This window comes from Paenibacillus pasadenensis, assembly GCF_023715725.1.
GTDB classification, from domain to species: Bacteria; Bacillota; Bacilli; order Paenibacillales; family Paenibacillaceae; genus Paenibacillus_O; species Paenibacillus_O pasadenensis_A.
In genome coordinates this window covers 1-57,671 of the sequence record NZ_JAMBOT010000012.1, presented here as the reverse complement: position 1 = coordinate 57,671, position 57,671 = coordinate 1, and the positions used below count along the sequence as shown (strand labels likewise).

Annotated in this window: 52 protein-coding genes and 1 riboswitch (1 of these 53 running past the window's edge); of the genes, 41 read left to right on the top strand and 11 right to left on the bottom strand. The window is 52.3% G+C overall.

What is annotated here, in order from left to right:
- The 12 genes from M3223_RS20255 to yunB form a co-directional block, all read left to right on the top strand.
- On the top strand, positions 1 to 9 hold the end of the coding sequence (locus M3223_RS20255) for a glycosyltransferase family 39 protein (protein ID WP_251565013.1). Its footprint begins 1,218 nt before the window's first position; only the last 9 of its 1,227 coding nucleotides appear in the window; its start codon lies beyond the left edge, outside the window; it ends in the stop codon at positions 7 to 9.
- Between the two features lie 51 nt (positions 10 to 60).
- Positions 61 to 615, top strand: coding sequence for a hypothetical protein (locus tag M3223_RS20250; protein WP_251565012.1), 555 nt, complete (start codon positions 61 to 63; stop codon positions 613 to 615).
- 131 nt (positions 616 to 746) lie between these two features.
- A riboswitch (cobalamin riboswitch) is annotated at positions 747 to 956 on the top strand.
- Between the two features lie 180 nt (positions 957 to 1,136).
- Entirely contained in the window at positions 1,137 to 5,486 is a 4,350-nt protein-coding gene (locus M3223_RS20245; RefSeq protein WP_251565010.1) for an S-layer homology domain-containing protein, read from the top strand.
- 79 nt (positions 5,487 to 5,565) lie between these two features.
- The gene (locus M3223_RS20240; RefSeq protein WP_251565008.1) at positions 5,566 to 6,471 is read left to right on the top strand and encodes a DUF4430 domain-containing protein; all 906 of its coding nucleotides are present in this window, start codon (positions 5,566 to 5,568) and stop codon (positions 6,469 to 6,471) included.
- The gene (locus tag M3223_RS20235) at positions 6,468 to 7,361 is read left to right on the top strand and encodes an energy-coupling factor transporter transmembrane component T (RefSeq protein ID WP_251565006.1); all 894 of its coding nucleotides are present in this window, start codon (positions 6,468 to 6,470) and stop codon (positions 7,359 to 7,361) included. The genes M3223_RS20240 and M3223_RS20235 overlap by 4 nt, the downstream gene beginning before the upstream one ends.
- A complete protein-coding gene (locus tag M3223_RS20230) occupies positions 7,334 to 9,025 on the top strand; it encodes an ABC transporter ATP-binding protein (protein WP_251565004.1) in 1,692 nt (563 codons plus the stop codon). The genes M3223_RS20235 and M3223_RS20230 overlap by 28 nt, the downstream gene beginning before the upstream one ends.
- Positions 9,001 to 9,735 (top strand): ECF transporter S component, encoded by a 735-nt coding sequence (locus M3223_RS20225; RefSeq protein WP_251565002.1) that lies wholly within the window; start codon positions 9,001 to 9,003, stop codon positions 9,733 to 9,735. The genes M3223_RS20230 and M3223_RS20225 overlap by 25 nt, the downstream gene beginning before the upstream one ends.
- A gap of 158 nt (positions 9,736 to 9,893) precedes the next feature.
- Positions 9,894 to 11,372, top strand: a complete 1,479-nt coding sequence (locus M3223_RS20220; RefSeq protein WP_251565000.1) for an S-layer homology domain-containing protein — start codon at positions 9,894 to 9,896, stop codon at positions 11,370 to 11,372.
- A gap of 206 nt (positions 11,373 to 11,578) precedes the next feature.
- Positions 11,579 to 13,420 (top strand): glycoside hydrolase family 13 protein, encoded by a 1,842-nt coding sequence (locus tag M3223_RS20215; RefSeq protein WP_435368034.1) that lies wholly within the window; start codon positions 11,579 to 11,581, stop codon positions 13,418 to 13,420.
- A 129-nt stretch (positions 13,421 to 13,549) separates the two neighbouring features.
- Positions 13,550 to 13,978 carry an RrF2 family transcriptional regulator gene (locus M3223_RS20210; protein WP_251564999.1) on the top strand — a complete coding sequence of 143 codons (429 nt, stop codon included), beginning with the start codon at positions 13,550 to 13,552 and terminating at the stop codon, positions 13,976 to 13,978.
- 27 nt (positions 13,979 to 14,005) lie between these two features.
- A complete protein-coding gene (locus M3223_RS20205) occupies positions 14,006 to 14,380 on the top strand; it encodes a hypothetical protein (protein WP_251564997.1) in 375 nt (124 codons plus the stop codon).
- Between the two features lie 217 nt (positions 14,381 to 14,597).
- Positions 14,598 to 15,521, top strand: coding sequence for a sporulation protein YunB (gene yunB / locus M3223_RS20200; RefSeq protein ID WP_251564995.1), 924 nt, complete (start codon positions 14,598 to 14,600; stop codon positions 15,519 to 15,521).
- Positions 15,522 to 15,580: 59 nt separating this feature from the next.
- On the opposite strand, the gene M3223_RS20195 is transcribed toward yunB, so the two are convergent.
- Positions 15,581 to 16,606 (bottom strand): M23 family metallopeptidase, encoded by a 1,026-nt coding sequence (locus M3223_RS20195; protein WP_251564993.1) that lies wholly within the window; start codon positions 16,604 to 16,606, stop codon positions 15,581 to 15,583.
- A 129-nt stretch (positions 16,607 to 16,735) separates the two neighbouring features.
- Between M3223_RS20195 and lipA the strand changes: the two genes are divergently transcribed.
- Both lipA and M3223_RS20185 read left to right on the top strand, forming a co-directional pair.
- Positions 16,736 to 17,683: a lipoyl synthase gene (gene lipA / locus M3223_RS20190; protein ID WP_353057721.1), complete on the top strand. Its 948-nt coding sequence runs from the start codon at positions 16,736 to 16,738 to the stop codon at positions 17,681 to 17,683.
- 32 nt (positions 17,684 to 17,715) lie between these two features.
- Positions 17,716 to 18,765, top strand: a complete 1,050-nt coding sequence (locus M3223_RS20185) for a YutD-like domain-containing protein (protein ID WP_251564989.1) — start codon at positions 17,716 to 17,718, stop codon at positions 18,763 to 18,765.
- Between the two features lie 64 nt (positions 18,766 to 18,829).
- On the opposite strand, the gene M3223_RS20180 is transcribed toward M3223_RS20185, so the two are convergent.
- Both M3223_RS20180 and ylbJ read right to left on the bottom strand, forming a co-directional pair.
- The gene (locus M3223_RS20180) at positions 18,830 to 19,624 is read right to left on the bottom strand and encodes an NAD kinase (RefSeq protein ID WP_251565096.1); all 795 of its coding nucleotides are present in this window, start codon (positions 19,622 to 19,624) and stop codon (positions 18,830 to 18,832) included.
- Positions 19,625 to 19,781: 157 nt separating this feature from the next.
- The gene (gene ylbJ / locus M3223_RS20175) at positions 19,782 to 20,858 is read right to left on the bottom strand and encodes a sporulation integral membrane protein YlbJ (RefSeq protein WP_251564987.1); all 1,077 of its coding nucleotides are present in this window, start codon (positions 20,856 to 20,858) and stop codon (positions 19,782 to 19,784) included.
- A gap of 459 nt (positions 20,859 to 21,317) precedes the next feature.
- Between ylbJ and M3223_RS20170 the strand changes: the two genes are divergently transcribed.
- Both M3223_RS20170 and M3223_RS20165 read left to right on the top strand, forming a co-directional pair.
- Positions 21,318 to 21,713: a globin gene (locus M3223_RS20170; RefSeq protein ID WP_251564985.1), complete on the top strand. Its 396-nt coding sequence runs from the start codon at positions 21,318 to 21,320 to the stop codon at positions 21,711 to 21,713.
- A gap of 34 nt (positions 21,714 to 21,747) precedes the next feature.
- Positions 21,748 to 22,464, top strand: coding sequence for a DUF2225 domain-containing protein (locus tag M3223_RS20165; RefSeq protein WP_251564982.1), 717 nt, complete (start codon positions 21,748 to 21,750; stop codon positions 22,462 to 22,464).
- A 46-nt stretch (positions 22,465 to 22,510) separates the two neighbouring features.
- Here the strand turns inward: M3223_RS20165 and M3223_RS20160 are convergent, their stop codons facing one another.
- Positions 22,511 to 22,744, bottom strand: coding sequence for a hypothetical protein (locus tag M3223_RS20160; RefSeq protein WP_251564980.1), 234 nt, complete (start codon positions 22,742 to 22,744; stop codon positions 22,511 to 22,513).
- Complete coding sequence (locus tag M3223_RS20155; RefSeq protein WP_251564978.1) at positions 22,741 to 22,953, bottom strand: YycC family protein; 213 nt, start codon at positions 22,951 to 22,953, stop codon at positions 22,741 to 22,743. Before M3223_RS20155 ends, M3223_RS20160 begins: the two co-directional genes overlap by 4 nt.
- A 158-nt stretch (positions 22,954 to 23,111) precedes the next feature.
- Here M3223_RS20155 and M3223_RS20150 point away from each other — a divergent pair, with 158 nt between their 5' ends.
- The 12 genes from M3223_RS20150 to M3223_RS20095 all read left to right on the top strand — a co-directional run bounded on the left by M3223_RS20150 (position 23,112) and on the right by M3223_RS20095 (position 36,702).
- Positions 23,112 to 24,908, top strand: coding sequence for a M3 family oligoendopeptidase (locus M3223_RS20150; RefSeq protein WP_251564977.1), 1,797 nt, complete (start codon positions 23,112 to 23,114; stop codon positions 24,906 to 24,908).
- A 255-nt stretch (positions 24,909 to 25,163) separates the two neighbouring features.
- Complete coding sequence (gene fsa, locus M3223_RS20145) at positions 25,164 to 25,823, top strand: fructose-6-phosphate aldolase (RefSeq protein ID WP_251564975.1); 660 nt, start codon at positions 25,164 to 25,166, stop codon at positions 25,821 to 25,823.
- A gap of 199 nt (positions 25,824 to 26,022) precedes the next feature.
- Positions 26,023 to 27,177, top strand: coding sequence for a hypothetical protein (locus tag M3223_RS20140; protein ID WP_251564973.1), 1,155 nt, complete (start codon positions 26,023 to 26,025; stop codon positions 27,175 to 27,177).
- The gene (locus tag M3223_RS20135; RefSeq protein WP_251564971.1) at positions 27,174 to 28,430 is read left to right on the top strand and encodes a CpaF family protein; all 1,257 of its coding nucleotides are present in this window, start codon (positions 27,174 to 27,176) and stop codon (positions 28,428 to 28,430) included. The genes M3223_RS20140 and M3223_RS20135 overlap by 4 nt, the downstream gene beginning before the upstream one ends.
- Entirely contained in the window at positions 28,417 to 29,238 is an 822-nt protein-coding gene (locus tag M3223_RS20130; RefSeq protein ID WP_251564969.1) for a type II secretion system F family protein, read from the top strand. Before M3223_RS20135 ends, M3223_RS20130 begins: the two co-directional genes overlap by 14 nt.
- Positions 29,239 to 29,251: 13 nt before the next feature.
- Positions 29,252 to 30,142, top strand: a complete 891-nt coding sequence (locus M3223_RS20125; protein WP_251564967.1) for a type II secretion system F family protein — start codon at positions 29,252 to 29,254, stop codon at positions 30,140 to 30,142.
- A gap of 48 nt (positions 30,143 to 30,190) precedes the next feature.
- A complete protein-coding gene (locus tag M3223_RS20120; RefSeq protein WP_251564965.1) occupies positions 30,191 to 30,397 on the top strand; it encodes a Flp1 family type IVb pilin in 207 nt (68 codons plus the stop codon).
- Between the two features lie 67 nt (positions 30,398 to 30,464).
- Positions 30,465 to 31,067, top strand: coding sequence for a hypothetical protein (locus M3223_RS20115; protein WP_251564963.1), 603 nt, complete (start codon positions 30,465 to 30,467; stop codon positions 31,065 to 31,067).
- Positions 31,068 to 31,083: 16 nt separating this feature from the next.
- The gene (locus M3223_RS20110) at positions 31,084 to 33,387 is read left to right on the top strand and encodes a hypothetical protein (RefSeq protein ID WP_251564961.1); all 2,304 of its coding nucleotides are present in this window, start codon (positions 31,084 to 31,086) and stop codon (positions 33,385 to 33,387) included.
- Complete coding sequence (locus M3223_RS20105; RefSeq protein ID WP_251564959.1) at positions 33,353 to 34,312, top strand: hypothetical protein; 960 nt, start codon at positions 33,353 to 33,355, stop codon at positions 34,310 to 34,312. Before M3223_RS20110 ends, M3223_RS20105 begins: the two co-directional genes overlap by 35 nt.
- Before the next feature lie 38 nt (positions 34,313 to 34,350).
- Positions 34,351 to 34,824 carry an A24 family peptidase gene (locus M3223_RS20100; RefSeq protein ID WP_251564957.1) on the top strand — a complete coding sequence of 158 codons (474 nt, stop codon included), beginning with the start codon at positions 34,351 to 34,353 and terminating at the stop codon, positions 34,822 to 34,824.
- 18 nt (positions 34,825 to 34,842) lie between these two features.
- Positions 34,843 to 36,702: a DUF6382 domain-containing protein gene (locus tag M3223_RS20095; protein ID WP_251564955.1), complete on the top strand. Its 1,860-nt coding sequence runs from the start codon at positions 34,843 to 34,845 to the stop codon at positions 36,700 to 36,702.
- Positions 36,703 to 36,728: 26 nt separating this feature from the next.
- On the opposite strand, the gene M3223_RS20090 is transcribed toward M3223_RS20095, so the two are convergent.
- The 3 genes from M3223_RS20090 to M3223_RS20080 all read right to left on the bottom strand — a co-directional run bounded on the left by M3223_RS20090 (position 36,729) and on the right by M3223_RS20080 (position 38,757).
- Complete coding sequence (locus M3223_RS20090; protein ID WP_251564953.1) at positions 36,729 to 37,652, bottom strand: TIGR01777 family oxidoreductase; 924 nt, start codon at positions 37,650 to 37,652, stop codon at positions 36,729 to 36,731.
- Between the two features lie 28 nt (positions 37,653 to 37,680).
- Complete coding sequence (locus tag M3223_RS20085) at positions 37,681 to 38,187, bottom strand: hypothetical protein (protein ID WP_251564951.1); 507 nt, start codon at positions 38,185 to 38,187, stop codon at positions 37,681 to 37,683.
- 132 nt (positions 38,188 to 38,319) lie between these two features.
- Positions 38,320 to 38,757 (bottom strand): DUF2621 domain-containing protein, encoded by a 438-nt coding sequence (locus M3223_RS20080; RefSeq protein ID WP_251564949.1) that lies wholly within the window; start codon positions 38,755 to 38,757, stop codon positions 38,320 to 38,322.
- A 110-nt stretch (positions 38,758 to 38,867) separates the two neighbouring features.
- On the opposite strand from M3223_RS20080, the gene M3223_RS20075 reads away from it, so the two are divergent.
- The 4 genes from M3223_RS20075 (at position 38,868) to M3223_RS20060 (ending at position 43,691) form a co-directional block, all read left to right on the top strand.
- On the top strand, positions 38,868 to 39,998 hold the full coding sequence (locus M3223_RS20075; RefSeq protein WP_251564947.1) for a deoxyribonuclease IV: 1,131 nt from the start codon (positions 38,868 to 38,870) through the stop codon (positions 39,996 to 39,998).
- A gap of 49 nt (positions 39,999 to 40,047) precedes the next feature.
- Positions 40,048 to 40,947 (top strand): formyltetrahydrofolate deformylase, encoded by a 900-nt coding sequence (purU, locus tag M3223_RS20070; RefSeq protein ID WP_251564945.1) that lies wholly within the window; start codon positions 40,048 to 40,050, stop codon positions 40,945 to 40,947.
- A gap of 242 nt (positions 40,948 to 41,189) precedes the next feature.
- A complete protein-coding gene (gene tkt, locus M3223_RS20065) occupies positions 41,190 to 43,208 on the top strand; it encodes a transketolase (protein WP_251564943.1) in 2,019 nt (672 codons plus the stop codon).
- A 165-nt stretch (positions 43,209 to 43,373) separates the two neighbouring features.
- Complete coding sequence (locus M3223_RS20060) at positions 43,374 to 43,691, top strand: pyrimidine/purine nucleoside phosphorylase (RefSeq protein WP_251564941.1); 318 nt, start codon at positions 43,374 to 43,376, stop codon at positions 43,689 to 43,691.
- A gap of 124 nt (positions 43,692 to 43,815) precedes the next feature.
- Here M3223_RS20060 and tatC read toward each other — a convergent pair whose 3' ends face one another.
- Both tatC and M3223_RS20050 read right to left on the bottom strand, forming a co-directional pair.
- Positions 43,816 to 44,580, bottom strand: a complete 765-nt coding sequence (tatC, locus tag M3223_RS20055; RefSeq protein ID WP_251564939.1) for a twin-arginine translocase subunit TatC — start codon at positions 44,578 to 44,580, stop codon at positions 43,816 to 43,818.
- 61 nt (positions 44,581 to 44,641) lie between these two features.
- A complete protein-coding gene (locus M3223_RS20050; protein ID WP_251564937.1) occupies positions 44,642 to 44,863 on the bottom strand; it encodes a MerR family transcriptional regulator in 222 nt (73 codons plus the stop codon).
- Positions 44,864 to 45,157: 294 nt separating this feature from the next.
- Here M3223_RS20050 and M3223_RS20045 point away from each other — a divergent pair, with 294 nt between their 5' ends.
- From M3223_RS20045 to M3223_RS20035, 3 genes are read left to right on the top strand one after another with little or no spacing between them, the layout of a single operon-like run.
- The gene (locus tag M3223_RS20045; protein WP_251564935.1) at positions 45,158 to 46,762 is read left to right on the top strand and encodes a flavin monoamine oxidase family protein; all 1,605 of its coding nucleotides are present in this window, start codon (positions 45,158 to 45,160) and stop codon (positions 46,760 to 46,762) included.
- Between the two features lie 18 nt (positions 46,763 to 46,780).
- On the top strand, positions 46,781 to 47,338 hold the full coding sequence (locus tag M3223_RS20040; RefSeq protein ID WP_251564933.1) for a RidA family protein: 558 nt from the start codon (positions 46,781 to 46,783) through the stop codon (positions 47,336 to 47,338).
- Positions 47,339 to 47,380: 42 nt separating this feature from the next.
- Positions 47,381 to 47,560: a twin-arginine translocase TatA/TatE family subunit gene (locus M3223_RS20035; RefSeq protein WP_251564932.1), complete on the top strand. Its 180-nt coding sequence runs from the start codon at positions 47,381 to 47,383 to the stop codon at positions 47,558 to 47,560.
- A gap of 130 nt (positions 47,561 to 47,690) precedes the next feature.
- On the opposite strand, the gene M3223_RS20030 is transcribed toward M3223_RS20035, so the two are convergent.
- Positions 47,691 to 48,503, bottom strand: a complete 813-nt coding sequence (locus M3223_RS20030) for a helix-turn-helix domain-containing protein (protein WP_251564929.1) — start codon at positions 48,501 to 48,503, stop codon at positions 47,691 to 47,693.
- Between the two features lie 126 nt (positions 48,504 to 48,629).
- Between M3223_RS20030 and M3223_RS20025 the strand changes: the two genes are divergently transcribed.
- The 6 genes from M3223_RS20025 to M3223_RS20000 all read left to right on the top strand — a co-directional run bounded on the left by M3223_RS20025 (position 48,630) and on the right by M3223_RS20000 (position 57,444).
- Positions 48,630 to 50,879 (top strand): FAD-dependent oxidoreductase, encoded by a 2,250-nt coding sequence (locus M3223_RS20025; RefSeq protein WP_251564927.1) that lies wholly within the window; start codon positions 48,630 to 48,632, stop codon positions 50,877 to 50,879.
- 85 nt (positions 50,880 to 50,964) lie between these two features.
- Complete coding sequence (locus M3223_RS20020) at positions 50,965 to 52,740, top strand: cache domain-containing sensor histidine kinase (protein ID WP_251564925.1); 1,776 nt, start codon at positions 50,965 to 50,967, stop codon at positions 52,738 to 52,740.
- Positions 52,718 to 54,124 (top strand): response regulator, encoded by a 1,407-nt coding sequence (locus M3223_RS20015; protein WP_251564924.1) that lies wholly within the window; start codon positions 52,718 to 52,720, stop codon positions 54,122 to 54,124. Before M3223_RS20020 ends, M3223_RS20015 begins: the two co-directional genes overlap by 23 nt.
- Before the next feature lie 143 nt (positions 54,125 to 54,267).
- Positions 54,268 to 55,599 carry an ABC transporter substrate-binding protein gene (locus tag M3223_RS20010; protein ID WP_251564921.1) on the top strand — a complete coding sequence of 444 codons (1,332 nt, stop codon included), beginning with the start codon at positions 54,268 to 54,270 and terminating at the stop codon, positions 55,597 to 55,599.
- A gap of 62 nt (positions 55,600 to 55,661) precedes the next feature.
- A complete protein-coding gene (locus M3223_RS20005) occupies positions 55,662 to 56,537 on the top strand; it encodes a carbohydrate ABC transporter permease (RefSeq protein ID WP_251564918.1) in 876 nt (291 codons plus the stop codon).
- Positions 56,538 to 56,559: 22 nt separating this feature from the next.
- Positions 56,560 to 57,444, top strand: a complete 885-nt coding sequence (locus M3223_RS20000) for a carbohydrate ABC transporter permease (protein WP_435368033.1) — start codon at positions 56,560 to 56,562, stop codon at positions 57,442 to 57,444.
- Positions 57,445 to 57,671: the final 227 nt, after the last annotated feature.

Below are 57,671 nucleotides of genomic sequence, written 5' to 3'. Positions count from 1 at the left end.
CATGCATAATCAGCAACTTATTCTATAATAAATCCGTCCCTTACAAAAAAGGGGGATTTTATGAAAAAACTAGTACTATTGCTGACTATGTTCCTGGTATTTTTTTCGACGTTCCCATCTTCTCAGGTTTATGCCCTGTCCTGCGAAGAGATCCCATCCAAGGAAAGAGCATACCAGAAATATGACGGCATTATTGTTGGTGTGGTGGAAAAAATCGACAGTAATTTTATTTTCAAAAATGAAAGCAGCAGAAAAGTGAAACTGACGGTTAAACAAAGCTATAAGGGCGTTCGGGAGCGTACAATTACGATTGACGAGGATCCCAGTTGGGGAAGGCTGATTGAGTCTGGCTCAATCGGAAAAGAATATTTGGTTTTTTTGAAACGGGAAAATGAAAAATGGATAAATCCGTTATGTTCCCCGACGAGGCCTGTCGCTGAAGCGAAGGAAGAGCTGGCTTATTGGAAAGAAAAGAAATTGATGCTGCCAGATAAAAGTGTCGATAAAAAAGCTATTCCTTCCATAACTGGTACCATTATTGGTATAACTGCTTTTATTGTAACGAGTGTTTTAATCGCTCTTAGCATTAGAAAGAAGAGGAAGCCAGCTAAATGATAACCAAAGACCGGAACCTTTTGAAGCTCAAGGGTTCTGGTTTTTAATTTGCATTGCAGGTCGTACTCTTAACCATTGGCAAATGTCATAGACAACCTATTGGATAGCCGTTATGATGTACTGGACAATTTAATAATTAAATCCGTTAAGGTGCAGGTTTGTTATTTTGCTACTCGGCATGCAAATCTGCTTAAAAGGGAAGTCCGGTTAAAATCCGGCGCGGTCCCGCCACTGTAATTGACGAGCGACTCTAGAACGCCACTGGTTGAAAGTTGAAACTGGGAAGGGTAGAGAAGCGTTGACTCATGAGCCAGGAGACCTGCCTTAACGTGAAATCTTCTTAATTCTTCGGGGGGTGAGAATTGAAAGGGAGAGCATGCGCATGCAGTTGTGCATGGTTCTAATTTTGGTAGTGTGTAATTTCGAATACTTTCAGCGCGCGCCGCTGTTTGTTCAAACCGCCCTTTTTCAGGGCGGTTTTTTTGTTTTATTTCGGACACGAAGACAGAAAGAGGGTACTTATGAAAGTTTCAACAAAGAAGGTAACGGTAAAAGCAATTCTATCTCTGTTTCTCTCGCTTGCTATGCTTTTCTCCTCGTTGGGGCAAGTTTTTGCCAGTAGTGAATCGATAAGAGCGTCCGTTTCAACGTCAGATTTACAGCAAGGAATTAATGATCCGTTGCTTGCGGAGGTTAAGGCGGCGATTGAAGGGGCTGCGGCATGGACGCTTGGTCTTGGAGGAGTCGGCGATTGGCAGGCCGTTGCTCTTTCTACAGCGGAAAAACCGGTTCCTCAGAGTTATTTGTCCGGTCTTCAAGGACAGCTCATTTCAAAAAATGGAACCTATAATGCCGCAACCGATTACGCGCGAATATCGCTTGCTCTCACAGCCGCAGGCCAGGATGCTTCCAAGTTTGCCGGATTTAATTTAATTGAACGTTTGTATAACCATACGGGGATACAAAATGCTACGACAAATAATTTTATATACGCCTTAATTGCGCTCGATAGCGGTAGCTACCTGGTGCCGGAAAACGCAGAGTGGAACCGCCAAAAGCTGGTTCAAAAGCTAATTGAAAGACAGAACAAACCTGTAGCAGACGGAGGGTTAGCGTTAGGAACCGGGACCAGCGATCCAGACATAACGGCGATGGCGCTCATTTCACTTGCGCCGTATTCAGCACAGCCTGAGGTTGAAGCTGCAATTGGGAAAATAGCGAGTTGGCTTTCCGCCAATCAAACCCAGGCAGGCGGTTATACCGCTTGGGGCTCAACCTCAAGCGAAAGTGTGTCACAGGCCATTATCGGTTTAACCTCTGCCGGAATCGATCCGACTGATGTACGGTTTACGAAAAATGGCGTGAACCTTTTGCAAAATTTACTCAAGTATCGGCATGCCAATGGATCGTTTTTGAGCAAGCTGACCGGCGGCCCGAACTCAATGGCAACGGAGCAAGCGATTCAGGCTCTCGTGGCTTACGCTGCTTTTAAAGAAGGAAAACAACAGCGTCTGTACGATTTTGGAGAACGCCAAACGCAAGCCGTTACTGTTCAGATAGAGGGACCGGAAGGTCAGGTCGCTTCAGGAGAATCAATTGGGTTTTATGCGCTCGATACAGTAGAGGGAATGCTCAACACAGCTGGAATTCCGTTCACTGTATCCAATTCGTCGTCCGGTAAATTTGTTTCATCTTTGAATGGAATTAACGCTGGTACATACGGCGGCTCGGATGGCTGGAAATATATCATCTATCGCGATGGCGCTTGGGTATTCCCGACTGCAGCTATTGGCGTAAACCAACTGAGAGCAAACGATAAAATCGTTGTTTATTATGCTGGCGCGGACACGCTGCCTATAGATTCGATTCAAGTAACTCCTGCCGAGCCTAAAGCTGGAGAGCCGTTCAAAGTGACGGTTCGTGCTCTTTCGTCACCGAATGGCGGAAGCGCGCCAGCCTCTGTGCCTGCGGCAGGCGTCCAGGTGAAAATCGGCACCGTTACGATGGACACCTATGCAAACGGTGAAGCTTTGTTTAACAGCGGTATAGTTGCAGCTGGCGATTATACAATGGAAGTAACCGGCTATCAGGCGGATAAAGCGCCTAGCCTAATTCCGGCTCAGCAGCAGCTTCGGGTAGCGGAAAAACTGTCGGTTGATCCTCCGGGAGGTGGGGAAGGCCCAGAGCAGCCGCCGGTTGATCCTCCAGGAGGTGGGGAAGGCCCGGAGCAGCCGCCGGTTGATCCTCCAGGAGGTGGGGAAGGCCCAGAGCAGCCGCCGGTTGACCCTCCAGGAGGAGGAGAAGGCCCGGAGCAACCGCCGGTTAACCCTCCTGGAAATGGCGGCGAACCGGTAACCGAGTATGCAACGTTATCCGTTACGGGTGACATTTTAAAGGGCACAATTCTTCCATCCACCAAAACCGAGCTTCAGGCAGGTGATACGGCATTCTCCCTGTTAAACCGCGCGCTGCCGGGGAAAGTTCAATGGAGTGGTTCTGGCGGCAGTCTGTATGTTCAAGGAATTGATGGGTTGAGCGAATTTGACCGGGGTGAGGAAAGCGGTTGGATGTATTCCGTTAATGGCGTATATCCCGATTACAGCGCCGGGGAATACGCACTGAAACCAGGAGACATTGTTGCCTGGCGCTACACTCTGAACCTTGGAGCCGACTTGGGACAATATCCGAACGGACCGGGTCCGGGCGGCACGCCACCGGGACAACCTGAATCTGGCACTGGACCGTCTGTTACTGACAAAATGATTGATGTGCCAATCCAGCAAGACTATGTTTTGCACCTGTCCAAGCCAGCACAGGGAACGGAACGGTTTACGCTCAACATCCCGGTTGACGCACGAAAAGTAAGCGTTCATGTCGGCGATGTCAGGGACGGACTGCCGCAGCTGACCGCTAACAAAGGGAATCTTGTTTTCAGCGTTGAGCCAGGGACAAAGGTTACGACTGGAAATGACAGCATCGAGCTTTTCACGGCTTTGGATACGAAGAGTGCAGAGCTGAATCAGCTCATTCAAAGAAATATTTCAAAAAATGAAGCTCTGGATAAAATCCAGCACGCTTTTGTAATGGGCGCTGAAATGAGCTCCTTCCTGTTCGATCGTCCCGTGACACTTACGATCAAGGGAGGGAAGGGCCAGCTTGCCGGCTTCATCGAAGGCGGGCAGTTCACGCCAATCCAGATGTACGAATCTGAGGCCAGCGCTCTTCAGGCGAACAACGGAGCCGGAAAAATCACCTACGCTTTTATTTCTGGCAATGACCTTGTTATTCGCACCAATCATTTTACCTCTTTTGTAACCTATAACGTTCGTGCGGCCAGCAATGAAGACTCCAGCCCGGAGCTTGATCTTGGACAATCCTATTCGGATGCAAGCCATATTTCGTCATGGGCGCTGGACGCGATGAAAAAAGCGGTTGGCCAAAACATCGTGCAAGGCAGCGGCGGCAAGCTTAGTCCTAAAACAAGCGTTACAAGAGCTGAATTCGCCAAGCTGATGGCAGTTGGACTTGGTTTAAACACCGATTCGGGGGCTGACGGAAGCGGAATATTCACAGACGTGCCGCGCGACGCATGGTTTGCGCCTTACGTTTATGCCGCGCACCGGGCTGGCATCATTACCGGGTACCAGTCGAATTTTAACCCGAACGATACGATAACCCGGGAGCAGATAGCAGCGATGATCGTTCGCGCGCTTGACGCACAATCGGCTGTGAATCCGCCTGTGATTAAAGATTTGAATCGGGTTGCATCTTGGGCAAAGGCTGCGGTTCAAACCAGCGTAGCGCTTGGTCTAATGACGGGATACGGCGGAGCGTTTGATCCGTCCGGCAGCGTAACGCGCGAGATGGCGGCGGTCGTCGCCATCCGGGCCATCAATTATAAAGCCTCTGCTCCAGAGAAGCCGGCTGAGCCCGAAATAAATAAAACGATCAAAGAACAGCTTTCCTTAAGCGCAAGTTATTTGCAAGAAACGGTTCCAAACCCTTCGGTCTCGACGCTTGGCGGGGAGTGGACAGTATTCGGGCTGGCGCGCTCCGGCGCTGAAGTTCCGCAGGCTTATTTTGACCGTTACTATGCCAACATGGAAAAGGAGTTAAAAGAAAGCTCCGGTGTACTTCACAGCGTGAAGTATACGGAATACAGCCGGGCAATTGTTGCGCTGACGGCAATCGGCCGTGACGTGAAAAACGTTGCGGGCTATAACCTGCTGGAAAAGCTCGCCGATTTTGACGCCTTAACCAAACAGGGCATTAACGGACCGATCTTTGCGCTTATCGCGCTCGACAGCAAGCAGTACGACATTTCGTCTGTTCCTAATGTAAAAAACCAGACGACTAGAGCGCAGCTGGTGGACTTTATTTTGAACCGGAAGCTTGCGGGAGGCGGCTGGGCGCTCGGCGTTAATCCGTCCGAGGCTGACCCGGATGTAACGGCAATGGCGATTCAAAGTCTGGCGCCATATTACCGCATGAATCCGAATGTTCAAGCCGCCGTTGAAAGCGCGGTTTCCTGGCTATCATCCGTTCAGCAGGCGGACGGCGGTTTCGCCAGCCGCAATGCGGCGAATTCGGAGAGTGTCTCGCAGGTCATCGTTGCTTTGGCAAGTATAGGCATTAACCCGCATACGGACTCCCGGTTCGTTAAAAACGGGGATTCTGCGGTTAGCGCGCTTCTCAGCTTTGCGGCGTCTGGCGGAGGCTTTTATCATATCAAGCCAGGCGGCAAGGATAACGGCGGCGCAAAACCCGGCAATGTCGATGGAATGGCTACAGATCAGGCGATGTACGCGATGGTCGCTTTTGATCGTTTAATTAGCGGCAAAACGAGATTGTACGATATGACCGGCAATTAACGGCAGACGTTTCAGTCGATCCGGCTGATAAAGGCGGAGCGGAGCTTCCGCTCTGCTTTTCGTTTATGGAGGTGATCAAATGAAGATGTCGGTAAAAAAATGGATTGCTCTGTTTGGAATCGCAGTTTTGCTGGCGGCGGCTTTTTTCTTTGATGGCAGCGGCGGTCCGAGGAGCGGTCAACCGGCCGGAGGGAAGTCCGAACTAGCTGCCAGTAAGGAGATTACGCCAGGACCTACTGCAACGGTTTCTCCAGAATCTACTTCTGAACAGAAGAGTGCGCCTTCCGTTACTCCAGGCAGAACGGCTTCTGATCCGTCTCCTGCGGCAACGAACAGCTCTGGTCAGAAAGAGCAGAAGCAATCGCCTCCCCCAGGCAAAGGAAATCCGCAGCCGTCCGGGGAGAAAAAGAACGCTCAGCACCCAGGCAAAGCCTCATCAGATTCAACCACGCCAACCGTCACTCCTCCCCCAAAAAAAGCTAACACGGGCGCTGGCAGCGGCAGCAAATCGACTCCTAAGCCGGATAATCCAAAACCTTCGGGAAAAGGCTCAGCGGAAACGCAGTTAACAGCGGCGCTGTCCGTCACCGCTGTGGCTATTTTGGACAATCTGGACCATTTTAACGAGGATAAGCTGGAGCTTGTTCCTAAGGACGGGATCATCTACTCCGCACAAAAGGTTACCTTTAAAAAAGGTGAGAGCGTATTTGACGTACTGCTTCGTGAGATGAAACGCAGCAAGATTCATCTGGAATTTGAGATGTCTCCCATATATAACAGCAACTATATTGAAGGCATTCATAACATCTACGAGTTCGATTGCGGGGAATTGAGCGGCTGGATGTATAAAGTAAACGGAGAATTTCCGAATTACGGATCAAGCCGCTACGAGCTTAAAAACGGGGATCGGATCGAGTGGGTTTATACCTGTGATCTGGGGCGGGATGTTGGAGCTGAACAGGCGTCATCGGAGGGGGAGCGTTGAGACGCGACAGCTTTGCGGGATTTCATCCGTTCGTAAATCTGGCCTATTTTGCTCTCGTCATCGGATGTTCAATGGCGTTCATGCATCCGCTGTCGCTGGCAATTTCGCTTATTGGCGCTTTATCCTACTCCGTCGTGCTGAACGGCCGGAAAGCTATTTTATTCAATCTAATCTACATGCTGCCGCTGCTGCTTGTGTTGGCCGCGTTTAATCCGCTGTTTAACCACGCGGGGGCGACCATTCTGTTCTATCTTCCGAACGGGAATCACGTAACCAAAGAATCGATTGTTTATGGAGTGGCAGCAGCTTGCATGTATGTGACCGTCATCATCTGGTTTTCCTGCTTTAACAAAGTGATGACCTCGGATAAATTAATCTATTTGTTCGGCAAAGTGATGCCGGCGCTGTCGCTCATCCTCTCGATGACGCTTCGTTTTGTGCCGCGATACCGGCATCAGCTGTCGGTTATTTCCCAGGCGCAGCGCTGCATCGGAAGAGATGTGACACAAGGCAATTTCATTCAGAAAGCGCGCGGCGGATTGCGAATGGTATCGATTTTGACCACCTGGGCGTTTGAAAATGCGATTGAGACGGCGGACTCCATGAAAGCAAGGGGATATGGTCTGCCGAAGCGGACAAGCTTTTCGATCTATCGTTTTGACCGGAGAGATATTATTGTCCTGGCGATTTTAACGGCACTGGCGGCGGTTGTTCTGGCTGGAGCTGCATGGGGGAGCAACTCAATCCGCTTTTTTCCGTCCATTGCCGTAAAAGGATACTCGCCGTTCGGAGCCGCAGTGTACGGGGCGTATTTCATCGTATGTTTGCTGCCCGTAATGCTTCAACTAATGGAGGAAGTGAAATGGAGATTTATCGAATCCAAGGCTTAAGCTTCGCTTTTCCGGGGCAGGAGAAAAAGGCGTTGTCATCGATCAATTTGACGATATCGAGCGGAGAATTTGTAACGGTAATCGGCAAGTCAGGCAGCGGCAAAAGCACTCTGCTCCGGCAGCTCAAGCCGGTTCTTGCGCCTCACGGGACCCGCAGCGGCTTCATTGAATACAACGGAAAACCGCTTGGCGAGGTCGGTCACAGAACTCAGGCTGCCGAAATCGGATTTGTGCTGCAGCATCCCGACAACAGCATCGTAACCGACAAAGTATGGCATGAGCTGGCGTTTGGCTTGGAGAGCCTGGGCCTCAATGTGGGGACGATTCGGCTGCGCGTGGCGGAGATGGCCAGTTTTTTCGGCATACAGACATGGTTTCACCGATCCGTTACGGAGCTGTCCGGCGGACAGAAACAGCTGCTCGCGCTGGCTTCGGTTATGGCGATGCACCCGTCTGTGCTCATTTTGGACGAACCGACGTCGCAGCTGGATCCCATTGCCGCAGCGGATTTCCTGGCAACAGTGGGTAAAATTAACCGCGAGCTAGGCACAACCGTCATCATGACGGAGCATCGTCTGGAGGAGGTTTTGCCTTTAAGCGACCGGCTGGTCGTAATGGACGACGGGTGTATTATTGCAGACGACACGCCGCAAATTTCCGGGAGAAAGCTGCATGAGCTCGGACATCCCATGTATGCCTCAATGCCTGCGCCTATGAGAATTTACACATCGGTAGAAACAGGCGCGATCTTCTCCCAGCAGCTTCCGCTGACCGTAAAGGAAGGACGGCAGTGGCTGCTGAATCATTTTAGTAATGGTGCAGTTGAGCCGGCTATGGAAATCGAGGAGGACCTGGTTGCAGCTGATCGCCCTATAGCAATCGAATTTAGAGACGTCTGGTTTAAATATGAGAAAACTGGCCCTGATATCATTAAGGACTTGTCGATTCGAGTGCCCAAAGGTGAGTTCCATTGTATCGTAGGGGGCAACGGCACGGGAAAATCAACTGCGCTGTCGCTTTTGGCTGGAATCGTCCGTCCATATCGGGGGAAAGTGCTGCTGGAGGGCCGTCAGCCGTCATCAATGAAGACGTCCGATTTGTTCCGGAAATTTCTAGGCGTTCTTCCGCAAAATCCGCAAGCCTTGTTTGTCAAAAAGACGGTAGAGCTTGATTTGTATGACATCCTGTCCGATTCAGGATTGTCTCATGAGCAGCAGAAACTAAAGGTACAAGACGTAACCGTGTTTGCGGAGCTGGAGCCGCTGCTGGCCAAACATCCGTATGATCTGAGCGGAGGGGAGCAGCAGCGGGCTGCGCTGGCCAAAGTACTGCTGTTGGAGCCTTCCATCCTCATTCTGGACGAACCGACCAAAGGGCTGGACGGCTTTTTTAAAGAAAAGCTGGGACTCTTTTTGCAGAAGCTGAACGCTCAAGGCGTGACCATCCTGATGGTTTCCCATGACGTTGAGTTTTGCGCTAAATACGGGGAGGTTTGCTCCATGTTTTTTGACGGAGCCGTTGTTTCCTCTGGCAGCGCAGAGAGCTTTTTTTCCGGAAACAGCTTTTACACCACTTCGGCGAATCGGATGGCGCGTCATTTATGGCGGGATGCAGTAACGGTAGAAGGAGTGGTCCAGCGATGCTTAAACAGCCGGAAAATGTGAGCCGACGTCGCCTTGGTAAACGTACCTTAACGGCTGCGTTACTGATTCTGATCGTTATCCCGGCTACGATTCTGATGGGCGTATTCTTCTTGGACGACCGAAAATATTATTTTATCAGCCTGCTTTTACTGCTCTATACGTTTATTCCGTTTGCAATTGTATTCGAGGGGCGCAAGCCACAGGCGCGGGAGCTGGTCGTCATTGCGGTGCTCACTGCAATAGCTGTGGCAGGACGGTCCGCCTTTTTTATGCTGCCGCAGTTCAAACCGGTTCTGGCTATTGTGATCGTTGCCGGAGTCAGCTTTGGAGCTGAGGCGGGGTTTCTCGTCGGTGCTGCTACAGCGTTGGTATCCAATTTCTTTTTTGGGCAAGGGCCGTGGACGCCGTGGCAGATGTTCGGATTTGGCATAATTGGGTTTTTGGCAGGAGCTTTATTTCGCAAAGGGTGGCTGAAAAGGAGCAAGTGGTCCTTATGCCTTTTTGGCGGAGCTGCTGCGATCGTTATTTACGGAAGCATTATGAACGTAAGCTCAGTATTGATGGTTACACCTCAGTTAAACCTGCAGGCGTTGACTGCTGCTTTTGCCTCCGGATTTTGGTTTGATTTCGTTCATGCTGTGGCGACGGTATTTTTCCTATTCATACTTGCGAGGCCCATGCTGGAAAAGCTGGACCGGATAAAAGAAAAGTATGGGCTGCTGGAGCCTTAATAATGAGAGAGCTGCGATGGCAGCTCTTTTTGTTTACACAGCGACTGTCTAATCTATTTTTATTCATAGCGCGTAACGCTCTTCAATCTTTAAAATAGGTTGTCGATAGAATTCGTTGGAAGTTAATTCGTGAAAGAAGAAAGGGGAGATACAAGTTGATGAAAAAAAGATGGTTCGTTATGTTCATGGCTGTACTTCTGGTCTTATCCGGAAGCTCGGCTTATGCAGCGAGCTCGACGCCAAAAACGTCTGCAGACTTCAAAGATCTGAAGGATTTGGACGCGGCGACCAAAGCGAAGTTTGACGCGCTTATTTCGGCTGGTGTATTCAACGGCGTAGCAGAAGGCAACTTTGGGCTGAAGGAAGAAATGAACCGTGCGCAATTTGCCAAGGTAGCGGCGCTTATTTTTGGTTTGGAAGTGGATTCTTCGCTTAAAACGTCCAGCTTTAAAGACGTTCAAGCCGATGACAAGGCGAACGGTTACGCGCTGCCTTTTATCGAGGCTGTCAAAAAAGCAGGCATTACCGAGGGTTATGGTGAAGGAACATTTAATCCTGCGGGCAAGGTGACGAAGGAGCAGCTTGCGACCTTTTTGGTCCGCGGCCTTGGTCAAAAAGATAAAGCCGAAGAAACACCGGGCGTCAAAGATAACACCGTATCAGACTGGGCAAAGGGCTATGTTGCCCTTGCTCTTGAACTAAAGCTGTTGAGCAACGGCGCTGACGGCAAATTCGGCGGAAAATCGAATGCTACGCGGGATCTGCTTGTTGTCGGAGCGTATGAGGCGAAGGAAGTTTATAAAGAAATTCAAGCTTCGCCAACACCGACTCCTACCCCTTCGGCAACGCCAACACCAACGCCGACACCAACGGTAGCACCGACGCTGCCGCCTTGGACGTATCCTACGTCGACGCCGGAAGTGACTCCGACGCCGACACCGACGGCGACACCAACACCAACACCAACGCCGGAAACAGTTGCAAAGCCGGTAGCAAATCCTCCTAGCGGTCAAGTCGTATTGGGAACAGTAATTTCGCTTACTACTGAAACAGTCGGCGCATCGGTTTATTATACACTTGATGGATCAGAGCCAAGTGTTACTGATTCGGTGTACACCAACAACTCAATCGTTATCGTTGCGGACACGACGGTAAAGGCGATTGCTGTAAAGGATGGAATTTCCAGCGAAGTTATGACGGAAATTTATACGGTCTACCCTAGTTTGACTGTTACAGAAGTGACTTACGACACGATCAATGGAGTAGTTATTACATTTAACAATTCCCTTGATGAAAGCACGGTTTTAGTTAAAGGAAATTACATTCTTAATGCTCCAACCATGAACCCATGGGCGCCTATAGTCATACCAATTTTAGAGGTTTCGCTTCTTTCGGACAATCAAGTGAAGCTTGAACTGGGTTCAGAATATGAGGGGCTAGCTCCTGGTGCACTTCTTAATTTGTGGATTTCAGGCGTAAAGGATCTAAACGGAACCCCTATTACGACTACAAAACAATTCTTTAAAGAAGGAATCTCCTTACCACCAGGTGGTCCAGGTATTCCTCCTGTAGGTCCTCCTGTAGGCCCTCCTATAGTTCCACCTGTAGGTCCTCCTATCCCTTGGCCTCCATCCTAATAACCAATCCCACAAAAAGGACACTCCCGGAGTGTCCTTTTTGTCATTTTCAGCATATTTGATAATAACGCTTTATCGTCTTCCCCATACTCCGAAATTGAAGCAGCGGCAAAGGGTTTAACTCTAGCTTTTTGGACCATACTAAATGCTACTAGAGTCGAAAATTCACATGCCACAGGCTGTAGAATATGCTATGATGATGAACAATGATGCGCAAACGTTTGTACAACCTTTGGCGACAGCTGAAACCGTCACGTTTCTCCTTTCGGCCAGATAAGTTTAAGCAAAGGGTGATTACATTGAACACATCGATTCGCTGGTGGAAGGAAGCAACCGCTTACCAAATTTATCCGCGTTCGTTTATGGATAGCAATGGAGACGGAATCGGGGATATTCCGGGCATTATTTCTAAGCTGGATTATTTGAAGGGACTGGGTATCAACCTGATCTGGATCTGTCCAATCTACAAATCTCCTAATGACGATAACGGTTACGATATTTCGGATTACCAGGACATTATGGGTGAATTCGGCACGATGGAGGATTTTGACCGGCTGCTGGAGGAGGTACATGCCCGCGGCATGAAGCTGATTCTTGATTTGGTCATTAATCACACCTCGGATGAGCATCCTTGGTTCATTGAGTCTCGTTCCGGCAAGGACAGCGCCAAAAGGGACTATTACATCTGGCGTGATCCGAATCCGTATACTGGAGCAGAGCCGAACAACTGGGAAAGCATTTTTGGCGGACCCGCATGGGAGTACGATGATAAAACGGGACAGCACTTCATGCACATTTTCTCCCGCAGGCAGCCGGATCTGAACTGGGAAAATCCTGCTGTGCGCCACGAGCTGTATGACATGATTAACTGGTGGCTGGACAAAGGCATCGATGGTTTCCGCGTTGATGCAATCTCCCACATCAAAAAAGTGCCGGGTTTCCCGGATATGCATAATCCGCACGGTCTTGCTTACGTGCCAAGCTTTGACGGCCATATGAACCGTGAAGGTATTCACGATTTTCTGGCCGAGCTGAAGAACGAAACGCTGAGCAAATACCCGGAAGCGGTAACAGTCGGCGAAGCTAACGGCGTATCGGTCGGCGATTCCGAGGCATGGGTCGACGAGCAAAAGGGCGCTTTTAATATGATTTTCCAATTCGAGCATCTCGGGTTGTGGAACAGGAGCCCGGAGGGCGGTCTGGATTTGCACTCCCTTAAATCAACCCTGACCCGCTGGCAAAAAGGTCTGGAAAGCCGCGGCTGGAACGCGCTTTTCCTGGAAAACCACGATCAGCCACGCTCGGTATCCACATGGGGCGATGACGGCCTGTATTGGAAAGAGTCGGCAAAATCGCTAGCGACGATGTTCTTCCTCATGCAAGGAACGCCGTTTATCTATCAAGGGCAGGAGCTGGGCATGACCAACGTGCAGTTCCCGTCCATTGAAGATTACAACGACGTTGCAATTAAAAATATGTACCGTTACGAAACGAAAAACGGCAAGAGCCATGAGGACGTCATGCGCGTCATCTGGAAAACAGGTCGCGACAACTCACGCACACCGATGCAGTGGAGTGCTGAGGAGAACGCCGGCTTTACGACCGGTACGCCATGGCTTAAAGTCAATCCGAACTACACGCATATCAACGTGCAACAAGCTATGGAGGATCCGGACTCCATTTACAACCACTATAAACGGTTAATTCGCCTGCGTGCGGAAAATCAAGCGGCGATCTACGGCGCGTATGATCTTGTGCTGGAGCATCATCACCAAATTTATGCTTATACAAGAACTTATGGCAACGATAAGCTGCTTGTTCTGGCCAATCTTAGCTCCTACGATGCTTCGGCAGGACTGGCCGACGTAATAGCCGGACGCATTACCGAGCTGCTCCTGACGAACTATTTAACGGATGCGGAGGAAACAATCGGCGATTTGACGCTCAAGCCTTACGAAGCCCGTGTGTATCGTCTGGTCAGCGCGGACGTAACGACGGATGCTCCTAAGCCAGCTGTAGACGGATCTTCTGCTGTGGGAAGCCACTAACGAATTAGATAAGAACCTCTGTCGCCTGAAAGGCGGTGGAGGTTCTTTTATATTAAAAGCTGAATGATTGACTCCCACAACTGTAACCATTATAATCACAGTACGACGACAGAGAAAGGGGGCGTGCGCATGAACAGCGAGTTTACGGTTGCCGTCCACAGTCTTGTATATCTAGCCAGCAGGCCGGATCGGATGGCGACGAGCGATGCGATTGCATGCAACGTGAACACCCATCCGTCGCGGATTCGAAAAGTAATGAGTTTGCTTCGCAAAAAAGGATATATCGCGACAAAAGAAGGAATTGGCGGGGGTTACCAGCTAGGCTGCGAACCTGAGGAGGCAACGCTTGCCGATATTTATCGCGCAACCTCAATCGGTTCTATTAAACCCTCATGGTGCTCGGGAAATGAGCAGGGGGAGTGTATGATCGCTTGCCGAATGGCGGCAGTCATGGACGATATTTTTTCGGATACCGAGCATAAAATGCTTCAGCATTTGGAGAGCATGACCATTCGGGATGTACTGGTGAGGATTTGGACAACCGAAAAACAGCCTTAACGGGGCTTACGGGGGAGGACAAGCGGTATGAGTATGGAGACTGGAATGGATAACATCAAAGTGGGCGATTGGGTGAGCGGTGTTACGGTCATGGATGAAAAGTTCATCGGATTCGTCGACGAGGCGGATCAGCCCGGAATCTACCGCATCGTTGTCACGCAAAGCGACCGGGAAAGAATCGTCGGCAAACGCGTCGGGGCCCGTGCTTCCAAAGTCCGCAAGCTGGATGAAAGCAGCACTGCCGGCAGCTCCGATGAAACGGATGTGCTGATTGAGCTTGCATTGATGACCTGGGACGAGTCCTGGTTTCGAGAGCTGATGGAGCTGAAACGCCGATTACCGGAAGAAAAGCTTGAAGAAAGCAAGGCGAAGCTTCCTGTCAACCGAATCCAATTGAATTAATTTAAAATGACGTTAACCGGTTCGCATGCGGACCGGTTTTTTGTTGTGTGTGACGCAGAACAAAGCAGAAAGGGAGCAAATGATCCCTAAACGATGACGACGTAGGCTTCTATGCAGCTCAATTAATAAAGGAATAATGCCTGAAAAGCCGTCTTCTGATCCAAGGCATGGCCGCATAGGATGAAAAGGAAGCCTAGTTGTCCGGGGAGGGAAGCCGATGGCGCGATGGGGAAGACGCCGCATTTCATGGCGGATGCCGGTCCGGCCGGTCAAACGGATGAGACTGACCCGTTCGGCGGGCAGCCGCGGAGGGCAGCAGGGGGCCTGGCGATGGCAGGTCAGAATTCCGCAATGGCGAATGGCGGGAAAAACGGCAGACGCAGCGCAAGATTTCACCCATCCGAAGCGTAGACGCCGACGGGGAAAGCGCTGGAAGCTCATGCTTGCCGCTATTGTGTTTACGCTGCTTGCCGTCAACACTTTCATTTACGTGGAAAAAAAGCTGCAGCCGCCGCTGATGCGGGTAGCGCAGATTAAAGTAAAACAAATTATGACGGAAGCCATCAATAAAGCGATTACCGATCAGGTCGCTTCGGGCACAAAGTTCGAAAATTTAATTGACTGGAAAACAAATTCCAGCGGCAAGATGACCGGTTTTATGATGAATTACAACGAACATATGAAAATAACGGCTCAAACGATTGAGACGGTTCAGGATACGCTGAAGGAAACGGAAAACTTTCGGGAAGGCATCCCGATTGGATTGGCAGTCGGTAGTCCGCTGCTTGCATCGTTTGGTCCTCGCGTTCCGATCCGCTACGAGCCGATTGGGGATGCGAGAGTTGAGCTGAGCACACGGCAAAAGGACGCTGGAATCAATATGATTTTGGTGGAAGTATATATTCGCATTCAGGCCGAGCTGTCAGTCATTATTCCGTTTGACTCGGTATCGGAGAGTGTAGATACGGAAATTCCAATCTCCTATCTGATGGTTGTGGGCGATGTTCCAACGTACTATTACGACGGAAAAGGGCGTCCGGTCGGAGATAGCGCGGGATCGGCTCCAGCGATCTCTCTGCCACCTAACGCGTTGAACGCTCCCGAGACTGGAGGCAACGGAGACGAATCAGGAGGCGAATGACTTTTAATTATAAAAAGGCAAACGGAGCCGGTTCCGTTTGCCTTTTCTCATGTTTACACTTATTTGGCCCGTTTTTTGCGCGCTTTGTAGTCGGATTTTTCCCACTGTCTAAGCAGCGGATATGGATCAAACGCCCATTCAATCATGCCGCGGTCGCGATAAATGCCATAGTGCAGATGCGGCGGGAATTTGCCCGATGTGCCTGGCTTGCCGTAACCGGAGCTGCCAACCCAGCCGATGATTTTGCCGGGCTCGACCGTTTGTCCTGACTTTAACGATTTGTCGAAGCCGGAGAGATGCGCATAATAATGGTAGCGGTTGTCCAAATCACGGATGCCGATGCGCCAGCCTCCGTAGGCGTTCCAGCCCATATTTTCGACGACGCCGTAACAGGTGCTGCGGACAGGAAGGCCGTGATCGGCAAAAATATCGGTGCCCTCATGCGTGCGGTGGCCGCCCCAGCCTCGTGCGGAACCCCAAGTGCTTTTGTACGAATAGTGAGTTCCGACCGGAACCGGAAATGCGCCTTCATCCAGATTCAGCCTGCCGAAGGTGCGATACAGCTGAGAAAATTGATTGACGCGCTGTACGGCGCGCATATTGTGGTAAAACTCCCATACCCCGATCAGAAAATCGTCGGTGGAGGTGCCGTATTTGGCAACGGTCGCGGCTTGACTATAAAGCAGGTCGATATCACTGGACGGAGTGGCCCGGCCATCGCCGTCGCCGTCTTTGCCGATACCTCCAAAAAAATGAATGGACGTCGGATCGCGGTCCTCCTGATCCGGATTTAAAGCTCCGCTCCATTGCTCAGGCGTTACGTAAAGTCCTACCCAGGAACCAAGCTTGGGCCGGGCTTTAGGCCGGGCCTTGCGAATTGTACGCTCGTATTGATCCAATGCTGCAATCTGCTCCCACTCCAGTCCTGTCATTAAAGACAGCCGGTCGTAAGCGGACCGGCGGACTTCCAGCGCGCCGGCTTCCTTGGCCGGTTCCTCTGATTGATTAGGCGCCGCATGGACGGCAGCAGCCGCATTGGTGCTTAACAGCGCTGCTGCGGCAGCCGCGGCGATCCATTTTTTCATCTCACTGCACACCTCCACCGGGAACTTGAGCTTGTTGCTTAGGTTCTGCGTTTGGATTGGTTTTTATCCGAAACATGTTATAATAGAGGACAGCTTTAAGCCTTGTCATTCGATCAATTTTACGCCGATATAGTTGGACCAGCGCAGCAGCGGACCAACCAACAGAAAGCAGGGGATTCAATGAGCACAAGAGCGCCCAAACCCAGGGCACCAAAGCCGGAATGGCTCAAAATTAAATTAACGACCGACGGCAATTACGCCGAGCTTAAAGATATGATGCGTTCCAAGACGCTGCACACCGTATGCGAAGAAGCGCGCTGCCCGAATATTTACGAGTGCTGGGCGAACCGCACGGCGACGTTTATGATTCTTGGCGATATTTGCACCCGCGCTTGCCGGTTCTGCGCTGTCAAAACCGGTCTGCCGACCGAGCTTGATTTGCAAGAGCCGGAGCGCGTCGCTGAAGCGGCGGAGCAGATGGGTCTGCGCCATTGCGTTGTCACTTCCGTAGCAAGGGATGATTTGAAGGACGGCGGCGCTTCAATTTTTGCCGCTACGATTAAAGCTATCCGTAAACGCCTCCCGTTTTGCAGCGTTGAAGTTCTGATCCCGGATTTTATGGGCAACTGGGATGCTCTGCAGGTTGTCATGGATGCAAAGCCCGACATTCTTAACCATAATATTGAGACGGTTGAACGGTTGTCCGACCGCGTCCGCGCTAAAGCAAAGTACCAACGCTCCATGGAGCTGCTTAAACGGGCGAAGGAAATGAATCCTGACATTCCGACGAAGTCGAGCATCATGCTCGGCGTAGGCGAAGAGTACGAAGAAATTATCGCGTCGATGAATGATCTTCGCGCTGTCGACTGCAATATTTTGACGCTTGGACAATATCTCCAGCCGACTCCGAACCATCTAGCGGTTGTTCGCTACGTGCACCCCGACGAGTTCAAACAGTTGAAGGAAGACGGTTTAGCCCGGGGGTTCAGCCATGTAGAGTCCGCCCCGTTGGTGCGAAGCTCGTACCATGCGCATGAGCAGGTCAAATCAGCAGCAGGAGCGGCTTCCGGCGTGTAATCTGCCGCTTCCGCCGTCAGGAGGGCTTCCCGTTGATTTTTGTCGGTACCAGAAAGTATGAGCTTATTTATGAGCATAAAACAGCGTGGAATACCGAGGTGTTCCGGGACCGTTACAGCGATGTGCTGGAGCGTTACGATTATATTTTGGGAGACTGGGGTTATAATCAGCTTCGGCTGAAGGGCTTTTACCGGGACACTCATCCCAAGGCGAACCGGGACACGGCATATTCCAGCATGATGGAATACATTAATGAATATTGCAATTTTGGATGCGCTTATTTCATCATGGAGCTGAAGGAACCGGCCTCAAGCGACCCGGACGCACCTCCTGAGCTACCTGGCGCCGACGATATCGTGATCGTGCCTGGAGTTAGAAGATTCGAGGAGGACAGCTACAGCCGTCCTCCTGCAGCGGATCGCCGCCGGACGGCAGAGGGCCGCTCTTCCGGCGCGAAACGGGATGGCGCGGCTGCGGACGCCGAACGCCGCGATGAAACAGCTGCTGCAGCGGAGACGCAGCAGCAGCCTGGCGCCGGCGAGCGCCGCGCCGCGCAGGGCGGCAGCCGCCGCGAGCAAGCCGGCGGCAAGCGCCAGGGCGCAGCGCCGCAGAGCAGCGGCGGCGCTAAGCGCAGTGATCGCCGCGAGCAGGGCTCGGGCGGCGATAATGCCGCCGCGAAGCGCGGCGAACGGCCGCCGCATGCTTCCGGCGGCGACCGCCGCGAGCGGCGGGAGCGCCGCGAGCAAAGCAGCGGCGCACCGGCGGAGCGCGCGCAGGCGCAGGAGCCGCGCAGCGAGCGCGTCCGCGAGCAAGGCGGCGGCGCGGAGGCGCGCGGCGAGCAGCGCCGCGAGCATAGCGCGGGCGGCCGCCGCGGCAGCGCGCAGCGGCGCGGCGGAGGCCGCCGCGAGGGCGGGCCGGAGCAGAGCCCGGCCGGCCAAGGCGGAGGCGCCGCCGCACAGGGCGGCAGTGGCGAAGCCCGCTCCGGCGGCGCGCCGGAGCAGCGCCAGAGCGGCGGCGGACGGCGCAAGCCGCCGCAGCAAAGCGGTGGCCCGGCAAGCCCGGATTCGCAGCAGGACGAATAATTATAATCGACAAAGCCCCCTCCACCAGAGATGCAAAGGTGAAGGGGGCTTTATTTGCTTCCGTTCAGATGGGCTTGTCCTGCTCGCTGCGTGCCCCTGGCTTGCGGTCGCAATCGTCCATATCAATAAACGCATCACGCACGCGATTCCAGAACGGAAACGGCCGATAGCGGGCGAAGGTCACTTTGGAATCGGCGACGCTGCAGCGAATGGAGCGAATATCCGCTCTCTGAATGCTCAGATGATCAATCGTAAGCAGCAGACGCTGGTCTTTTTTGGAGATCAAGTCGCAATGGTGATGCTGTGGAAGAATAACGGATGAACCGAGCGTCCGGTATACCCTGTTGTTTATAGAGGCGATTTCCGCCAGCTGCAGGGAAGGGATGGACGGATGGATGACTGCGCCGTTCAAGCTTTTGTTGTAGGCGGTGCTGCCTGTCGGCGTGGAAATGACCATCCCGTCTCCGCGGAACATTTCAAACGGCTCATCGTTGATGTTGAGCTGTACGACCAGCGTACCGTCAACGCCTTTCAACGTGAACTCGTTTAGCGCCAAGTACCCTGTTGTGCCTTCCGGCGTCTCCAGCTCAATTTGTGCCAATGGATAATGAACCAGCTTCGGCTGATTTTCCGCCATCATCCGAACCAGCTCTTCCAGCTCGTTCGCCTGCCAATCCGCATAAAATCCGAGATGTCCCGTATGTACGCCAACAAATGAGATTTCATTGATCCGTTCCAAATAAGTATGAAAGGCATGCAGCAAAGTGCCGTCTCCGCCAATTGAAATGACAGTGTCCGGTCTTTGGTCGTTACGGATGAATCCGCGATCGGCCGCCAGCCGGTGAAACTGCTCCGTCATTTCGTTGGACAGCCGGTCGCCTCTGCTCAATACCACATAGTTTAACAACGCAGGTGCTCCTTCCGAATTCAATCAGGATACCCTGATGATAGCGGAAAATAAAAATGAACACAATGTGCAAGGCGGACGAACTGTCTGCGGCTTATGTCTCTTTGTCTTAAACTGGCCCAATCCAGCCCCATAATACATAAACAAGTGCCGCAGCCAGCAAGCCATGAATGAAACGGGCAATCAGAAACGGGCGATAGCGCATGCCAGTATGGCTAAGCAAGCTGGCGACCTGCGCATGGACCGATAACCCCGCCCAACTGAGCACCCATGCGGCCAAAGCTGTCTGGTGCATGAGCGGAACGCCAGCTTCGGAAGAGGTTTTTGCGCCAAGCGTCACTTCGAACAAACCGTTCATAATGGCTCCGGCGGATGCCGGAGATCCTCCCAGCGCTTGAAACAGCATTCCAAGCAGCTGTTCAAGGATGACAAGTCCGCCCGTTTGACGCAGCAGCTCCATGATGACGGAAAATAAAACGACAAGGCCGCCAACGACAACCATCAGCTTCAACCCGGATTGAATGGCATCCCGAATCAAAATGCTGAACGGCCGCCCGTCTAGGAGCCTGGCTTCATGCATGGCTTTTAATGCAGACGCCAAACCTCGTGGATTGCGGGTTCGCCCTTGTGTTTTGCGTCCCTCCTGTACGGTGTCGCCTCCGGTGTGCCGTAATCCGTGAAATCTCATCAATAGTCCGACAATGATGCTTCCCCCGTAATGGGCGGCTGCCAGTAAGGGAGCGATAGCCGGATGATGAAAAAAACCGACCGATACGGCACCGATTAAAAAGATCGGATCTGACGTTGTGGTGATAGCAACGAGCCGTTCTCCTTCGTCTCGGTTTATCAGCCTTTGGTCCCATAGCTGAGAGGTCAGCCTTGCTCCAACGGGATAGCCGGATAGGAATCCCATAGCGAGCACAAAGCCGCCGCTGCCGGGAATGCGAAAGATCGGGCGCATGAACGGGTCAAGCAGTCTGCCGGCAAAATGAACGATACCAAGTCCAAGCATCAGCTCGGAAAGAACAAAAAACGGAAACAGCGCCGGGAATAGAACCTCCCACCAGATGGAGAGACCCTTCAACGAGGATTCCAGTACTGGCGCGGGAAAAAGGGCCATCAGCAGCATGAGCAGAGCGGCAATGAGGGCCGTCAAAGTCGAGGGATGCAGCAGCGACCTCAGCATAATCGAAAGCTCACCTTCCTGTTGGCCGTAGTTGTTTTGCCTATATAAACAGCCTATGAGACAGGCTTGAAAATCAGAAGAGGGGACTATTATCAGAAAAATCACAAAAATTAAATATTTTTAGAAAACGCTTGCAAAAAGGGGTGGCTTTCCTCGGTCTTTATGGTACAATAGCATTACTCTAAACGTTTGGAGTGATGAGAATGAGTGTTGTCGCAGGCATTTTGGTATGTGCTTTTGTGTATGTGATTCGCGAGTCCCTCATGGCTCCTGGTGAAGAAGATTACGAAAGCTGACCTATAACTTAGACCATATCCCAGAAATGCCCGCGTAGCGGGCATTTTTTTCGTTATGATACAATTTAAGGAGATCCATGTTTAATATTTCATGCAGGATTGTCTAAGTAATAGGACTATATTCTTAGATCGTTAGAACTAATAAATGGAGGTTGTTTTACCGATGAATAATTCGAGTAGTCCTTATGAGCTAATGGGTGGAGCCGAGACGATTCACCGTCTCGTGCATGCTTTTTATCCGAGGGTGGTCGAAAACGAGCTGTTAGCTCCACTGTTTCAAAGAGACATCGCCCCGGTTATGGAAAAGCAAATCCAGTTTCTGACCCAATTTTTCGGAGGTCCTTCGCTCTTTTCCGACCAGCATGGGCATCCGATGATGAGAGCCCGGCATCTGCCCTTTCCCATCACGACGGAGCACGCTGCCGCTTGGCTGGATTGCATGGATGGGGCGGCGCAGGAGATTGGCATGCCGGAGGATCTAAGGACCTTTGTTATCAACCGCCTAAGCGGACCGGCCTACCACTTTGTCAATACAGACCTTGAGGGCCGGAACGAGTAGAGCAACATTCTGGTAATCGGGGAGTTGATTCGCAGTGGAACCATTGTATGAAATCGAAGTCACTTGTCCTTGCTGCGAGAGCCCGTTTCCAACCTCGCGCGTTCGTTCCAGCTTCAAACGGGCGATTGCCGTTGACACGGATTTTTGCGGCTACTACAAGGATGGAGCCAATGCGGATTTTTATGTTGTGAGAGTATGTCCCGAATGCGGATTTGCTTCGACGGAGAACAGCACCCGCCATTTGCGGCCGGATCAGAAACAGGCATATTACCAAGCAATTGGGAATGAGTGGAAGTCCCGCAGTTATGCTGGGTCCAGAACGAGGGAGCAGGCGATAGCTTGTTACAAGCTCGCGCTCATGACTGCCCAAGCGATCGGCGAAAAGGAAAGACTCGTCGCTGGACTGCTGCATCATATTGCCTGGCTGCACCGCTATGGAGGCGAAGCAGAGCAGGAACGGCGCTTTATGAAATTTGCGCTAGATGCGTATCAGTCGGTTTTTGAGCATGAGCATGTGGATAACGATGCCAAGCTGATGTATTTGATCGGGGAGCTTTATCGGAGGCTGGATGACCGGAAGGAAGCGGTACGCTGGTTCTCTCGCGTTGTACACGACAACTCCATTATGGATGCCGGGATGATTCAAGCGAGCCGGAGGCAATGGCAGTTAATTCGGGAGCAGTCGAACGAAATGCCGGAGTGGGCGATGGCTGCGGGGGATGGGAGTTCCTCCGAGCTTGGCTTTAGATAAGTAAAGAGGGAACTTGCCGTTGATGGCAGGTTCCCTCTTTTGCTGATTACAGTTGGCGGACCGGGGTGTCCAAAAGCAAATAATCCTGATCGGAATCAAGTACGGTAACTCTGCTGTGGCAGCAAGGGAACACAAGCAGTCTTTTGGCGCCATTGCCGATATCGTTAAGATCGCCCGGTTTCAGCGGCAGCAGCACATGCTCTTTTTTGCAGAAAGGGCAGGAAGCGAACAAATCCTTCATTTCCACATCATAGGGCCAAGCTCGTTCAAACGGAATCACGACGGATCTCCCGGCTTCCGATCGTTAGTTGAATCCGCGCTGCCCTCATTAACTGTCGGCTCATTCGAATCCGGCATGGTGCGGGCCAGCTCGGCCATCTTTTGCAGCAAAATATGACGCGGCATATGCATGAGATGCTCCAGCGGCACGTTTAGCTCTTTTGCCAGCCGGACCGCGGTATCAGCGGATATTTGAAGCGGTCTGGACATGATATATAACCTCCTTGCCTTTTCGCGGCAGTCCGGCACAGTGCGGACATGCAGCATCGCAAGCTATAATGGTAGCATACAACGGCCGTACCTGCGATGCAATTGGAGCATTGCTTTTTTGTGTACATAACCCGGCCGGGAAGAGAGGATACGATACGATGTCTACTTCTGTCTACCCGATGAACTGGAACTTAGAGGTTTTTTTCCCTGGCGGCGCCGCATCGCCGGAATTAAACCGCGAGCTGGAAGCGTTAAAAAAAGATCTTGCCCGGCTTAGACAAGAATTGACCGGTGCTTCCGGCTCTGAAGGAGTGCCTGGAGCTAGACCGGAGCAGCTCGACCGATGGACGGAGGCGTTTCAATCCATCGCTGACCGATTGGGGCAAGTAGACAGCTTTGCGGGATGTCTGCTGGCTCAAAATGTACGAGATACGGCGGCAGCTCAACTGAACGGACAAGTTCAGTCGATGCGGGCGGAATACTCGATCGCGATGACGCGATTTGAAGACCTGATCAGCCGTACGCCGGACTCCATCTGGGATGGATGGGTGCAGAACTCCCCGGTTCGTTTTTATTTGAATGAGCTGCGGCAAAACGCCAAGGAGAAGCTGAGTCCTGAACTGGAAGCGTTTGCGGCCGATCTTGCCGTTGACGGTTATCATGGATGGGGCAATCTTTACAACACAATCGTTTCGCGAGCAAAATTCCGGGCTAAAAATAAGGATGGACAGGAAGAGCTGCTTTCTGCCGGACAAATGTATAATCGTTTAAGCGATGCGGACCGGAGCGTACGCGCCGAGGCGTTTACCGAATGGGAGCGGGAATGGTCCGAGCATGCCCAGCTGTGCGCCGATGCTCTTAATCATATCGCTGGTTTCCGTCTGAAGCTATACGACCGCCGGGGCTGGAACAGCGTTCTTAAAGAACCGCTCAAGATGAATCGGATGAGCCAAGCTACACTGGATGCAATGTGGGCTGCGATCAATGACGGCAAACAAGAGCTGGTACGCTATTTTGAACGCAAGGCGAAGCTGCTTGGCGTAGAGAAGCTGGACTGGCACGACATTACGGCTCCGCTTGGCTCCGTCTCCAAAAAGCTCAGCTATGACGATGCATGTAAACTAATCATTGAGCAATTTCAAGGCTTTGATCCAAAGCTGGCTCGATTTACGGAAATGGCCTTTAAGGAACAATGGATCGAGGCCGAGGACCGGCCTGGCAAACGTCCCGGCGGCTTCTGCACCACGTTCCCCGTGAACGGGGAGACACGGATTTTCATGACCTACTCCGGCACGGTGGATAATGTCTCAACGCTTGCCCATGAGCTGGGACATGCCTATCACAGCTACGTGATGGAGGATCTGCCTTCGTTTTCGAAGCATTACGCAATGAATGTTGCCGAAACAGCTTCGACATTTGCGGAAATAATCGTTGCTCAGTCCCAACTGGAACAGGCGGAATCCAAAGAAGAAAAAATCGCTTTGCTGGAGCTGAAAATCCAGAATGCGGTGGCGTTTTATATGAACATCCATGCGCGTTTACTGTTTGAACTGAGCTTTTACGAGGAGCGGCGCAACGGCGAAGTATCCGTGGAACGGCTGAATGAGCTGATGACAGCTGCGCAGCGCGAGGCGTACAGCGGCGTTCTTGGAGAAGCCCATCCGCATTTCTGGGCAGCCAAGCTGCATTTCTTTTTTACGGATGTGCCATTCTATAACTTCCCGTATACATTCGGTTATATGTTCAGCGCCGGAATATACGCTCGCGCTAAAGAGGCCGGATCCGAATTTGCTGGGCAGTACGTCAATCTGCTTCGGGATACCGGCAGCATGACGGTTGAGGAGCTCGCTTTGAAGCATATGGGAGTCAACCTGCAGCAAAAGGGCTTTTGGGAAAGCGCGGTTGCGATGAGCAGTGAGGATATTCGTCAATTTTTGGAGCTGACGGAGAACTGAGTTAATTCATTTAAGCTTGGCGGAGGGGCATTGCCGGAAGGTGATGTCCCTCACTGCTCTAAAATAATTCATGAATATTAGTCGGAATATTCGGTTATTATGGCGTTATTGCCTGTTAAAGATCGAATGTGTTTTGAATGAAGATTCCATAAAGAGCCTTGTAACCCGTCTCTTTTCAGAGTATTCTGACGTCACGAACAATTGCTTTAACAGTATTTCCTAGGAAATGATATGAAAATCAGGGAGGATAACAAAATGAAATTTTTCTTGGATACAGCCAATGTGGAAGAAATTAAACGAATCGCCAAGCTTGGCCTTGTTGACGGCGTAACGACAAATCCGACGCTTGTCGCCAAAGAAGGACGAGTATTCAAAGAAGTTGTCCAAGAGATTTGCAGTATTGTTTCCGGGCCTGTCAGCGCAGAAGTAACCGGTACAACAAGTGAGGAAATGCTGAAGGAAGCACTGGAGATTGCGGAGTGGGCGCCGAATGTAGTCATTAAGGTTCCGCTTACGGAGGAAGGACTATACGCAACACATGCTCTTTCGCAAAAAGGGATTAAAACAAACGTAACTCTCGTATTTTCGGCCGCTCAAGGTTTGATGGCTGCTAAAGCTGGCGCTACCTATATCAGCCCCTTCGTTGGCAGACTTGACGATATCGGCATGAACGGCATGGATCTGGTACGCGATCTGTCGGCTATCATTCGCAACTACGGTTATTCCACTGAAATTATCGTCGCGAGCGTACGTAATCTGGAGCATGTAAAAGAAGCCGCGATTGCCGGCGCTCATATCGCCACCATTCCAGGCTCGCTGCTGCCAAGCCTGTGGAAACATCCGCTTACGGATATCGGCATTGAGCGGTTTACAAGCGATTGGAATAAAATGCAGGCGGAATTAGCAAAAGGTTGATAGATTAATTTTTGATTATCGATATAAATGTACCGGAGTTTGATGATAAGGATTTTATTACCAAAAAGTCATTGACCTCGGTGGAAACCCGTGATATATTCAAACCAAATTATGAATTGAACTTGCGGAAGCACCGCAAACAGGCAGATTAACTGCCCGTTTGCGGTGCTTTTTTGCGTTCTGGAAAGGAGGTTTAAACATGTCCAGGCTGGATTTAATCGTGGCTGCGGCGGAGAGCGAATATGTCAGGAGGCTTTCCGAGTTTGCCCGGAATTCTTCCTTCGGCAAGCGTTGGCGGATTACGTCCTGCACAAGCGGAGATTCGTTGCGGCATTATTTGAAAGGCGGATATCCGGTTCATGTTTTGTTGGCTCAGCCAGCGCTGCTGAAGGAAGCGGGAGAGCTCCCTGAACATCTCGTCATCGCTGCATTAGTCCGGCGAAAGGGTGAAGGAGGCGGATTTAGCGAGCTGCTGCAATATCAGCCGCTCCCGGAGCTGCTTTCTGGAATCGAGGCTGTTCAGGCGGGAGGAACAAGAGAGGGGCTTGATCTGGACGGAAGTTCAGCTGTTGTTTCGATATGCAGCGCCGTGGGAGGTGTAGGTAAAACAATTTGTTCGTTGTGGCTTGCCCGCTTGGCGGCGGAGCGAGGGATGAGAGTGCTCTATTTGAACCTGGAGCATTATCACTCGGCAGAATGCCATCTTCGTTCGGCAGGGGAGGCGAGCGAGGAGGGCGGTTTCGAAGCGCTTTTATATGCAGTCAAGTCAGGCAAGCAGAATATCGGGACTCAAATTGCTCAACTGCGCAAATATAGCAGAAGGATGAAAGTGGATTACATCGGAGAGCCTTCAAATTCGGAAGAGCGTGCGGCGATGACAGGCAAGGATGCGCATCAGCTGCTGCAAGCATTGGCGGAATCCCGTTTATACGACCTGATAATTGCAGATCTGGACAGCATTATGGATGATGCGTCCGCCGCAGTATGGTCGCGCAGCGATGCGATCTGCTGGCTGTCGGAGGCTGCGCCTTCTTCAAGCCATAAGTCCAGGCTGGCTCTGCAAGATATGTCGCGTCGCTATCCAGAGACGATGGAGAAGGCTCACAATAAACTCATCTATTTGTGCAGCCAATGCCGGCAGCCTATTGAAGTTGAGCATGGGGAAAACGGAGCCGCACTTTCCGAGGAGGGCACCTCATTGTTCGAATCCGACCGCTTGCCGTTTACTGCACATATTCCTTATGCGCCTGGTCTAGAAATTGCGCCGGATGCGCCTCCTTCCTATATCCGAGCTGTAGGTCAGCTGCTCTGCCGCCTCTTTGGACCTGAACCAGCCCATGGAGGCAGAGCGTGAGCGGGGAAGCCGTTTTGCAGCCATCGGATGAAAAACTTGTTTGGGAGTTGAGGGAGCAACTGCGTCGAGCCCTTCAGACAAGCGTTGAAATCAGTGACGAAGAGCTGCTGCAGACGGTGGAGAACGTTGTAGAGGACCGGCTCGGAAGCCGGGGCGTAACCTCCTCCACTCGGCTCAGGCTTGTCAGGCAGCTGTATCATTCCTTTCGCGGGCTTGATGTATTGCAGCCGCTGTTAGAGGACGACTCCATCACGGAGATTATGATTAATGGACATGAGACGTTGTTCGTCGAACGTGCCGGCAGGATCGAGCAGCTTGATGAACGCTTCGAAAGCCGGGAGCGGCTGGAGGACTTGATCCAGTCTATCGTTGCAGAGATCAATCGGGCCGTGAATGAAGCCGCGCCAATTGTGGACGCCAGGCTGGCGGACGGCTCAAGGGTACATATCGTGCTGCCCCCTGCTTCTTTATCAGGGCCGGTCGTTACGATACGGAAGTTTCCTAAGCGGCCGCTGTTAATGGCAGACCTTGTCGGCACCGGCTGTTTGACTGATGAAGCAGCGGAATTTTTAAAAAAGCTGGTCCATGCCGGTTATAACATTTTTATTAGCGGAGGAACAGGAAGCGGAAAAACGACATTTTTGAATGCACTTTCCCGGTTTATTCCTGCAGATGAACGGGTCGTTACGGTGGAGGATTCCGCAGAGCTGCAATTGAACGTTCCTAATCTGGTCCGGCTGGAAACCCGTAATGCCAATTCGGAAGGTAAGGGCGAGCTGTCGATGCGCCAGCTGATTCGAGCTTCGCTGCGGATGAGGCCTAACCGGATTATTGTCGGTGAGGTCAGGGGATCGGAGGCGGCGGATATGCTGGCGGCGATGAACACCGGCCATGATGGATCTATCAGTACGGGGCATTCAAACAGCGCCCGGGACATGCTGAGCCGCTTGGAAACGATGGTTCTTGGCGCATCGGACATTCCGATTCCGGCTGTTCGGCAGCAGATCAGTTCGGCCGTTGACGTCATTGTTCATCTGTCGAGAATGAGGGATTATTCCCGCAAGGTTCTGGAAATTTCTCAGCTTACCGGTATGAGAGACGGGGAGATTGAATTGGAGCCGCTTTTTCAATTTGAGCATAGCATCGATGGAAGGGCATGTCTGCGGCGTACCGGCAGCGAGTTGATCCGGCAGGATAAATGGCTGCGCGCAGGGTTTAAGACTGTGAAGGAGCATGCCGATGCGGTTGATTGAATCGAAGCTAGCAGGGCTGGGGTGGCCGAGCAAAGAGGCAAATGATCTCAAGGAATCGCGTTATGGAACGGACTACCAGGAGTTTCAATTGAGCCGGGCTCAGTTCCTCGCTGCGTTTGGGGCTGGCGCCGGAGTGCTGTTCACAGCTTTTTATCTGTTTTATCTCAATGTGCCTGCGGCTCTTGTATTGTCATTGCTGGCGCTGCGGACGCCAAATCTGTACCGGAATTATGCACGCAGGCGCAGGCAGGAAAGGCTCAAGCTTCATTTCAAAGAGATGTTATTTTCCTTAACCTCCTCGCTGGCGGCCGGCCGCTCCGTTGAAAATGCGCTGTTTGCCTCGCTTGACGATCTGAAGCTGATGTATCCCGGTTCCAGAACAGATCTCATGGATGAGCTGGAGCGAATTCGCCATCGCTGCGCTAACGGGGAGACGCTGGAATCCGGTTTGATGGACTTTGCGCTTAGATCGGGTGTTGACGAGATCCGGCAGTTCACGGATGTGTTTACCATTTGCAAGCGCACTGGCGGCGATCTGGTGGAAATTATCCGCAGATCCTCGCAGCAGATCGGGGAGCGGATAGAGGTCAATCAAGAGATTGATGTGTTGATCGCGCGAAAAAGGTTTGAGTCCCGCATTATGCTGATGGTGCCCTTTCTTTTTTTGGGCTTTCTGCATGCGGCAGCCCCCGATTATATGGCGCCGCTTTATGCCAGTGCTATCGGTTACGCGCTGCTTACGATTGCGCTGATCCTGTTCGCGTTCTGCGCATGGGTAATGATGAAGATGATGAATATACGGCTGTGAAGGGGGCACTGCGATGGTGATGTCTGCGGCAGCCGCAGCTATGGCACTGGCGTGGATTGGCGTACTGGCTGCAGGCTATGGCTGGAAAGAAGCTGTGCGCCTTGGAATAAGTGCTTCTACGGGGCTTGGCAGAGAGGGATTTCTCAGAACGTTTGCAGCAGAACCGGTTGTGCGGATTTTTGAACAAAGAGGAATCCCGCAGCTTTTGGATGAGGCGCTGATTCTGCTGCATGCAAAGGCTGCGCCCCTTAAAGGCGATAAGTGGACGTCAAGGGACACACGGCTGTTTGCTGCAGGCGCTGCGGGCTGCGGTTATTGGGCAGCGGCGGCAGGGCTGTTGATTGCCGGGTTGTCGGAAGAACCGGGTATTGCCTGGGCTGCGCTCGTATGCGGGCTGCTTTTTCCGTTAGGGCGTTTTCGTGAGCTGCAGCAGCAGGCGTTAAGACGCAAACAGGAGATGCTGCTCGCGCTGCCCGAGCTGATTGGCAAGCTGACCTTGCTTGTCGGCGCTGGTGAGACGGTGCAGAAGGCGTTGATGCGCTGCGCAGGCGGCGGAGGCGGATTGGCAAGAACGGACCCTTTACATGCCGAATTGGCTCAAGCGCTGCAAGCAATAACAAACGGACAGTCTTTCAGCGCCGCAATGGAATCGTTCAGCAGACGCTGCGCGGTTCAGGAGGTTTCGGTATTTACGACGGTTCTGCTGCTCAACTATCGGCGTGGCGGCGATCAGCTTTCGCTTTCTTTGCGGGAGATATCCCTGCCGCTGTGGGATAAAAGACGAAGCACGGCGCGGGCGCGCGGCGAGGAGGCTTCCTCTAAGCTCGTTTTTCCTCTGACCGGGATTTTTTTTATTCTGATGGTGCTGGTAGGAGCGCCGGCAATGCTGATGATGAACGGCTGAGAGCTTTTTGAAACTCATAATGAAAGAGGATGAAGGGGGATATATGAAATGAACCGGATGCTGTTATTAGGGATGAAAACAAGAAGAGCAATGCGCCGTTTTTCCAAATCGGAGGAGGGGCTTGGCACGCTGGAAATTATTTTAATTATTGCAGTTATTATCATCATTGCCTTGTTATTCAAAGATTGGATCGTTGATCTGGTCAAAAACCTGATGGGTAAAGCGGATGATCAAGCAAACACGATTTTTGAATAACTGCGGCCATTTATGGCGAAGGCTTCTCCAGAATGATCAGGGGAGCCACACGTTAGAGGCGGTTTCAGTGTTTCCGCTGCTGATGGCTGTCACGCTAACCTGGCTTATTTCAGCGCTGATTCTTTTTCAAGGCGGAGTTGTACAGAGCGCTGCTGCAAGAGCGGCTGAAGCGGCTGTATTTCTTTGGGACAATAGCAAACGAGGCGATTCCGGGCTGCCGCCCGCTGGCGAGGATGACGGGCTGTATTGGAGACTTGCTGAGGACAGTCTGCTTCACGGGCTGCTCAGCTCTGTCCAAACGGCCAACGAGGATTCTGAAGCGGCATTGGTATCTCTTCCTGTCAGCGGCAAGGAAGCTGGCTCGCTTGCCGAGAGCAAGCTGAGCAAGTCCGCGCATCGGCTGTCGCCTCAGCTTCGGGGGCAGCTGACCTATCGTCGGGAAACGCTGAGCCGCCGAGCCGAAGCGGCACTGAAGCTCCCGTTTTCGCTGCCGGGCAGCAACGGAAGTCTGGCGCAAGTAACAGCTTCCGCAGCTGTTATAGATCCCGTGGAATTCATTCGGTCGGTCGATCTGGTTCGCTATTATACCGCCAAATTCCAAGCTTCGAGAGAAATCAATGCGGCTTCGGCTGGAAAGGCGCTGACAGATTATGCCTCGGGCAGGCCGTGAACGAGAACGGAATGAGATGGCTAAAAGCATTTGGGGACGGCGGTGTACAGACGCCTCTGGCGCCGTAACGGTGTGGACCTGCATGGTCGTGTCCGCAGTCCTCCTGCTCATGGCTCTGTTGATTGATTTTTCAAGGATTGCGGCATTTCGTTACAAGCTCGACAGTGCGGCACAGTCGTCTGTTCGCTCGGTTCTTTCCGCATATGATGAGCAGCTCTATGAACGGTACGGCCTGTTTGGACGGGGAGGCAGCAGCGCGGATGAGCTTCTGGCGCAAGCGGTAGCAGGCAGCTTGAATAGCTCTACGCCTTCTGGAGAGAGTCAGGTCCGAACGTTCGACATGCTGAAAATGGAAGTGAGGGAGAGCTCGGTGCAGCCTGCTCTAATGCTGGGGGAATGGCCTGTATTGCGCCGTCAGATAGAGCAGGAAATGAAGTATAAAGGGCCGATTGACCTGACAATTGAGCTGCTGGATAAGTTTCGACCGCTTCAGCCATCCATGAAGCAAACAGCTGCAACGGTTGATACGATACAGCAGGCGGAGAAGATTTTTGAGCGCCGGCAAAAAGCTCTGTCCGAGATGATGGGTCAATTGGATGCCGCCGCCGCGTTAGGAAGAGAAACGGCTGCAGACAAGCTGGTGCCGCTTGCCGGTGCGGGAGCGGCTGCCGCAACCTTCAAAGAAGCTGCGGACGGATACGGAAGTTATCTGGCCTGGATTACGATGGATAATGCAGCAATGGATGCCTACAATGCTGCATTGCAGACGGTAACTGCTTCAGTTGTGCAGCCCCCGGCTTTTCCCGAGCTAAATACGCAGCGTATTCAGCAGTATGAGGCTAATGCGGGAGAGGCGGCGTCAAGGCTGCTTGATATTGCCGCGGCTGCGGATCAGCACCAGCGGCTCACCGATAAAGCACGCGAACAATTTATGCTGGCGCACCAAGAGGAAAAAGCTTTAGAAACGCTTGCTAACCGCTCTTCCACGAATGCTGCTTCCGCACCGCCAAGAACTGCTGCGCGTGAGCCGGGAGCAAGTGACAAGTCGGGGGCCCCTGATATCGGAACGGGGGTTGCGGATGCCTCCAGCCTGCTGCTTGGACAAAGCTGGTTTGATGAGACTCAGCAGCTTCTTGAGAGCCAAGCGGAGAGGTTTCGGCTATTTGCCGCAGACGCCAGAGAAGCGGGCAAACGGCTTGAAGGAGCTCTTGCGAAGCATGACCCGCTGCAGATTCCGCTGCTGAAAGGAGATGCCGGGGATTTGCAGGAGCGGTTATCCCTGTATTGGCAGGCTTATATCGATCCCGGCCGGGACATGGAGCGATTGAAAAATCTTGTCACCAATACGGATAGCAGCAAGCGGCAGCGGGAAGCGGAGAAAAAGAAGGCCGCTTCATTATGGAGGCAGGCAAGGGAGCTATTGGATGGTTTCAACAGCCTCAAAGCATCCGCCGCTGAACTGGAGCTGTTTCAAAAAGTGGAACGGCTCGCTGAAAATAACAGGATTTTCAACGAAAGGCTCCTTTCTGGAGGCCCTCCACAGGACGAAACGTCTATCAAACAGAATCAAGAGCAGCGTATCCAGAATTCATCAGGCGCTGACGAAGCAGCCGCTCAATCCCAAAAACTTGGCGGCAGCGTTATGGACGGCTTGAGTTCAATGTTGGGAGCAGGCGGAGAGCGGCTGCTTGCCGCTGAGTATGCGGCTCGAAGATTTACTTCCATGGACCCGCGCAGACTTCAAACCTTATTTGCAGGCGGCATGGCGCAAAGCGGTGCCACCGAGCTAACCTCAATTGAATATCAGGAGCTGGAATACATTTTATATGGATTCAGCAATCCGGCAGGCAATCTTGCAGCGGCTTACGGGGAGCTGTTCGCGCTGCGGCTTGCTATTCGCACGATGGAAGGCCTCATTGTTAATAAGGGTGCAGGCAATCCGCTGCTTGTGCTTGCCATGTCCGTTGTATATGGCTTGCAGCAAACATTGCAAGATTTCAAATCCTTAACCACGGTTGGCGAGGTTGAGCTCTCCAAGTATGCTCCGGCAAAGCTGACTTATTTGGATTACATGCGGTTTTTCTCTATTATGCATGGCTCGGGCAATGCTCAGTTAAGCCGGATGACCGGTATCATTGAACACCGTACCGGAGCAAAGCTGTCTGAAATTCCTACTGGGGCTTCCGTCGCCATGCAGGGTTCGCTGCCGCTTTGGTTTTTGCCGGGGCTTACGAAGCTCGTCGGAGCGAGCGGCGTTCTGGATGGACAAGTGTCAGGAGGACGATATGAAGCGACTTCGCTTGCGGGATGGTCGTACTAAAGCCGCAATCATGCGCAGCGAGCAGGGCTCTATACTGCTGGAAGCTGCGCTGGTTTTACCGATTTTCCTGCTGCTGCTTGTCTTTTTATCAGCATTTATCCAGCTTGCGACAACGGAGACAGCGCTGCAGAGGACCGTGGACAACACCGCCAAGCAGATTGCCGCCCATATCAGACCTGCTCAGCTGCTGCGGCAGGAGCTGGATGCAAGGCTGAATGCAGCGCAGGCGGCGAGCCAACTCCCTCTGCCGGCGTGGAGCGAAGCTGCAGCTCAAGCAGCAGGTCATCTACCTATGCCTGCGGGCCAGCTGACTGAAGCGGTGCTTAATGGCAACTGGCAGCCTGCGGTGGATTGGGCAGCGAGCGAAGCAGCCCGGCCAGCGCTGGAGCCTTTGCTGCGGGAGTCTGCGGAGAACACGTTGCTAAATAAGGAAAGGCTGAGCCTTTCCCGTGTTCAGCTGCCGGATTTAACAACCGGAGAAAATGCTTTTTTGCTGTTGGAGGCGGAATATGAATTTCCGATCCGGGTACCGTTCACAGGCGAGAAAATTATCCTTCGCAGAACCGCTATGGAGCGAGTGTGGATGGCGGATTCAATTCCTGCCGCAGCAGGTAAAGTACTGGGCCCGGAGCAAGGAACCGTTCGAATTACCGGACTTACGCCTGTGCCTGCAAAACCGGGACGCAAAGCAACGTTAACTGCTGTTGCCGCACCCGGCGCACAGGTAACGCTGGAGGTGCGCTACAAAAGCGGAAACAGTGTATCGCGCCACGTCGGAACCAAGACGGCCGATTCCACCGGCAGGGTGGAGTGGACTTGGCTCGTCTCGGGAAACACCACAGCCGGCATTTGGGAAGTCATCGTAACTAGTTCAGATGGAGGTACGGCGACCATGCCGTTTCATGTTCAGAAAAAAGCTGGATGAGCCGGATTTTATGATCTTATCAGGGAAGGATGACGTATTTGTCAGGCTTAATTTGGAGCGGCACAGCTCTGCTGCTTGGAGCGGCGTTTTGGTCTGATGTGCGCACCATGCGTATACCCAACATTCTAACAGGCGGTTTTTTCGTTGGCGGATTGCTGCTGCATTCGATTTCAAACGGTTGGGACGGTTTTTGGCAAGCGATGTTAGGCGCGGCGGCAGGATTTCTTCCGCTGCTGGTGCTTTATTTGCTTCGTGGCATCGGTGCAGGAGACGTGAAGTTATTTGGAGCAGCCGGAGCGTGGCTTGGCGCTGCTTCCGTGCTGGAGCTAATGTTATATTCCATGCTCCTTGGCGGAATTGGCGGCGGAATCTACTTGCTGGCCGTTAAAGCTGTCCGGTTTAAACCGGCGGAGTTGTCGGATACGGAGAGTGTTAGGAAACAGACCCTAGTACGGTTTCCATTCATGCTGGCCGTATTGCCGGCTGCAATTGTTATGAAGCTATTGGCTTGACACAAGGAGCGGCTATGGATGATTAGAGGAGAACGGAAAGGGAATGGGAGCATGCGCTTTTTTCAGGCTGATTATGAATGGAATCGGGAACATGAGCTTATTCTGACGCGGGCTGGAGGGATTTCGAGAAATGAATTGGAAGATATGGAGCTCGCGATGCTGGAAGATGTTCGAGTCCCCGGCCTTCTGCCAATCGAATGGGAGGACACCAACGGTACGATTCGACTGCGTTACCGGTTAACCGGCAAAAGAATGCTGAAGCAGCGAATCGAGGAAGGCTTGCAAGGGCCGGATGAGCTTTATCAGTTGTTATACGGGATTATTTCGGCGGTAGAGGAATGCCGGTCCTGTCTGCTTGTTCCGGATAATTTGCTGCTGGACGAATCGTTTATATTTGTCGGCGAGACATGGAACGATTCTGGGATGGTGTATGTTCCGATGCGCGCGGAAACGGTGCAGGACTTGCCGCTACGGGCAAGATTGCTTGCTTTGGCAGCAATTTGCGCAGGATCGGCGAGGCGTACCGATATGGAGCTGCCCTCCGTTCTAAAGGAAATAGGAGACGAAAAAGTCCCGCTTTCCAGGCTGAAGCAGAGATTATTGATACTGTCTGTTAACATTAACGGAATTCAATCCGTCGCTAACGGCAATGATCTGAGTGAAAGTTTTCTGTCGGATTCAAGCCGTTCAGCAGATAAAAATCGTGGTTCAAATTCTCAACGAATATCCGACCCGGGGCGTGTTTCGGATAGCAGCGAAACGATGAAGCCTAGCTCTTTTGATTCAAGCTTTTCTCAGGAGCGATCGGCTGGGATGGATGGGTTAGGTCAAGCGTTTGTACGCAAGCATATGACGGAGGAGCAAAGTTTGCTGTCCGGTCTGAAGGGGAGACGAATGGGAGTGCGTACGGCAGAGGAGCTTCTGCCCCTGCCTGCTTCAGAGTCCGTTATATTGGACGAGACGGAACTAATGGTTAAAAAAACGCCAAACCGGGCTGTCCTTACCCTTGCGACAGCTGCTTTTGCGGCGCTGCCCTGGAAGCTTCTGTACGGAAGCAATCCAACAAAATCGAATCAAATCATTTGCATCGGCGCCGCTTTGCTGGCCTGCGCAGTGCTTGTTCGAATCTGGAGAAAACGCGAAGCCTCGGAGCTGGAAGCAGGGCACGGCAGTATACGGGAGGCAAATTCCGAGTTGAAATTTGAGCCGGATTCAGGGCCGCTTGCCTTTAAGGGCGGACAACGCTGGGCCCAAGCGGAAACCCCGGAGCATATGGAGGAAGAGCGACACAGTGGGTCAAAAGAAAGGCCGGATGCCTTAGGCAACGTGGAAACACGGTTTCAAAAGCCTGTTTATGGAGACGAAGCCGACACGTTGAAGCAAGCCGCTTCAACTAGACTGAAGCAACAAGGTGCAGCATTGAGCACATCGGGCGGTCATAACAATCAAGCGATTTTGCAGATTCAACAAACAAAAGCGGATACGCGGATTGCTGCAGCCAGTAACTCGGAACGGACCGTATTGCTCGGGGTTAACAACGAAAAGTCCGGCCGATCTGAGAGCAGACGGCTCGTACGCAACCGGGACGGCGTTAAGGAGAGCATGGAGCTGCCCGCTGGAACTACCACAATAGGGCGTTCTAATGAAGCGGCGCAATGGGTCGACTCTACAAATGGAATATCGCGGTTGCATCTGGAAGTCTATTGCGGCCCTGACGGCTGCACGGCAAAGGATCTTGGCTCGCGGAACGGATCGTTATTAAACGGCAGAATGATGATTCCTTATAAAAAATACAAGCTGGAGAACGGGGACGTTCTTCAGCTTGCAGGCGCCGGTATCTATTCGTTTGAACAGCATGAATCAAGCAGGGCAGGTTAAAGGTATGGTTGCGGAGTGAGAAGCCTTCACGATGAATGCTTGCCAACCAGGTCGTTCAACGCTTCACTGATGGAGGGATGCCGGAATTGAAAGCCTGATGAGATAGCTTTAGCCGGGAGCACCTTCTGTCCTTTCAAGAGCAGCTCGGACATTTCGCCGAGCAGGAGCCGCAACGGAGTTGCAGGTGCAACTAGCCAATAGGGCCGGCCAAGAGCAGCTGCGGCAGCTCTGCCGAACTCGCTGTTGCGGACTGGCTCAGGCGATACGGCATTAACGGCTCCTTCAAGCGATGGATGCTCCAGCGTATGAATAATAAGCCGAATCAAATCTTGTTTATGTATCCATGATATCCATTGATCACCGCTGCCCAACGGGCCGCCCGCCATCATGCGGAAGGGGAGCAGCATGCTCGGCAGGGCGCCGCCCGATGCCCCCAATACGATGCCAAAGCGAAGCAGTGCAATTCGTTTCGCGGGAATTGCTCGTGCTGCATGCTCCCAGTCCCGTACAACCGAAGCTAAAAAGTCGCCCTCCGAAACCGGGCTATCCTCGGTAAATGTTGCGGAATCCGAAAAGCCGTATGCATTGACTCCAGATGCCTGCACAAGCACATCAGGCGTCAGGCCCGCTCGGTTAAGCGCAGCGGACAACGCAGAAGCGGCGTTTATTCGAGAGCTGCGTATGCGCTGTTTCGCAGCATTGGTCCAACGCTGGCTAATAGTTTCTCCAGCCAGATTAACAACCGCATCAACGCCTTTCAGCAGAAGCGGATCTTTCTCAAGCTGCTGCCAGCTAATTTGAACAAAGCTCCCGGCTGGGCTAAGCCCAGTGCCGGAAGCTTTGTTCTCCGCCGAGCGGGATATAATCCAGCCGGAATGTCCCGCCTCACTTAAAGCCTCTATAAGTGCCTGTCCGACAAAGCCGGTGCCGCCTGTAACCGCGATGTTCAATCTGCACCCCTCCGCTCCGTTTCCATTATCAAGATTGTTTTTCAATGGAGATAAGCCAAGGTTGCTTCACCTTGCTCCCGGTATCGGTTTCGATTTCTTTAACGATATAGCGGAATTTGACGGAGTCGCCGAATTCGAAGTTTTTCATTTGCTCCATTTGCTCCGTGGCCGCCTGGAAAACAATTGTATCCGTCTTTGTTTCAATCTCTGCGGAATGTCCGTCCGCCAATCCATTAAACGTTCCCGTACCCTGCTGCTCCTGGGACTGGGTAGCAGGTGTCTCGTTTTTTTGACCAGGATCAGGCTTATCAGGAGTCGGCGTAGCTTCTGCAACCGGTTCGCCTGCGGAGTCTGGCCCTACGTCAGATGAGCCGTCCACGATTCCGCTGCCTGCCGTGTTCTGTGTATTGGCGGAGGAATTGCTCTGAACGCCGCAGCCTGCGGCAAGCAGCAGCATGGATGCAAGCGCGATGCTCGCTGGCGCCAGGCTGTTTTTTCTTTTTCCGTTTAAACGTCTTGTCATCATCAGGTTCATCGTGGGCACCTCCAAGGTAGTATTCGCTACCTTTTCTTACCCTTGCTGGAAGAGCGCCAATCCGCACCTATGACCTGAATTAACTAAGCACCCGCGAAGCTGTGGAGATTCAAGTAATGCTTGCGTATTCCATCAGCGGTTCAGCAAGTGATGATAGGCCGAGTAGTCAATACCGCGCTTGTCGAGAAAGGTAACAAGACTCCGGTAATCCCGCTTCGGCGTAGCGCGAATATAACCTTCTATGCAATGGGCGCGGGTCACTTCGCTCGAACCGCTTTCAACGGCGACTTGTCCGATTCTGGCCGCAATGGAATGTTTGGCGATATCACGGAACGGCCCCGGAACAGGGGAAACGAGCTCCTCTAGCAGCTCCTTGGCATCCTCGGTCCACATGCTGCGGCTTCGATCAACCCAGTAGTTTTGCCAGTCCAGCTTGGACTTGCCGTCGCGTTTCGGAAGCACCTTCAGGAATTTGCGGAACATAAAATAACCGCCTATAGCCATCGAGCCAACCATCACAAACGCCCAAAAAACGATAAAAAACATAAACCATTCTGGAGTATCCTTCATTAATGGAGTCACCTCATCCAAATTATAGCCGATTCCTAGCTTTATTTCGATGCACCCTGTAGAATAAGACTAATTGTTTTCTTAAATTATTTTCGAAGGGCGGTTGAAGCATGCTAAAAATCGGCTCTCATGTATCCTTTAGCGATAAAGGACTGGTTACAGCGGCTCAGGAGGCCATTTCGTACGGTTCCAGCTCATTTATGATCTATACCGGCGCGCCGCAAAATACGAGGCGAAAACCGATTGATTCCCTATATATAGAGGAAGGCAAACAGCTGATGGAAAGCGCAGGCATTGGAGAAATTGTCGTGCATGCGCCATATATCATTAATCTCGGCTCTTATAAGGAAGACACCTTTGAGCTCGCGGTTCGCTTTTTGCAGGAAGAAATCCGCCGTACCCATGCGATCGGCGTGCGCAACATCGTGCTGCACCCTGGCGCCTATACGGATAAGGATGCGGAGTTCGGCATCAACCGGATCGCCGAAGGTCTGAACGAGGTATTGTCCGGCGTGGAAGAGACGGATGTCAATATTGCGCTGGAAACGATGGCGGGCAAAGGCACCGAAATCGGCCGCACGTTCGAGGAGCTGGCGGCGATCATGGACAAGGTTCAAAACAACAACCGCCTGACGGTCTGCCTTGACACTTGCCATATGCATGACGCCGGCTATGATCTGGCAGGCGATCTGGACGGAGTACTGGAGCAGTTCGATCGCATCGTCGGGCTGGACAAGGCCGCGGTTGTGCACGTCAACGATACCAAAAATCCGCTCGGCTCCCATAAAGACCGCCATACTCCAATCGGTTCGGGCTGGCTCGGTTATGATGCGCTCCAATCGATCGTGCATCACGAGGCGCTTGCCGGCCGGCCGTTCATTTTGGAGACGCCATGGATTGGCAAAGATCCGAAAAAGCAGCGTCCGATGTACGAGGCCGAAATTGCGCTTCTGCGCGGCGACGGTATGGAGCGGTTCGGCGAACGTTTTTACGATCAGCTGGAGAGACTGCATCATTTCTTCGGCAAGCAGGAAATCGACCGCCGTACCTATGTGCTTTCCGTATGGGATACGATAAAAAGCGACGCCAAAGCCCGCAAGGCCGACCCGCGCGAGCCGATGGAACGGCTTTATGATCTCGTTCGCGAGTCCGGCGAGGACTTCAGAGATACGGCCGAGGAAGAATTGAATCAGCTGATTACGTACTGGTTCGCCGGCAAACAAGCGCTCGTCAACGCCTGAGCAGAGCCGATCCTACTTTAATTTTTCATGGAAGGAAGACCCAATTCTTATGCCTCACTCCTATCAATCATCCCAGGCCGGTTCCGAAGCGAACTCCGGCCGGGCACGGATGCTTATCTCCTGTCCGGATCGTCCGGGCATCGTTGCCGCAGTTTCTCAGTTCCTGTATGAGCACGGCGCGAATATTGTGCAATCCGACCAATATACGATGGACCCGGAAGGCGGAATGTTTTTCATCCGCTTTGAATTTGACCTTGCCGATATGGACAAGCAGCTTCCTGTTTTGCAGGAGGACTTTACCCGCGTAGCCGACCGCTTTGAGATGAAGTGGCATACGTTCCGTGCCAGCCGCAAGAAACGCCTTGCCATTTTTGTCTCCAAAGAGGACCATTGTCTGCTTGAGCTGTTATGGCAGTGGCAGGCAGGCGATCTGGACGTCGAAATTGCTATGGTTATTAGCAATCATCCCGACATGCGCGTGCTTGTGGAGTCGTTCGGAATTCCCTATCATCATATTCCGGTTACGCCGGAAACAAAAGCGGAAGCGGAACGCAAGCAGCTGGAAACGATCGGCCGCAACGCCGATTTGATCGTTCTGGCCCGTTATATGCAAATTGTATCGCCAAAAGTAATCGAGCAGTTCCCGAACCGTATTATTAACATCCATCACTCCTTCCTTCCGGCGTTTGTAGGCGGCAAGCCGTACGCGCAAGCATACAACCGCGGCGTCAAAATTATCGGCGCTACGGCCCACTACGTCACCGAGGAGCTTGACGGAGGACCGATTATTGAGCAGGACGTGCAGCGGGTAAGTCACCGCGACGACGTTCCAAGCCTGAAGCGGATCGGCCGTACCATTGAACGTGTTGTTCTCGCCCGCGCTGTCAAATGGCATGCCGAGGACCGCATTCTTGTTCATCAGAACAAAACGGTCGTTTTCCACGGTTAACCATTCATGAAACCTTCATGCTGAGTCCGGCGCTGCCTAATGGCAATGCCAAATTCGGAATGGTACAATGTTTCTCATAGTGCAAGGCGGCGCACAGGCCGTATTAAACCGCAATCTGCACAAACTGTACCTTTCTGGTACAGTTTGTGGGCTTTTTACGCATGAGCACTTCTGCCCCTAACGGCTTAGCGGCGCATCCTGCAACTAGCATACGAACCGCCAAAACTGGAGGAGAATGAACTATGGCTATTACCCAAGCTACGATTGACCAGCTATCCGTAACAACGATCCGCACGCTTTCCATCGACGCAGTCGAAAAAGCAAAATCCGGCCATCCCGGCATGCCGATGGGAGCAGCTCCTATGGGCTACCAGCTGTTCGCCAAATCGATGACGCACAATCCGGCTAATCCGACCTGGATTAACCGCGACCGCTTTGTGCTGTCCGCAGGCCACGGCTCGATGCTGCTTTACAGCCTGCTGCATCTTTCCGGTTACGATCTGTCCATCGACGATCTGAAAAGCTTCCGCCAATGGGGCTCCAAAACGCCTGGACATCCGGAATTCGGCCACACGGCTGGCGTTGACGCTACGACCGGTCCGCTCGGACAAGGTGTCGGTATGGCAGTCGGCATGGCAATGGCAGAGGCTCATCTGGGGGCCGTTTACAACAAAGACAATCATGAGCTGATCAACCACTTCACCTATGTTATTTGCGGAGACGGCGATCTTTCCGAGGGTATTTCCAACGAAGCGGCTTCCATGGCTGGACATCTTGGACTCGGCAAGCTGATCATGCTGTACGATTCCAATGATATTTCCCTGGACGGCGAGCTCAATCTGAGCTTCTCCGAAAGCGTAGAAAAACGTTTCGAAGGTTACGGCTGGCAGGTGCTGCGCGTAGAGGACGGCAACGATCTTACGGCGCTGGCTGATGCAATCGCCAAGGCGCAAGCCGAAACAGGCAAACCGACGCTGATCGAAGTGAAAACGGTGATCGGCTACGGCAGCCCAAACAAAGGCGGCAAAGGCGGCCATGCTGGACCGCACGGCAGCCCGCTTGGCGCAGAAGAAACGGTATTGACCAAGAAGTTCTATGAGTGGGCTTCTGAAGAGCCATTCTTCGTGCCGGACGAAGTTCGCGCTAACTTTGCAGAAGTGAAGCAAAAAGGCGAACAGGCCAATGCGGCTTGGGACGAGCTGTTCGCAAAATACGAGCAGGCTTATCCGGAGCTTGCGCTTCAATTCAAACAATCGGTAAGCGGCGACCTGCCTGAAGGCTGGGACTCCAAGCTGCCGGTATACTCCACGGAAGACAAACCGGTATCGACTCGGGTTGCATCCGGCAACGCGTTGAACGGCCTGGCGCCTAACGTGCCGGCGCTTGCCGGCGGCTCCGCCGACCTGGAAAGCTCCACGATGACCCATCTGAAGGGTATCGACGTATATAAAGCGGGCAGTTATGCCGGCCGCAACATCTACTACGGAATTCGCGAGTTCGGCATGGCAGCGGCGATGAACGGCATGGCGCTGCACCAAGGCATGAAAGTATTCGGCGGAACGTTCTTTGTATTCACCGACTACCTGCGTCCGGCTGTGCGCCTGGCAGCTCTGATGGGCCTGCCGGTAACGTATGTGCTCACGCATGACAGCATCGCGGTTGGCGAAGACGGCCCTACGCATGAGCCGATCGAGCAGCTTGCCAGCATCCGCGTGATCCCGAACCTGACGGTTATCCGTCCGGCTGACGGCAACGAAACGTCCGCGGCATGGGCATACTCGCTGGAGAACAAGAAAAACCCGGTTGCTCTCGTATTGACTCGTCAAAATCTGCCGATTCTCGAAGGAACGGCGGAAAAAGCACGCGAAGGCATCAAACGCGGCGCTTACGTTGTCTCCGAAGCAGCAAGCGGCAAGCCGCAGGTTCAACTGCTGGCTACTGGCTCCGAGGTTCAATTGGCTGTAGCGGCTCAAAAAGCGCTGGCTGAAGAGGGCATTCAAGCTCGCGTCATCAGCATGCCAAGCTGGGATCTGTTCGACAAACAGGACAAAGCATACCGCGATTCCGTCCTGCTGCCGGAAGTTAAAGCCCGTCTGGCGATTGAGATGGCGCATCCGTTCGGCTGGCACCGTTACACAGGTGACGGCGGCGCGGTGCTCGGCATCGATACGTTCGGCGCATCCGCTCCTGGCGACCGCGTCATCAAGGAATACGGCTTCACAGTTGAAAACGTTGTGGCAAAGGTGAAGGAGCTGCTGTAACACGCTCTGCGTAACCGATGTGACTGATCCAGCCGGAAAAGGCCTAGCCTTTTCCGGCTTTTTCTGAGCAGAATAGTATGATATGCTAAAGCGGTAAAGAACGCAGGAGCGGCGAGCGCCAGAGCAACGCCGGTTAACCCCAACCAGAAGGAGAACTGAAGATTTATGTCCCAATTCGAGAACGTCACCGCAGTCAAAAAAGCCAATGTTTACTTCGACGGTAAAGTTACGAGCCGCACGGTTATTTTTCCGGATGGCACCAAAAAAACGCTCGGCATCATGCTCCCGGGCGAATATGAATTCGGCACTGATACAAAAGAAATTATGGAAATTCTTGCCGGCGATTTGAAGGTGCAGCTGCCGGGCAGCGAGGAATGGATCGTCATTCAAGGCGAAGGCGAGTTTACCGTTCCGGCAAACGCTAAGTTCAAGCTGGTCATTAACAGCGTAACGGACTACTGCTGCAGCTACATTCAAGAATAGCCAAAAGCCCGTTAAGCCGCTGTTAAGCCATCGTGGAGCAATGATTGGTCATCATTCACAGGCAGACGCGCGTTCTGAATTCACTCCGGTGAATTCGGCGCCGTCTGCCTTTTTATGCTGCACATTAATATTCGATGCTTCCGGCTGTGCCCAGTGCCGCTTCTTGACGTTCCGCACGTTGTCGGAATACGACTCCGGACAACCAAACGCTGATTTCATACAGCACAATGAGCGGAATGAACACCATAAAATGAGAAACAAAATCCGGCGGTGAGATGAGGGCGGAAACGATGACCAAAACCAGATAGGCGTATCGGCGCATCCGGCGCAGTCTTTGCGGGGTCAAAATGCCGATTGTGGTGAGGAACATAACTACGACGGGGAGCTCGAACGCCAGCGACACCGGCAATATAATATTCATCATAAAGCCTAAATATTGAGAGATCCCGTAGGTTTCCACCAACTCAAGCTTCCGGGAAATAGTTACGGTGAAGGAATAGCTCATCGGGAAGACAACATAATAGGCGAAGGAGAGGCCGATGGCAAAACATAGAACGGTATAGGGGATATAGCGGAGAGCCAGCTTTTGTTCGGTACGGCTGAGTCCCGATTTTACGAATTGCCAAATTTGATACATGATGTACGGCAGTGTAACAGCTGCGGCAAAAAGGAGAGCGATATTCATGTACATTCGCAATCCGTCCCATGGCGAGAACACATTCCAGCTGATTTCGGAAGCGGGAGGAATCGTTTTGAGATGATTAAGAATAATTGGGGAGACGAACAGTCCTCCTCCTGTCGATAAGGCAACCATGATAAAGATGCGGAGGAGCCGTTTGCGCAGTTCCTTGAAATGTTCCATTAGCGGCATGCTGCTGTCAAATTCCATTTGAGCACCTGCTTTCACAGTAACGATTTATCGTACATGGACTATTTATACAAACAGCTGTTTACAGTTGCCCCATTTTCCTGAGCTCCACCGTTTGAAATCCATCCTGAAGCTTTTGATGAATGGTTTTGATTCTTTCAACGTCCGAAAAAGAATAGCGCCGCATGCCGCCTGGAGTTCGCAGCGGAAAGATAAGCTGTCGTTGTTCATAGTAACGAATTTGCCGGGCAGTTAATCCGGTCAGTTCACGGACGGTCCCCATACTCATTACTTTTTTTTCCATATTACGACCTCCAGTTCTGAATTGATGTTAGGTGATTTGTTTGGATGTTATATCTGCGGCATGTTTTTTATACTACGCATTGCAATATTATCTGTATATATGACTTTGGGCTCATCTGATATGGAGTCGAAAGATTCATAATAGCAAAAAAAATATGTGTTTTGGACTAACTTATAGGAAATTCGAAATCGATAAAAAACTATAATGTCACATTTAGTTACATGAAATAAAGACGTCAAGGAAGGGCATGTGTTACTTTTGCTTTGTAAATCACGGCAAAGGAGAGGTTGCAGCATGCACAATCAGAATCAGCCGCAGGACATGAGCCGCAGAAAATTTCTGACGACAGTCGGGAAAATCGGCGGATCGGCAGCTTTGATGAGTGTGATGGGAACGATGGGGCTGCTTTCACCCGACACAATTAAAGCATCCAGCTACACGCCTCCGGGGAAAAGCGACCTGTCTTTGGCTGGACGCAACGGCAAAAAAATCATTATTCTTGGCGCAGGCATTGCCGGTATGACAGCCGCTTATGAGCTCGGAGAAGCGGGTTATGATTGTACAATTCTGGAGGCGAGGGCACGCTCCGGCGGACGAATCTGGTCGGTGCGCCGGGGCACAACCATCGCCGAAACCGGCAGTGCCAAACAGGTTGCCCGCTTCGCTCCCGGACTTTATCTGAACGCGGGGCCGATGCGGATTCCGCAGTTCCATGCGACGCTGGATTACTGCCGCAAATTCGGCGTTCAGCTTGAGCCGTTCAACAACGTCAATGACAACGCCTATTATTACAACGAAAACGTAGGCACGCTTTCCGGACAAAAAATCCGAAAGCGCGCGGCTAAAGCCGATGTCAGAGGTTACATATCGGAGATGCTGGCCAAGGCCGTCAACCAAAAGGCGCTGGACCTGCCAATTACGCCGGAGGAAAAGGAAAAGCTTGTCCAATATTTGAGAACCGAAGGTGATCTCGACGCTGATCTGTTTTACAAAGGCTCTTCACGCGGCGGGTACAAGGATGAGCCGGGAGGGCGTCTCGATGCCGGGGTAATTCGAGATCCGTTTGATTTGAAGGCAATTCTCAACTCCGGCCTGGGCAATTATTTCAGCAGCGAGTACGGGTATGACCAACAGATGATGATGTTCCATCCGGTCGGTGGCATGGATGCAATTTCGAGTGCTTTTGAGAAGCGGCTCGGCAATCGGATCAAACATCACTCCGAGGTGAAAGAGATTCGGCAGTCGGATTCTGGCGTTCGGGTTGTGTATACAAATATGCAGACAGGCCAGACGTTAGAGCTTACCGCAGACTATTGCATCTGCACCATTCCGCTCCCGGTGCTCAAAGATATTCCGGCAGACTTTTCGCCTGCAATGAGTCAAGCGATCCGAAGCGTCAACTACGCCTCGGCCGGCAAAATCGGCATGCAGTTCAGCCGCAGATTTTGGGAAGAGGACGACCAGATTTACGGCGGCAATACGCTGACGAATATGGATATCTCCTCCATTTATTATCCGCCTACCGAATATTTCGGCAAAAAAGGACTGCTGCTTGGCTACTATACGTTCGGCTCCAACGCCGACAAGCTGGGGGCGATGACCTTCAAGGAACGCGAAGATTACGCGCTGAAGCAGGGAGCCAAAATCCATCCTCAATATTACAAGGAGTTCGAAGCTTCTTTTTCGGTCGACTGGAAAAAAATCAAATACAATTTAGGCGGCTGGGCGTCCTATTCCCAAGATGCCCGTAAAACGTACTATCCGACGCTCTGTAAGCCGGATCGCAGAATTTATTTGGCTGGTGAACATTTAAGTTATTTGACCGGTTGGATGGCTGGCGGCATCGAATCGGCTAGGCAGGTTGTAGCGGACATTCATGAACGCGTATTAAAGGCGTAACGAGGAGGCGCATTCAAAATGAAAATATCTTTGAAAAAATGGGTGCCGGCGCTTTTAGTCGCATCCTGCTTTGTCGGGGCAAGCGTATACGCCGCAGGGTCGGACAAGCCGAACAAGCTGCCGCTTGAGCCGGTGCATGAGGCTGAATTTTACGGAAGCCCGTCCTCTTCCATATCCAGCGCGGTGGCCATTCCAGAAGGGGCGGCAACGTTTCATACGAGCGGAACCGTTCCGCCGATGCTGAACAAAGAAGGCAAAACGCTCTATGAGCGGTATGGAGATACCAAAACGCAAGGCATCGGTATATTAAAGGAAATTGAGAAGCAGCTTAAGGAACAAGGACTCACAATGAAGGATGTTGTGTATTTGCGGGTTTATTTAGTGGCCGATCCCGCCAAGGACAATAAAATCGATTACACGGGCTGGTTTGACGCCTATGCCCAGTTCTTCAACACAAAAACCAATCCGGTTAAAACGGCACGCTCTACCGTTGGCGTGGCGGGACTCGTCAACTCGGATTGGCTGATCGAGATTGAGGCGGTAGCGGTCTACCCGCAGCTCCATAACCAGGACTAATGCGGCGGGTGAGGCGGAAATAAACACATAGGAGTGAGGCGCATGCTGCAAAATATCGGATTCCCCGGACTTGTCATGATTTTGATTGTTGTCCTGATCGTATTTGGACCATCTAAGCTGCCAGAGCTGGGAAGAGCCGTAGGAAGAACGCTACATGAATTCAAGTCCTCCGCCAAAGAGCTTGTTAGCGACCATAAAGAAGAGAAGGCAGCCGAGAAATAGAAGTTTTGACGGCAGCCGCGAATAAAGGCAAGAGCCCGCTCGTCCTCAGGACGCAGCGGGCTTTTTCATGAGCGCAGCCAATAAAGGCGTTGACCTTGTTAGGGTAGCGACTGCGTTTACGCCTGACCTTTTAAATGCGGAACCGGCTGCGGTATTCCGACGGGCTTGTCCCAACTTGCTTTTTAAATAGCCGGCTCAAATAAAAGCCGCTTTCGTATCCGCATTCCTCGGCGATTTCCTCCAACGTAAACGACGTTTCCGTCAGCAGGGTCCGGGCCTTTTGCAGGCGGATCGATTGCTGGAGGGCGGAGGGAGACAGCCCGTAGCGGGCTTTAAACCTCCGGGTCAGCTGAACTGGCGACATGCCAAGCTCGCTGGCCAGCTCACCGAGACTTAACTGGCGGAGCGCGGTCTCTTCAATTCTTAGTCTGGCTGTGCGGAGCAGCGGATCGCCGCTGTCGTCCCGGTTCGACTGCGCATGAGCGGGCTGGGAATTCTCCCAGGCGAACTGCATCAGCAGATCGGAAAGCAAATGGGCACTCCATTTCTGGCAAATTTTTTCCTTAGCGGTCGCATTGGCGGCTGCGCAGTTGCGCAGCTGGAAGAGAGTATTGAGCAGACGCTGTTTATCGCTGAACGTCAGCTTCAATGGGGAAAGCGGAATAGTGTCGGACCGATTCAAAGTTTTGGCCGCCTTGAACGACAAAAAATGAAATGTGACCGGGTCCAGCACTTCACGGTTAAATTTTACGCCAGGCGGACATAATACCGCTTCAGAAAATTGGGCGCTTCCGCTTAACGAGCCGATTTTGAAGCGGAATCCGCCTTTCTCCACGGCAAACAATACCCAATATTCATAACGGTCCGAGGCTAGCTGAAACTGCGTTTTATTTTCCCAATACGTATGGTCGACGAAATCGGGATCCGGCAGAATAATGTTCATTTGGCGCACCTCACCATTGAAATAAAAGATATGATTTTTGATAAAAAAGTGCATGGATAGCGTTTTCTAGCCTTATTATAATGAAATTAAGGATATAATAAAAGCTCAACTCTGGAGGTTGTCAACGTGAGAACAGAAACCTTTCAATGTGATGTAACAGTCATCGGCGGCGGTTTGGCAGGGGTCTGCGCAGCGGTAGCGGCGGCAAGACTGGGCCAAAAAGTGGCGCTTGTCCAAAATCGTCCGGTACTCGGGGGCAATTCCAGCAGCGAAGTACGGGTATGGGTTTGCGGCGCTACGGCGCATGGCAATAACCGTTATGCTCGTGAAACGGGTATCATGGGCGAAATGTTCGTCGAGAACCAGTACCGCAATCCGGACGGCAATCCTTATCTGTGGGATCTGGTCGTGCTGGAAACGGTGCTGGCCGAAAGCAACATCACGCTCTTTTTAAATACAGATGTGCACGAGGCGGAGGCGGAGGGCCCTGCCGAGGACCGCAAAATCCTCTCCGTAACGGGCTGGATGGCCGGCTCCGAGCGTAAAATCACGTTCAAGAGCCCGATGTACATTGATTGTACGGGCGACGGCCTTGTCGGCTTTTTGGCCGGAGCGGGCTTCAAGATCGGCCGCGAGGCGAAATCAGAATACAACGAAGATTGGGCACCGGAAGTGCCTGACGGAATTACGCTCGGCAGCACCATCCTGTTCTATACGAAGGATGTCGGCCATCCGGTTAAATTCGTAGCTCCTTCCTTCGCACGCGATATCGAAAATACGACGATTCCAATGCGCCGGGTTATCCGCAGCGGCTCCAACGGCTGCGACTACTGGTGGATCGAGTTCGGCGGCGAGCTAGATACGGTTCACGACAACGAGCGCATCCGGGACGAGCTGTGGGCCGTCGTATACGGCATTTGGGACTATATTAAAAATTCCGGCAAATTTGAAGACGCGGCCAATATGACATTGGAGTGGGTTGGCGCTGTTCCGGGCAAACGCGAATATCGGCGTTTTATCGGCGACTACACGCTGAACCAAAACGATATTATGGCGCAGGAGCCGTTTGAAGACCGTGTTGCATTCGGCGGCTGGTCGATCGACCTGCATCCGCCGCAAGGCGTGTATGCAACCGAGAGCGGTTCAAAACACTTGCATGCGGACGGCAACTACCATATTCCGTTCCGTTCCCTATACTCTTCAAACGTTAACAATATGATGTTCGCAGGCCGAAACATCAGCGCTTCTCACGTTGCGTTCGGCACAACCCGCGTCATGGCGACCTGTGCGGTTATCGGCGAAGCGGCTGGCTCGGGCGCAGCGCTGTGTGTGCAAAACTCCGTCACGCCGCGCGAGCTGCATGCCGGCCATCTGACAGAGCTGCAACAGACGATGCTCCGCCAGGATGCATCCATTATCGGCCTTGCCAGCAGAGACGAGAAGGACCTGGCGCTTGGCGCCAAAGTAACGGCTTCCAGCACATATCGTTCCATCGCAGTGGAGCAGTCCGCTGGCAGCCATGTGCTTGAAAGATCCGCTGGCATTTTGTTCCCGGTTGATCCGGCGCTGGAAGGTGTCGAGTTGCTCGTGGACGTGGATGCAGCTACAACTTTAACCGTAGAGCTTTGGGATACGGGCCGCGGAGAGAACTATGTTCCGGCTAACCAAGTTCAATCGGTAGATATAAACCTGCAGCCTGGCGAAAAGCAGTGGGTGAACGTTCCGCTGGAATGGCAGCCGCAGCAAGCGCAAAACGCATTTGTCATCGTACGCAAAAACACTTCCGTCAGCCTGCATGCAGGAAACAAAAACCTAAGCGGCGTGCTGGCGTTTAATCAAACGTTCGTACCTGCCGTTGCTGTGGAGCTGGAAGACCGCAGTCCGGAGAAGCTGATTCATCAGTGGTCGATGAACGGAGTAAGACGCAGCCCATGGTGCTTCCGCGCCAAAGGCGTTAGCCAGGCCTACGCGCCAGGCAAAGCAGTCGGCGGTTACATCAGACCTTACGGCGGACCGAACCAATGGATGTCCGAGGAGCTGAGTGGAAGTCCGCAATGGCTGGAGCTGTCATGGGATGCTCCTCAGGCCATTTCCGAAGTTCATGTTACCTTCAACGATGATGTGAACGAGGACCTGATTAATCTGCATCATCACCGCACTGATTTTGAAATCATTCCGGAGCTGGCGAAAAAATACGTCATTGAAGGAAGCAACGGCGGCGATTGGACATTGATTGCCGAGGAATCGGACAACCGGAAACGGAAGCATGTATACCGTTTGGCGGAAAAAACCAGCCTTTCTCGTCTTCGTCTGACCGTGCTTGAAACGAACGGAAGCTCTTTTGCGGAGCTGATTGAAATTCGCGCGTACGAATAAATTTAAAATCAACCAAAAGAGCCTGGATTCCAGGCTCTTTTTTCTACATACTAAACCCTATACAAGCAGTAAATGGAGGGGCAGCATGAAACGATGGATTCCGCAGACGCTTCGCTGGAGATTGTTTTTCGCCTTTTTATTATTGGTTATTCTGCCGATTGTCGGCACCAGCCTGATTGTTTTCCAGCGTTTTGAAACCGTTCTCCGTGATCAAGTGAGCACGCAGAACTTACGGCAGATGGCTTCCGTAACGGAATCATTGGAAGGTCTGCTTAACGTTGCGAAAAAGACGTTTACGCTGCTGGAGCAGGATTCAACCGTCAGCTCGATTTTAAAGCAGCCGGATGTCTCTTCATCTTATGCTTCTCTCCTGGAAACCAAAAAAATGGACGAGAAATTCAGCTCGATCAACAACAGCGTGTTTATCGCCAGCTCATTTGTGTACTATACCGTGCTGGATCAGTACGGTCATATTTACACTTCCTACGGGCCAAGCCGTGAGCTTGATTACGCGGATTTGCGGAAGGACAAGCCGATGCTGGACGCCTTTGTCGGTTCGGATACGCCGGACTGGCGGCTGGAGAAGGGCGGCGTAAATTCCGTTTATGGAATCGCCGCTCCTCATCTGGCGCTGTACAAAAGCTTGCGCGACTCCAGCAACCGGATTTATGCCATCGTAAGAATTGGCGTTGATTATTCCAGCCTGTTCCGCAGCGCAGCCACCAATGCGGAGCCTGAATCCCGCTATGAGCTGGCGGATGGCAGCGGAAACGTATTGGTCAGCACCGCAAAAGGCGGAGCCTCGCAGGCGCAGCCTTTGGATACATCAGTCTGGGAAACGTCGGGGACGAGCCAGCAGGATCATCTGATGGTCAGTTACGCCGCTGTGCCGAGCCTGGGCTGGTTCGTAGTAAAAAGCATTCCGACCAAGACTTTGTTTGCTGAAGTCAACCGGATCAAACAAACTCTGCTTTTTGCGATGGTCGCGATTATGGCGTTATTTGTGCTGATGACCTTTTTAATATCTAATACAATAACGAGGCCGCTCCGCCTGCTGCGCAAAAAAATGAGCCATATGACAGACCTAAACCTGAAGGTGCAGCTTGCGCCTGATAAATTCCGCGGAGAGATGGAAGTATTCGTCAAAGGATTTAACCGGATGGTGACGGATATGGAGGAGCTTATTGCCCGGCTGAAGGTGGAGGAGCGGCAGAAGGAATCGATGCGCTTCCAGGCGCTTTTGTCCCAGATGAACCCCCATTTTCTGCTTAATACGCTGAATACGGTCAAGTGGCTGGCGCTTGGGCTTGGCGACCGGCAAATTCCCGCTGCCTGTGAATCGCTTGGCAAGCTGGTGGAGGCTGGAATCCGTCTGGATGTCGATCTGATTCATCTGGAGCAGGAGCTGCAGCTCGTGGAGCATTACTTGTTCATTCAGCAGCTCAAATACGACCAGGCCTTCCGCTACGAGGTCGACCTGCCGGAACCGCTGCGTTACTCTCTCGTGCCGAAGCTGAGCCTGCAGCCGCTCGTTGAGAACAGCATTTATCACGGGTTTTCCGGGCTGGACATACAGGGCTGCATCACGATCCGCGTCTCTCAAATAGGTCAGCAAATACGCATCATGGTGGAGGATAACGGAAGAGGTCCCAGCAGCCAGCCATCTGACGAAGGCCATAAGGGCCAAGGGATTGCGCTGCAAAATTTACGGGAGAGGCTGGCGCTTCTGTTCCGGGGAATGAGCTCGCTTGAGCTTGAGCCGCTGCCGCAGGGCACACGGGTAACGATTACGATCCCGCTGCTCATTTCCAATCCCTATTCAAATGGAGGCGATCTTAATGTGGACGGTGTTGTTGGTTGAGGACGAAGCCTTTGTGCGCAGATCGGTCCGCAACGGCATTCCTTGGGAGGAGAACGGCTTCACCGTAATTGGAGAATGCTCCAACGGGGAAGAGGCAATGGAATGGATTGAAAAGGAAACGCCGGATCTGGTCGTGACGGATATACGGATGCCGGTCATGGACGGGATCCAGCTGCTTCAGCAGGCGAGCGAACGTTTTCCCCGGACGCGGTTTATCATGCTGACCGTTATGAACGATTTTGAGCATGCGCAGCAGGCGCTCCAGCTCGGGGCTTCCGGGTATGTACTGAAGCTGTATCTGACGCCGGAAAAAATGGCAGAGGCACTGCTCAAGGTTCGCCAGCAGCTGGAGCGTGACCGGCAGATGTCCGCGACGCTTGGCGACCGTTTGAGAGCGATGCTGTTTCAGGTGTATGAAAAAGAAGACGGGGACGTCACGGCCGAACATGGCGTTTTGCCTATTGATCCCACTGACTATCCGTACCTGAGGGTCATCCTTCATGAATGGGACGCGCCGGATGCGGCCGGCGGCGAGATAAGCGCAGGCAACCGGAACGTGCTGGCCTGCAGCCGTTACGGGATGACGCTGCTGCTTTCCCGCAAACCGTTTGTGGACGCGCCTGCTTATCCGCATGTGAGCGCTAAATGGGCATTCCCCGATACGATGCGCAATATCAGCCTTCAGCTATTTGGACGTCTGGACGAGCTATGGCATGCCGGAAAACGCGGAGGTTACCTGCTTGCCGGACAAAAGCCTATTCATCTTCCGGCAGGTATTCCGTGGCCTCTCGAAAAAGCTGTGCTGCAAGCATTTGAGCAAAAACATGCCAATGAGCTTGAAGCCGGCTTAAGGCGGATATGGGACTGGATGACGGAGCAGCGGCTGCCCGCCGCCTCAGTCCGTCTGCATGCGCTTCGCCTGCTGCGAAGGCTCTCCTCGCTAAGCGGACAAGCCGCTGTTGAGGATGAGCTGGAGGCGGCTCTTTCCCATGAAGCGGCAGGTCAGGCGCTGGCACGTTCCTGTTTGGAATTGCTTAACCGCTGGCGCCAGGCGGCAGGCGAGCTGTGCGATCATCCCGACGTCAATCGGGTTATTTTGTACATGCACGAGCATTTCAGCGAAGATATAAGCCTTGCGCTGCTAAGCGGCATCGCGATGATGGATGATAAATATTTGAGCGTGCTGTTCAAAAAGAAAATGGGCTGCAATTTGACGCAATATCTGCTCGACATCAGGCTTAAACACGCCTGCCGCCTGCTGCGTGAAACTGATGCGCCGATCAGTGAAATCGCGGCTGCCTCCGGCATGCCGAACGAAAACTATTTCTCGAGGGTATTCAAGCGTGAAACTGGTATAACGCCAAGCGCATACAGGCAGCGCTAAAGCCTTCGGAATTATTGTGCGAGCTAACATCAAACTTTTGTGCTATCGGAACAAGATTTTGTTGCTTCGACCTCTCAGCGGCCGCTGTTATAGTGAAGATGTAAAAAGAAAACGCATTCAACTCCTTGGGAGGTCAAAAAAACATGACAAACAAACGCAAATGGGGAACAGCGGCATTAAGCGTACTACTGGCAACTAGCCTCGCTGCTTGCGGCGGCGGCAACGAAGCAACAAACGGCGCGTCACCTTCGCCTGGCAGCGGCAATTCCGGCGGTGATTCCAAGCCGGTCACACTGACGATGTGGGGCGGGGTACCGGCTGAAGCGGGTCCTCAGGCTGTCGTGGACGCCTGGAACGCGGAAAACCCGGACGTGCAGGTGAAATACGAGCGCTTCGTCAACGACGATGCCGGCAACCTGAAGCTCGACACCGCACTGGCGACAAACCAAAACATCGATCTGTATGTCACGTACAACCTGCCTGTGCTGGTCAAGCGCGTCGAAGCAGGCAATGCGCTTGATCTGAACACATACGGCGATTACAACATCGATGAGAAGATGGGCGAGGACGCCAAAGCCTGGAAGGTTAAGGACAGCTACTACGGCATGCCGACCAAAAAGAACGTATCGTTCGTATGGCTGAACAAAAACGCGCTGGATGAGGCTGGTCTGCCGGTTCCTCCGCTGGACTGGAACATGGGCGATCTGCAAAAATACGCCAAAGCGCTCACAAAAGAAAAACGTTTCGGATACGTAATGGACATGTCCGCTTACAACAGCATTTTTGACGGCACAAACGCCGGCTCCGGATATACGAAAACGGACGGAAGCTCCAACCTGGACGATCCAAACGTGAAAAAAGCGTACGAAACGCTGTACAACATGCAGCATACGGACAAATCGATGCCGACGCTCGGCGAGCAGCTGACCAGCAAAATGCCGACCGACGCCGCGTTCCTGAAAGGCGAAGCAGCTATGCTTGGCGCAGGCGAATTCGTATTCCGCAGCGCGAACAACCTGAAGGATTTCCCTCATGACTTCCAAATCGCGTTTGCCATGATTCCAAAGGTGAGCGCAGACCAATCGAACTTTAAATACCCGGGCGGTCTCGGCGACGTTATTTCCATTAATCCGAAGTCCGAGAACAAGGACAAAGCTTGGGAGTTCCTGAAATGGTACGCCGACGGCGGAATGAAGCCGCTTGCTGCAGGCGGACGCATTCCAGCTTCCAAAGACGCCGACATCGGCGCTGCTCTCGACACGCTGCTTGGCAGCAACAAAGAAGGCTACGACGTAAAATCCCTCGAAGAAGTTGTATTCGGCAAATTCCCGACCTACACGGTTCCGCTCTCTCAGCAAGTTGTTGACGCGCGCCGTGAAGAATACGAGAAATACTTTACGCAGTCCCAATCCATTGAAGATACCTTGAAAAACACGGTTAAGCGTCATAACGATTTCGTTAAAAACAGCAAATAGGCGATAACGGAGGGGTGCCCGCAAAAGCGGCGCTCCTCCTGTTTCCCGGAAAGGAGCTCAGCATGAACTGGAACCGAAAGCAGCAGCTGACCGGGTATTTGTTCATCTTGCCAAACATGATCGGCGTCATTCTGTTCTTTGTTATTCCCGCCTTGTTCTCGCTCGGCATCATGTTTACGAACTACAAATACACCTCTCCCAATATTGAGTTTACAGGTTTGGATAATTTCAGTCGTTTGTTCCAGGACCCGATCTTTTATCAGTCGCTTGAAAATACAGCGATTTTCCTCGCCGCAGTACCGATATCCATCGCGCTCGCCTTTTTTGTCGCACTGGCGCTTAATCAAAACGTTTATCTGAAAAACATGCTGCGTACGATGTATTTTCTGCCCTATATTACGAGCGGAGTTGCCGTATCCTTCGTCTGGATGCTGCTGTTCCAGCCTTCGCAAGGCATTATCAATAACACTCTGCGAAGCATCGGCATTGCAAATCCTCCTGGATGGCTGTCTACAACGGACACCTCCATGTTCGCCATCGATATTATCTGGATCTGGTTCCTGCTGGGCTACAATATGATTATTTATTTGGCCGCTCTGCAAGAGGTACCGCAAGAGATGCTGGAGGCTGCGCGCATCGACGGAGCAAGCCGCTGGAGAACAGTGGTCAGCGTTATTTTCCCGCTCGTAAGCCCTTCGACCTTCCTGCTGCTCATTACCGGTCTTATCTCCTCGATGAAAACATTCGGCATGATCCAGGCCGTAACGCAGGGCGGGCCGGGCAACAGCACAACGATTCTTTCCATGTATGTGTATCAAAATGCATTCCGCTATTACGAAATGGGCTACGCTTCGGCTATTTCGTGGGTGCTGTTCGCCATTATTTTCATCATTACTATGATTCAGTGGGTCGGCCAGAAAAAATGGGTACATTACTGAACTTCGAAAGGAAGCAGCCCGCATGAAGCCTTCATCTACCGCTTTAGCACCAGCCGCAGCGGCCGGCTCTTCCCGCTCGAAGAGCCGGGTATCCGTTGGCAAGCTGATCATGACCGCTGTTATGATTTTGACAGGATTGTTTATGATTCTGCCGTTCATCTGGATGATCAGCACCTCGTTCAAATCGCCAAGCGAAGTATTCGACTATCCGGTGAGCTGGATTCCCAAGGCTCCTTCGCTTGAGCATCATCTCAAGGTATGGACGGGCGAGGACAGCTTTGTCCGCTACTATTACAACTCGCTCAAAATCGCCGTCATCTGTACAATCGGAGCGACCTTTTTATCCGCATTCGCCGCCTACGGCTTTGCGCGCACCCAGTTTAAGGGCAGGAACCAGCTGTTTTTGCTCTATCTGTCCATGATGATGGTGCCGCCGCAAGTGCTGTTCGTTCCGAAATTTATCCTGTTTGACAAAATCGGCATTTACAACACGCATCTGGCGTTGATCCTGCCCGGCCTGTTCACAATCTTCGGCGTGTTTCTGCTCCGCCAGTTTTTCATGTCCATTCCGAACGATATTACGGAATCGGCGTTTATCGACGGGGCCGGCCATTTCCGCATCTTCTTCAGGCTGCTCATACCGCTGGCGAAGCCGGCATTAGCAACTTTGGCTATTCTCGACTTCTCCTGGATGTGGAACGATTACGAGAATGCGCTCGTCTTTCTGCTGGACCGGGAGCTCTACACGGTTCCGCTCGGGATGCAGAACTTTATCCTTGAATTCAACGTCGATTACAACGGCATGATGGCCGCCACCTCCGCCAGCATCGTTCCGATGATTATCGTGTTCCTGCTTGGCCAGCGCTTCATCATCCAAGGCATTACCGGCTCGGCTGTCAAGGGCTGATTATTGGTGTAAAAAGAGCACCCGCTGTATGCACGCATTCCGATGCGTGTGTACAGCAGGTGCTCTTTGGCTGTTTGAAGTTCAAAAATGTGGAGAGTGAGTGATATTATCCCCTCGTGGTAGACAGTGAAAAAAGAGTTCATGATATCATGAATCTAACACTGTTGACCGGAGGGGATTTTATTATGCCACCAAAGAAGGGACAGAAATTTAATCGATACGATGAA

Excerpts from the sequence above, each read along its gene's own strand:
- M3223_RS20250 (WP_251565012.1), top strand. The coding sequence starts at position 61 with ATGAAAAAACTAGTACTATTGCTGACTATGTTCCTGGTATTTTTTTCG.
- M3223_RS20245 (WP_251565010.1), top strand. The coding sequence starts at position 1,137 with ATGAAAGTTTCAACAAAGAAGGTAACGGTAAAAGCAATTCTATCTCTG.
- M3223_RS20240 (WP_251565008.1), top strand. The coding sequence starts at position 5,566 with ATGAAGATGTCGGTAAAAAAATGGATTGCTCTGTTTGGAATCGCAGTT.
- M3223_RS20230 (WP_251565004.1), top strand. The coding sequence starts at position 7,334 with ATGGAGATTTATCGAATCCAAGGCTTAAGCTTCGCTTTTCCGGGGCAG.
- M3223_RS20225 (WP_251565002.1), top strand. The coding sequence starts at position 9,001 with ATGCTTAAACAGCCGGAAAATGTGAGCCGACGTCGCCTTGGTAAACGT.
- M3223_RS20220 (WP_251565000.1), top strand. The coding sequence starts at position 9,894 with ATGAAAAAAAGATGGTTCGTTATGTTCATGGCTGTACTTCTGGTCTTA.
- M3223_RS20215 (WP_435368034.1), top strand. The coding sequence starts at position 11,579 with ATGATGCGCAAACGTTTGTACAACCTTTGGCGACAGCTGAAACCGTCA.
- M3223_RS20210 (WP_251564999.1), top strand. The coding sequence starts at position 13,550 with ATGAACAGCGAGTTTACGGTTGCCGTCCACAGTCTTGTATATCTAGCC.
- M3223_RS20205 (WP_251564997.1), top strand. The coding sequence starts at position 14,006 with ATGAGTATGGAGACTGGAATGGATAACATCAAAGTGGGCGATTGGGTG.
- yunB (WP_251564995.1), top strand. The coding sequence starts at position 14,598 with ATGGCGCGATGGGGAAGACGCCGCATTTCATGGCGGATGCCGGTCCGG.
- M3223_RS20195 (WP_251564993.1), bottom strand. The coding sequence starts at position 16,606 with ATGAAAAAATGGATCGCCGCGGCTGCCGCAGCAGCGCTGTTAAGCACC.
- M3223_RS20180 (WP_251565096.1), bottom strand. The coding sequence starts at position 19,624 with ATGACGGAGCAGTTTCACCGGCTGGCGGCCGATCGCGGATTCATCCGT.
- ylbJ (WP_251564987.1), bottom strand. The coding sequence starts at position 20,858 with ATGCTGAGGTCGCTGCTGCATCCCTCGACTTTGACGGCCCTCATTGCC.
- M3223_RS20170 (WP_251564985.1), top strand. The coding sequence starts at position 21,318 with ATGAATAATTCGAGTAGTCCTTATGAGCTAATGGGTGGAGCCGAGACG.
- M3223_RS20155 (WP_251564978.1), bottom strand. The coding sequence starts at position 22,953 with ATGTCCAGACCGCTTCAAATATCCGCTGATACCGCGGTCCGGCTGGCA.
- M3223_RS20150 (WP_251564977.1), top strand. The coding sequence starts at position 23,112 with ATGTCTACTTCTGTCTACCCGATGAACTGGAACTTAGAGGTTTTTTTC.
- fsa (WP_251564975.1), top strand. The coding sequence starts at position 25,164 with ATGAAATTTTTCTTGGATACAGCCAATGTGGAAGAAATTAAACGAATC.
- M3223_RS20140 (WP_251564973.1), top strand. The coding sequence starts at position 26,023 with ATGTCCAGGCTGGATTTAATCGTGGCTGCGGCGGAGAGCGAATATGTC.
- M3223_RS20130 (WP_251564969.1), top strand. The coding sequence starts at position 28,417 with ATGCGGTTGATTGAATCGAAGCTAGCAGGGCTGGGGTGGCCGAGCAAA.
- M3223_RS20125 (WP_251564967.1), top strand. The coding sequence starts at position 29,252 with ATGGTGATGTCTGCGGCAGCCGCAGCTATGGCACTGGCGTGGATTGGC.
- M3223_RS20120 (WP_251564965.1), top strand. The coding sequence starts at position 30,191 with ATGAACCGGATGCTGTTATTAGGGATGAAAACAAGAAGAGCAATGCGC.
- M3223_RS20110 (WP_251564961.1), top strand. The coding sequence starts at position 31,084 with ATGGCTAAAAGCATTTGGGGACGGCGGTGTACAGACGCCTCTGGCGCC.
- M3223_RS20105 (WP_251564959.1), top strand. The coding sequence starts at position 33,353 with ATGAAGCGACTTCGCTTGCGGGATGGTCGTACTAAAGCCGCAATCATG.
- M3223_RS20095 (WP_251564955.1), top strand. The coding sequence starts at position 34,843 with ATGATTAGAGGAGAACGGAAAGGGAATGGGAGCATGCGCTTTTTTCAG.
- M3223_RS20085 (WP_251564951.1), bottom strand. The coding sequence starts at position 38,187 with ATGAACCTGATGATGACAAGACGTTTAAACGGAAAAAGAAAAAACAGC.
- M3223_RS20080 (WP_251564949.1), bottom strand. The coding sequence starts at position 38,757 with ATGAAGGATACTCCAGAATGGTTTATGTTTTTTATCGTTTTTTGGGCG.
- M3223_RS20075 (WP_251564947.1), top strand. The coding sequence starts at position 38,868 with ATGCTAAAAATCGGCTCTCATGTATCCTTTAGCGATAAAGGACTGGTT.
- purU (WP_251564945.1), top strand. The coding sequence starts at position 40,048 with ATGCCTCACTCCTATCAATCATCCCAGGCCGGTTCCGAAGCGAACTCC.
- tkt (WP_251564943.1), top strand. The coding sequence starts at position 41,190 with ATGGCTATTACCCAAGCTACGATTGACCAGCTATCCGTAACAACGATC.
- M3223_RS20060 (WP_251564941.1), top strand. The coding sequence starts at position 43,374 with ATGTCCCAATTCGAGAACGTCACCGCAGTCAAAAAAGCCAATGTTTAC.
- tatC (WP_251564939.1), bottom strand. The coding sequence starts at position 44,580 with ATGGAATTTGACAGCAGCATGCCGCTAATGGAACATTTCAAGGAACTG.
- M3223_RS20050 (WP_251564937.1), bottom strand. The coding sequence starts at position 44,863 with ATGGAAAAAAAAGTAATGAGTATGGGGACCGTCCGTGAACTGACCGGA.
- M3223_RS20045 (WP_251564935.1), top strand. The coding sequence starts at position 45,158 with ATGCACAATCAGAATCAGCCGCAGGACATGAGCCGCAGAAAATTTCTG.
- M3223_RS20040 (WP_251564933.1), top strand. The coding sequence starts at position 46,781 with ATGAAAATATCTTTGAAAAAATGGGTGCCGGCGCTTTTAGTCGCATCC.
- M3223_RS20035 (WP_251564932.1), top strand. The coding sequence starts at position 47,381 with ATGCTGCAAAATATCGGATTCCCCGGACTTGTCATGATTTTGATTGTT.
- M3223_RS20030 (WP_251564929.1), bottom strand. The coding sequence starts at position 48,503 with ATGAACATTATTCTGCCGGATCCCGATTTCGTCGACCATACGTATTGG.
- M3223_RS20020 (WP_251564925.1), top strand. The coding sequence starts at position 50,965 with ATGAAACGATGGATTCCGCAGACGCTTCGCTGGAGATTGTTTTTCGCC.
- M3223_RS20015 (WP_251564924.1), top strand. The coding sequence starts at position 52,718 with ATGTGGACGGTGTTGTTGGTTGAGGACGAAGCCTTTGTGCGCAGATCG.
- M3223_RS20010 (WP_251564921.1), top strand. The coding sequence starts at position 54,268 with ATGACAAACAAACGCAAATGGGGAACAGCGGCATTAAGCGTACTACTG.
- M3223_RS20005 (WP_251564918.1), top strand. The coding sequence starts at position 55,662 with ATGAACTGGAACCGAAAGCAGCAGCTGACCGGGTATTTGTTCATCTTG.
- M3223_RS20000 (WP_435368033.1), top strand. The coding sequence starts at position 56,560 with ATGAAGCCTTCATCTACCGCTTTAGCACCAGCCGCAGCGGCCGGCTCT.